49 protein-coding genes (1 of these 49 cut by a window edge) are annotated in these 56,875 nt (G+C 71.4%); 21 read left to right on the top strand and 28 right to left on the bottom strand.

The features are described from left to right. Nucleotides 1-745, top strand: partial view of an SDR family oxidoreductase gene (locus AB0959_RS44005; protein WP_366832493.1) — the 3' portion only. The gene continues 107 nt to the left of window position 1, outside the view; only the last 745 of its 852 coding nucleotides appear in the window; its start codon lies off the left edge, out of view; its stop codon occupies nt 743-745. A 17-nt stretch (nt 746-762) separates the two neighbouring features. On the opposite strand, the gene AB0959_RS44000 is transcribed toward AB0959_RS44005, so the two are convergent. The 8 genes from AB0959_RS44000 to AB0959_RS43965 form a co-directional block, all read right to left on the bottom strand. After that, complete coding sequence (locus AB0959_RS44000) at nt 763-996, bottom strand: hypothetical protein (protein ID WP_366832492.1); 234 nt, start codon at nt 994-996, stop codon at nt 763-765. A gap of 74 nt (nt 997-1,070) precedes the next feature. Continuing rightward, nucleotides 1,071-2,567 (bottom strand): SDR family NAD(P)-dependent oxidoreductase, encoded by a 1,497-nt coding sequence (locus tag AB0959_RS43995; protein WP_366832491.1) that lies wholly within the window; start codon nt 2,565-2,567, stop codon nt 1,071-1,073. A 123-nt stretch (nt 2,568-2,690) separates the two neighbouring features. Next, nucleotides 2,691-4,028 carry a wax ester/triacylglycerol synthase family O-acyltransferase gene (locus AB0959_RS43990; protein ID WP_366832490.1) on the bottom strand — a complete coding sequence of 446 codons (1,338 nt, stop codon included), beginning with the start codon at nt 4,026-4,028 and terminating at the stop codon, nt 2,691-2,693. Between the two features lie 253 nt (nt 4,029-4,281). After that, nucleotides 4,282-6,909, bottom strand: coding sequence for a PA14 domain-containing protein (locus AB0959_RS43985; RefSeq protein ID WP_366832489.1), 2,628 nt, complete (start codon nt 6,907-6,909; stop codon nt 4,282-4,284). Between the two features lie 279 nt (nt 6,910-7,188). Beyond that, on the bottom strand, nt 7,189-7,677 hold the full coding sequence (locus AB0959_RS43980; RefSeq protein WP_366832520.1) for an SPW repeat protein: 489 nt from the start codon (nt 7,675-7,677) through the stop codon (nt 7,189-7,191). Nucleotides 7,678-7,845: 168 nt separating this feature from the next. Then, the gene (gene glgC, locus AB0959_RS43975; RefSeq protein WP_366832488.1) at nt 7,846-9,066 is read right to left on the bottom strand and encodes a glucose-1-phosphate adenylyltransferase; all 1,221 of its coding nucleotides are present in this window, start codon (nt 9,064-9,066) and stop codon (nt 7,846-7,848) included. Between the two features lie 61 nt (nt 9,067-9,127). Continuing rightward, nucleotides 9,128-10,279 carry a glycogen synthase gene (glgA, locus tag AB0959_RS43970; protein ID WP_366832487.1) on the bottom strand — a complete coding sequence of 384 codons (1,152 nt, stop codon included), beginning with the start codon at nt 10,277-10,279 and terminating at the stop codon, nt 9,128-9,130. A gap of 102 nt (nt 10,280-10,381) precedes the next feature. Further along, a complete protein-coding gene (locus AB0959_RS43965) occupies nt 10,382-11,143 on the bottom strand; it encodes a (2Fe-2S)-binding protein (protein WP_366832486.1) in 762 nt (253 codons plus the stop codon). Between the two features lie 228 nt (nt 11,144-11,371). Here AB0959_RS43965 and AB0959_RS43960 point away from each other — a divergent pair, with 228 nt between their 5' ends. Further along, nucleotides 11,372-12,526: a DMT family transporter gene (locus AB0959_RS43960; RefSeq protein ID WP_366832485.1), complete on the top strand. Its 1,155-nt coding sequence runs from the start codon at nt 11,372-11,374 to the stop codon at nt 12,524-12,526. A 91-nt stretch (nt 12,527-12,617) separates the two neighbouring features. Here AB0959_RS43960 and AB0959_RS43955 read toward each other — a convergent pair whose 3' ends face one another. Continuing rightward, complete coding sequence (locus AB0959_RS43955) at nt 12,618-13,778, bottom strand: transglycosylase family protein (protein WP_366832484.1); 1,161 nt, start codon at nt 13,776-13,778, stop codon at nt 12,618-12,620. A 310-nt stretch (nt 13,779-14,088) separates the two neighbouring features. Here AB0959_RS43955 and gndA point away from each other — a divergent pair, with 310 nt between their 5' ends. Then, entirely contained in the window at nt 14,089-15,528 is a 1,440-nt protein-coding gene (gene gndA / locus AB0959_RS43950) for an NADP-dependent phosphogluconate dehydrogenase (protein WP_366832483.1), read from the top strand. 592 nt (nt 15,529-16,120) lie between these two features. Here the strand turns inward: gndA and panD are convergent. The 5 genes from panD to AB0959_RS43925 all read right to left on the bottom strand — a co-directional run bounded on the left by panD (nt 16,121) and on the right by AB0959_RS43925 (nt 21,701). Then, complete coding sequence (gene panD, locus AB0959_RS43945) at nt 16,121-16,540, bottom strand: aspartate 1-decarboxylase (protein ID WP_366832482.1); 420 nt, start codon at nt 16,538-16,540, stop codon at nt 16,121-16,123. A 159-nt stretch (nt 16,541-16,699) separates the two neighbouring features. Further along, nucleotides 16,700-18,175, bottom strand: a complete 1,476-nt coding sequence (locus tag AB0959_RS43940; RefSeq protein WP_366832481.1) for an aldehyde dehydrogenase family protein — start codon at nt 18,173-18,175, stop codon at nt 16,700-16,702. Beyond that, nucleotides 18,172-19,050 (bottom strand): SDR family oxidoreductase, encoded by an 879-nt coding sequence (locus AB0959_RS43935; protein WP_366832480.1) that lies wholly within the window; start codon nt 19,048-19,050, stop codon nt 18,172-18,174. The genes AB0959_RS43940 and AB0959_RS43935 overlap by 4 nt, the downstream gene beginning before the upstream one ends. Beyond that, nucleotides 19,047-20,393: an NAD(P)/FAD-dependent oxidoreductase gene (locus AB0959_RS43930; protein WP_366832479.1), complete on the bottom strand. Its 1,347-nt coding sequence runs from the start codon at nt 20,391-20,393 to the stop codon at nt 19,047-19,049. The genes AB0959_RS43935 and AB0959_RS43930 overlap by 4 nt, the downstream gene beginning before the upstream one ends. 72 nt (nt 20,394-20,465) lie before the next feature. Next, nucleotides 20,466-21,701, bottom strand: a complete 1,236-nt coding sequence (locus tag AB0959_RS43925) for an MFS transporter (protein ID WP_366832478.1) — start codon at nt 21,699-21,701, stop codon at nt 20,466-20,468. Nucleotides 21,702-21,923: 222 nt separating this feature from the next. On the opposite strand from AB0959_RS43925, the gene AB0959_RS43920 reads away from it, so the two are divergent. Then, nucleotides 21,924-22,994, top strand: coding sequence for an AraC family transcriptional regulator ligand-binding domain-containing protein (locus tag AB0959_RS43920; protein ID WP_366832477.1), 1,071 nt, complete (start codon nt 21,924-21,926; stop codon nt 22,992-22,994). Nucleotides 22,995-23,038: 44 nt separating this feature from the next. On the opposite strand, the gene AB0959_RS43915 is transcribed toward AB0959_RS43920, so the two are convergent. Further along, nucleotides 23,039-24,940: an NAD-binding lipoprotein gene (locus AB0959_RS43915; RefSeq protein WP_366832476.1), complete on the bottom strand. Its 1,902-nt coding sequence runs from the start codon at nt 24,938-24,940 to the stop codon at nt 23,039-23,041. A 227-nt stretch (nt 24,941-25,167) separates the two neighbouring features. Between AB0959_RS43915 and AB0959_RS43910 the strand changes: the two genes are divergently transcribed. Then, the gene (locus tag AB0959_RS43910) at nt 25,168-27,180 is read left to right on the top strand and encodes an FAD-dependent oxidoreductase (RefSeq protein ID WP_366832475.1); all 2,013 of its coding nucleotides are present in this window, start codon (nt 25,168-25,170) and stop codon (nt 27,178-27,180) included. Between the two features lie 131 nt (nt 27,181-27,311). Here the strand turns inward: AB0959_RS43910 and AB0959_RS43905 are convergent, their stop codons facing one another. Next, nucleotides 27,312-27,821 (bottom strand): hypothetical protein, encoded by a 510-nt coding sequence (locus AB0959_RS43905; RefSeq protein WP_366832474.1) that lies wholly within the window; start codon nt 27,819-27,821, stop codon nt 27,312-27,314. A 239-nt stretch (nt 27,822-28,060) separates the two neighbouring features. Between AB0959_RS43905 and AB0959_RS43900 the strand changes: the two genes are divergently transcribed. Together AB0959_RS43900 and AB0959_RS43895 are read left to right on the top strand one after the other, a co-directional pair. Continuing rightward, entirely contained in the window at nt 28,061-28,315 is a 255-nt protein-coding gene (locus AB0959_RS43900) for a hypothetical protein (RefSeq protein ID WP_366832473.1), read from the top strand. Nucleotides 28,316-28,387: 72 nt separating this feature from the next. Next, nucleotides 28,388-28,864: a hypothetical protein gene (locus tag AB0959_RS43895; protein ID WP_366832472.1), complete on the top strand. Its 477-nt coding sequence runs from the start codon at nt 28,388-28,390 to the stop codon at nt 28,862-28,864. A gap of 22 nt (nt 28,865-28,886) precedes the next feature. Here AB0959_RS43895 and AB0959_RS43890 read toward each other — a convergent pair whose 3' ends face one another. The 4 genes from AB0959_RS43890 to AB0959_RS43875 all read right to left on the bottom strand — a co-directional run bounded on the left by AB0959_RS43890 (nt 28,887) and on the right by AB0959_RS43875 (nt 32,078). After that, nucleotides 28,887-29,489, bottom strand: coding sequence for a helix-turn-helix domain-containing protein (locus tag AB0959_RS43890; RefSeq protein WP_366832471.1), 603 nt, complete (start codon nt 29,487-29,489; stop codon nt 28,887-28,889). Nucleotides 29,490-29,774: 285 nt separating this feature from the next. Beyond that, nucleotides 29,775-30,311 (bottom strand): GNAT family protein, encoded by a 537-nt coding sequence (locus tag AB0959_RS43885; protein WP_366832470.1) that lies wholly within the window; start codon nt 30,309-30,311, stop codon nt 29,775-29,777. 10 nt (nt 30,312-30,321) lie between these two features. Then, nucleotides 30,322-31,098, bottom strand: coding sequence for a MerR family transcriptional regulator (locus AB0959_RS43880; RefSeq protein ID WP_366832469.1), 777 nt, complete (start codon nt 31,096-31,098; stop codon nt 30,322-30,324). Nucleotides 31,099-31,121: 23 nt separating this feature from the next. After that, nucleotides 31,122-32,078, bottom strand: a complete 957-nt coding sequence (locus tag AB0959_RS43875) for an alpha/beta fold hydrolase (protein ID WP_366832468.1) — start codon at nt 32,076-32,078, stop codon at nt 31,122-31,124. Between the two features lie 208 nt (nt 32,079-32,286). On the opposite strand from AB0959_RS43875, the gene AB0959_RS43870 reads away from it, so the two are divergent. Together AB0959_RS43870 and AB0959_RS43865 are read left to right on the top strand one after the other, a co-directional pair. After that, complete coding sequence (locus AB0959_RS43870; RefSeq protein WP_366832467.1) at nt 32,287-33,345, top strand: hypothetical protein; 1,059 nt, start codon at nt 32,287-32,289, stop codon at nt 33,343-33,345. 120 nt (nt 33,346-33,465) lie between these two features. Beyond that, complete coding sequence (locus AB0959_RS43865) at nt 33,466-34,509, top strand: endonuclease/exonuclease/phosphatase family protein (protein ID WP_366832466.1); 1,044 nt, start codon at nt 33,466-33,468, stop codon at nt 34,507-34,509. A gap of 58 nt (nt 34,510-34,567) precedes the next feature. Here AB0959_RS43865 and AB0959_RS43860 read toward each other — a convergent pair whose 3' ends face one another. Further along, a complete protein-coding gene (locus tag AB0959_RS43860) occupies nt 34,568-36,292 on the bottom strand; it encodes a GAF domain-containing sensor histidine kinase (protein ID WP_366832465.1) in 1,725 nt (574 codons plus the stop codon). A 104-nt stretch (nt 36,293-36,396) separates the two neighbouring features. Then, the gene (locus tag AB0959_RS43855) at nt 36,397-37,095 is read right to left on the bottom strand and encodes a response regulator transcription factor (RefSeq protein ID WP_366832464.1); all 699 of its coding nucleotides are present in this window, start codon (nt 37,093-37,095) and stop codon (nt 36,397-36,399) included. A gap of 208 nt (nt 37,096-37,303) precedes the next feature. Between AB0959_RS43855 and ppdK the strand changes: the two genes are divergently transcribed. The 3 genes from ppdK to AB0959_RS43840 all read left to right on the top strand — a co-directional run bounded on the left by ppdK (nt 37,304) and on the right by AB0959_RS43840 (nt 41,468). Continuing rightward, on the top strand, nt 37,304-40,000 hold the full coding sequence (gene ppdK, locus AB0959_RS43850) for a pyruvate, phosphate dikinase (RefSeq protein WP_366832519.1): 2,697 nt from the start codon (nt 37,304-37,306) through the stop codon (nt 39,998-40,000). 32 nt (nt 40,001-40,032) lie between these two features. After that, nucleotides 40,033-40,770 (top strand): CBS domain-containing protein, encoded by a 738-nt coding sequence (locus AB0959_RS43845; protein WP_366832518.1) that lies wholly within the window; start codon nt 40,033-40,035, stop codon nt 40,768-40,770. Between the two features lie 239 nt (nt 40,771-41,009). Then, complete coding sequence (locus AB0959_RS43840) at nt 41,010-41,468, top strand: pyridoxamine 5'-phosphate oxidase family protein (protein WP_366832463.1); 459 nt, start codon at nt 41,010-41,012, stop codon at nt 41,466-41,468. A 54-nt stretch (nt 41,469-41,522) separates the two neighbouring features. On the opposite strand, the gene AB0959_RS43835 is transcribed toward AB0959_RS43840, so the two are convergent. Beyond that, nucleotides 41,523-42,212 (bottom strand): pyridoxamine 5'-phosphate oxidase family protein, encoded by a 690-nt coding sequence (locus AB0959_RS43835; RefSeq protein WP_366832462.1) that lies wholly within the window; start codon nt 42,210-42,212, stop codon nt 41,523-41,525. 36 nt (nt 42,213-42,248) lie between these two features. After that, nucleotides 42,249-43,319: an alcohol dehydrogenase catalytic domain-containing protein gene (locus AB0959_RS43830; RefSeq protein WP_366832461.1), complete on the bottom strand. Its 1,071-nt coding sequence runs from the start codon at nt 43,317-43,319 to the stop codon at nt 42,249-42,251. A gap of 230 nt (nt 43,320-43,549) precedes the next feature. Here AB0959_RS43830 and AB0959_RS43825 point away from each other — a divergent pair, with 230 nt between their 5' ends. Further along, nucleotides 43,550-43,951, top strand: coding sequence for an STAS domain-containing protein (locus tag AB0959_RS43825; RefSeq protein WP_366832460.1), 402 nt, complete (start codon nt 43,550-43,552; stop codon nt 43,949-43,951). Nucleotides 43,952-43,964: 13 nt separating this feature from the next. On the opposite strand, the gene AB0959_RS43820 is transcribed toward AB0959_RS43825, so the two are convergent. The 3 genes from AB0959_RS43820 to AB0959_RS43810 form a co-directional block, all read right to left on the bottom strand. After that, the gene (locus tag AB0959_RS43820; RefSeq protein ID WP_366832459.1) at nt 43,965-44,978 is read right to left on the bottom strand and encodes a 2-hydroxyacid dehydrogenase; all 1,014 of its coding nucleotides are present in this window, start codon (nt 44,976-44,978) and stop codon (nt 43,965-43,967) included. 298 nt (nt 44,979-45,276) lie between these two features. Beyond that, entirely contained in the window at nt 45,277-45,786 is a 510-nt protein-coding gene (locus AB0959_RS43815) for a flavodoxin domain-containing protein (protein WP_366832458.1), read from the bottom strand. Between the two features lie 29 nt (nt 45,787-45,815). Then, nucleotides 45,816-46,490 carry a CBS domain-containing protein gene (locus tag AB0959_RS43810; protein ID WP_366832457.1) on the bottom strand — a complete coding sequence of 225 codons (675 nt, stop codon included), beginning with the start codon at nt 46,488-46,490 and terminating at the stop codon, nt 45,816-45,818. 320 nt (nt 46,491-46,810) lie between these two features. On the opposite strand from AB0959_RS43810, the gene ppk2 reads away from it, so the two are divergent. The 5 genes from ppk2 (at nt 46,811) to AB0959_RS43785 (ending at nt 51,199) form a co-directional block, all read left to right on the top strand. Next, a complete protein-coding gene (gene ppk2 / locus AB0959_RS43805; RefSeq protein WP_366832456.1) occupies nt 46,811-47,614 on the top strand; it encodes a polyphosphate kinase 2 in 804 nt (267 codons plus the stop codon). Nucleotides 47,615-47,708: 94 nt separating this feature from the next. Further along, nucleotides 47,709-49,421 (top strand): sulfate permease, encoded by a 1,713-nt coding sequence (gene sulP, locus AB0959_RS43800; RefSeq protein WP_366832455.1) that lies wholly within the window; start codon nt 47,709-47,711, stop codon nt 49,419-49,421. A 107-nt stretch (nt 49,422-49,528) separates the two neighbouring features. Then, complete coding sequence (locus AB0959_RS43795) at nt 49,529-50,194, top strand: hypothetical protein (RefSeq protein WP_366832454.1); 666 nt, start codon at nt 49,529-49,531, stop codon at nt 50,192-50,194. Next, nucleotides 50,166-50,459 (top strand): hypothetical protein, encoded by a 294-nt coding sequence (locus AB0959_RS43790; RefSeq protein ID WP_366832453.1) that lies wholly within the window; start codon nt 50,166-50,168, stop codon nt 50,457-50,459. The genes AB0959_RS43795 and AB0959_RS43790 overlap by 29 nt, the downstream gene beginning before the upstream one ends. Then, nucleotides 50,456-51,199, top strand: a complete 744-nt coding sequence (locus AB0959_RS43785) for a metallophosphoesterase (RefSeq protein WP_366832452.1) — start codon at nt 50,456-50,458, stop codon at nt 51,197-51,199. The genes AB0959_RS43790 and AB0959_RS43785 overlap by 4 nt, the downstream gene beginning before the upstream one ends. 80 nt (nt 51,200-51,279) lie before the next feature. Here the strand turns inward: AB0959_RS43785 and AB0959_RS43780 are convergent, their stop codons facing one another. Next, entirely contained in the window at nt 51,280-53,265 is a 1,986-nt protein-coding gene (locus tag AB0959_RS43780; protein ID WP_366832517.1) for an ABC transporter ATP-binding protein, read from the bottom strand. Nucleotides 53,266-53,541: 276 nt separating this feature from the next. Between AB0959_RS43780 and AB0959_RS43775 the strand changes: the two genes are divergently transcribed. From AB0959_RS43775 to AB0959_RS43765, 3 genes are all read left to right on the top strand, one after another. Beyond that, complete coding sequence (locus AB0959_RS43775; RefSeq protein WP_366832516.1) at nt 53,542-54,468, top strand: lysylphosphatidylglycerol synthase domain-containing protein; 927 nt, start codon at nt 53,542-53,544, stop codon at nt 54,466-54,468. A 79-nt stretch (nt 54,469-54,547) separates the two neighbouring features. Beyond that, nucleotides 54,548-55,312 (top strand): crotonase/enoyl-CoA hydratase family protein, encoded by a 765-nt coding sequence (locus AB0959_RS43770; RefSeq protein WP_366832451.1) that lies wholly within the window; start codon nt 54,548-54,550, stop codon nt 55,310-55,312. A 313-nt stretch (nt 55,313-55,625) separates the two neighbouring features. Continuing rightward, nucleotides 55,626-56,717 carry a mechanosensitive ion channel family protein gene (locus AB0959_RS43765; protein WP_366832450.1) on the top strand — a complete coding sequence of 364 codons (1,092 nt, stop codon included), beginning with the start codon at nt 55,626-55,628 and terminating at the stop codon, nt 56,715-56,717. The last annotated feature ends 158 nt before the right edge of the window (nt 56,718-56,875 follow it).

Raw genomic sequence — 56,875 nt, 5'->3', positions numbered from 1 at the left:
GTGCGTCACGGCGCGTGACGCGGAGGGTGTGGCGCGGGCGGCCGACCGGCTCGGCGGCGTCGGGCTGGCGGGGTCCGTGGCCGACCCGGAGCATCTGCGGGCACTGACCGGGCTGGCGCTGCGCGAGTTCGGCCGCATCGACCTCGTCGTCAACAACGCGGGCACGAACGAGCCGTACGGGCCGCTCATGGACGTCGATCCCGACCGCTGGCGCGACGCCTTCGCCGTCAACGTCGAGGCACCGCTGCGGCTGGTGCAGCATGCGTGGCGGGCGTGGATGGGCGAACATGGTGGGGCCGTGGTCAACGTCTGCACCGAGGGCGCCACCCACGTCGGTCCGCACGTCGGCGCCTACGGCACCAGCAAGGCCGCCCTGCTGCACCTCACCCAGCAGCTCGCCGGCGAGCTGGCGCCGACGGTACGGGTCAACTCCGTCTCCCCCGGCCTCGTGCGCACCGACATGGCACGGTTCGTGTGGGAGGGCGCGGAGGAGGAACTCTCCGCGGGGCTTCCACTGGGCCGCCTGGGCACGCCCGAGGACATAGCCAGGGCGGTCGTGTGGCTGGCCTCGGACGCGGCGGAGTGGGTCACGGGGGCGGATCTGCTGGTGGACGGTGGGACCCGGGTCAGGCCGGCGTACGCCTCTCCCACGCGCACCTCCCCCGCGCACGCCTCTCCCCCGTACGGCTCTCCCACGTACGCCGTCCACGACCGCCTGCGGTCGCAGTCACCACCTCGGTCGTGACCGCGACCGCCCGTCTCTCACGGGAACAGGGCGATCCCCGCGAAGATCACCAGGAAGACGAAGGCGACGAGGAGGATCGTGCCCCACGTCCAGGGGTGTTTCACAGGGCTTGTAGGGCCTCCACCGCGGGGCCGGTCCTCCGGCAGCACGGGGTTGGCCGGACGGTCGCTCGCGTAGAACTCCTCGTCGGTCGGATACACGTTCCGCGGATCGTCGAGGCTCCGCGGATCGATGTCGCGTGGATTGTTCATGGCAACTCCTGGCGCGGTCCTCACCAGGGCCGGGTACCCCGGCGGATGCCTTCAGGCGCGTCAGGGGCTACGGGTCACCACTTCCCGGGCGCGTAGTCCTTCAGGAAGACGCCGTACAGGTCTTCGCCCTGCTCACCGCGCACAATCGGATCGTAGACCCGGGCCGCGCCGTCCACCAGGTCGAGCGGGGCGTGGAAGCCGGCCTCGGCGAGGCGCAGCTTGTCGTAGTGGGGGCGTTCGTCGGTGATCCAGCCGGTGTCGACGGAGGTCATGAGGATGCCGTCGGTCTGGAACATCTCCTGGCCGCTGGTCCGGGTGACCATGTTCATGGCAGCTTTGGCGGCGTTGGTGTTCGGGTGGCCGGCGCCCTTGTAGCCGCGGCCGAAGACGCCCTCCATCGCCGAGACGTTCACGACGTAGGCGCGCTTGCTGGACGCCTTGCGCGCGGCCTCGGCCATCGCCTGGCGCAGCTTGCTGATCAGGATGAACGGCGACGTGTAGTTGCACAGCTGGGTCTCGAGAAGTTCCACCGGGGAGATCTGCTCGATGGTCTGCACCCAGGTGTTGCTGTCGACCACGTCCGGGACCAGGCCGCCCGCGTCGATGGCGGTGCCGTCCACGTGCCGGGCGAGGCTGGCGTTGCCCGCGACCAGGGCGAGGTCGGCGACCTTCTGGGCGTCGAGGCCGCTGGTGCCGATAGGCAGGGCGGCCAGGCCGTCGACCGCGCCGGAGTTGAAGGCACCGATGACGTGATGGGCGGGGAGTTCCCCGGCGGGCAGCGGCGCGCTCTCGCCCTCGACCAGGGCGGCGTAGGCGGAGGGCAGCCGCCGTACGGTCTGGGTCGCGTTGTTGACGAGGATGTCGAGCGGGCCCGCCTCGGCGACCTGGTCGGCGAGGGCCACGGCCTGGGCCGGGTCGCGCAGGTCGATGCCGACGACCTCCAGGCGGTGCATCCAGTCGCCGGAGTCGTCCATGGCCTTGAAACGGCGGATGGCGTCCTTCGGGAAGCGCGTGGTGATCGTGGTGTGGGCGCCGTCGCGCAGCAGCCGCAGCGCGATGTACATGCCGATCTTGGCGCGGCCCCCGGTGAGCAGGGCGCGCTTGCCGGTGAGGTCGGCGCGGGCGTCGCGCTTGGCACGGTTCGTGCGCGCGCAGTCCGGACAGAGCTGGTGGTAGAAGTAGTCGACCTCGACGAACCGGGCCTTGCAGGTGTAGCAGGAGCGCGGGCGCTGGAGTATCCCCGCGACCCTGCCCTCCTCGGTGTGCGACGACGGCAGCAGACCCTCGGTCTCGTCGTCGATGCGCTGGGCGGAGCCGGTGGCGGTGGCCTCGGTGACCGCCTTGTCGTGCGCGGTCTTGGCGGCCCTGCGCTCCTGGCGGCGGCGCTGCTTGACCGTGCGGTAGATGCCCGCGGTGGCCCGGCGCACGGCGATCGCGTCCGGGTGGTCGACCTCCAGCTTGTCGAGTTCCTCCAGCACACCGAGGCAGACCGCCAGCCGCTCCGGGTCGATGCCGGGGCCGTACGACGACACCTCGTCCATGGTCGCCGGGCCGTCCTCTGTCACCGTCATCGCCGCTGTCGCTTCCTGGTCACCCGTCGCGGCGCTCCTTCCGCGCTCGCTGTCGAACGCGGCATTGTACGAAGCGCCGGGCCGGGTGGCCAAACCCGCTCGGTTACGGGACGCGGGGACCGGTCACGGAGCGCAGGCGTCGAGCAGCGTCTCCACCTCCGCGGTGACGGACTCGGCGAACCGGTCGAGGTCGGGTACGGCCTCGGCGTCGGCGACGAGCCCGTAGTGCACGTGGCCGCGGTAGGTCGAGATCGCGACCGCCAGGGACTGGCCGCGGGCCAGCGGCGCGAACGGGTAGACCTCGCTGAGCGCGTGCCCGCCGAGCCTCAGTCCGAGGCCGGGCAGCGGCACGCTGGTGACGAGGATGTCGAACCAGAGCCGGGCCGCCTGGCTGACCAGCGGTCCGCCGAGCCGGTGGGCGAGCGGCGGCACGTGGTCGGCGAGCAGCGCGACGGCGCCCGCGCCCCGGTTGGGGCCGGCGTCCTTGTTGCGGTCCATGGCGTTACGGACCGTGGCGAGGCGGCCGAGCGGCTCCGGTTCGTCGACGGGGAGCCGTATCAGGTAGCCGGAGAGCCGGTTGCCCTGTGGGTGCGCGGTGCGGGGGCGGCGCTTGGAGACGGGGATCAGGGCGCGGGGTGCCACGCCCTCACTGCCGTCCCCGCGCTCGTCCAGCCAGCGGCGCAGGGCGCCCGCGACGATCGCGATCAGGACGTCGTTGACGGTGCCGCCGACCGCCTTGCGCACGGTGTGCACCTCGTCGAGGTCCAGCACGACACCGGCGGTGCGGCGGGTTCCGCTGGACCGGGAGGTGAGCGCGGGGCAGGGGCGTACGTCCAGGGTGGAGCGGGCGACGGAGGCGCCGATGTCGAGGGCGCGGCCCACGTCGGAGAGGGCGCCGCGCACGAGCCCCGGCAGCCGGCGTACGTCGGGCAGGAGCCCGCGCGGGGGCTCTACGGGCCGGGGGCGGGGCGCGGGCATGTCCATCGGGTCCAGGACGGCGGCGGCGAGCGTCAGGGCGCGCAGGCCGTCGGCCAGGGCGTGATGGAACTTGAAGAGCACGGCGAACGCGGTGCCGTCCTCACCGGGCAGCACGTGGGCCTCCCACGGTGGCCGCTCGCGCTCCAGCGGGCGCTCCATGAGGCCGCCGGCCACCGCGTGGAAGTCCGCGGTCGGGGCGTGCAGCCTGACGTGGTTCATGGGGTCGAAGTCCGGGGTGGGCTCGCGGACGGCACCGCCGAAGCCGGTCGGGAAGGAGGGGGCGAGCGGCCGCCACACGTCCCGGATCCGCATGCGCAGCCCCGGCACGGCGGCGGCGCGGGCCGCGAGCAGGTCGGCCGCGTGGACGCCGGCGGTGGGCGAGTGGGCCGCGAAGACCCCGAGGGCACCGAGGTGCATCGGGTGCTCGGCGGACTCGATGTTCCAGAACGCCAGGTCGAGTGGTGCGAGCAGGTCGGAAGTCATGGCTTGCCTCACGTCGACGAAGTGTGGAAACCAGCAGTCAAACGCCGACAAGCGATTACGGTCAAGTACGATCAGGCTACACACAGTTAACAGCAGATTAAGTCCCGCCCCTCCGAAAGGGGCGGGACTCATGAGGCGCCTGTGGTGGTGTCGGCGCAGGTGGCGTCACCCTCGCAAACACACCCCACCCGTTCGGGCGCGGGCCGACCGTGAACGAGCGCGTGTCACTCGCCGCGTGGTCACCCGCCGCGCGTCACGGCGTCGGGCACCCCGCCGGAGCGGCGCGGGACGCGTCGCGGATCAGGGCCTCGTGCGCCGCCCTCAGCCTCCCGACGTCCGGCTTCATGACCGCGCGGTCGTAGGTCAGCAGTCCGTTCAACTCGCCCTCGACATCGGTGATCTGGGTGTAGACGGCGCCGTTGCTGCCCCGGCAGACCAGCGCGCGCACCTCGTCGAGCTTCTTGAGGTAGTCGTCGGTGTAAGTCGCCGGGTCGACGTCGACGTACGACTGCTGGACCGACCAGGCGTGCCCGGGTACCGCGAGGCCGAGACCTCCGTACTCGCCGCTGACGAGTGCCCGTTCCCCGTCGGGGCGGGGCGGGAGCGCCGGGCTCGGGTAGCCGTGCTCGTCCATGATGTCGCCGGTGCCGCCGTCGGCTCCGAGGTTGAGGCCCGACTGGCCGTTGACCAGCCGTGTCGGGTCCCAGGCCTTGGCCTGCTCGGCGATGCGGCCCATGTCGTACTGGCCCCAGCCCTCGTTGAAGGTGACCCACATGACGATCGACGGGCTGCTGATGTGCTCGTCGATCATCTCCTTCATCTCGCGCTCGTACTCGGCGCGGGCCGCGGGGCTCGGGTTCACGCCGGCGGTCATCGCGGGCATGTCCTGCCAGACGAGCAGGCCCAGCCGGTCGGCCCAGTAGAACCAGCGGTCCGGCTCGACCTTGATGTGCTTGCGCACGGCGTTGAAGCCGAGCTTCTTGTGCGCCTTCAGGTCGTACGCGAGGGCCTCGTCGGTCGGGGCGGTGTGCAGACCGTCGGGCCAGAAGCCCTGGTCGAGCGTGGCCATCATGAAGACCGGCTCGCCGTTGAGGAGGGTGCGCGGGCTGCCGTTCACCTTCTCCACGGACACGGAGCGCATCCCGAAGTAGCTGCCGACGCGGTCGGCGCCCACGCTCACCTTCAGGTCGTAGAGGAACGGGTCGTCGGGCGACCACAGGTGCGGGTCGCGGACGGTCAGGGTCAGCGGGCTGCCGGTGCGTCCGCTCGCCGTGGCGACCTTGCGCCCGCGGTCGTACGCCGTCGCCGTGATCCGTACGCCGTCGCGCACGCCCTTGGCCTCGACGGTGAGCTTGCCTGTCTCGGCGTCCGGGATCAGCTTGAGGGAGTCGACGTGGTCGGGTGCGACCGGCTCCATCCACACCGTCTGCCAGATGCCGGACGACGGCGTGTACCAGATGCCGCTCGGGTCCAGGCGCTGCTTGCCCAGCGGCGGGTTCTCCCCGTTCGCGGCGTCGGTCGGGTCGTACACACCGACGATGAGTTCCTGGGTGCGGCCGGGCTTCAGCGCGTCGGTGATGTCGGCGCTGAACTTGTCGTAGCCGCCCTCGTGCGCGGCGACCCTGGTGCCGTTGACAAGGACCTCGCTCCGCCAGTCCACAGCCCCGAAATTGAGCCGCAGCCGCTTGCCGGAGCCGATGCGCCAGTCGCGGGGAACCGTGAAGGTGCGGCGATACCACATGCGGTCCTCGTGCCGCTGGACCCCGGAGAGCTGGGACTCCACCGGGTACGGGACGAGGATGCGCTCCTTGAGGGTCTTGCCGACGGGCGGTCGCTCACCCGCTTCGGCCGCCGCGAACTGCCACCGCCCGTTGAGGTTCCGCCAGTCCTCGCGCGTGAGCTGGGGCCGGGGGTACTCCGGGAGGGCGTTGTCCGGTCCCACCTCGTCGGCCCAGCGGGTGCGCAGTTCGTACGTGGAGCGGTTGGGGCCGCTGCTCCAGAACTCCCTGACAACGTTGCCGTCGACACCCGTGAGGCCGCCCCGGCCGTCGTAGTGGAGGTCGGTGGCGCCGCGTGCGGTGCCGGTCTTGTTGCCGACGACAGGTTGTTTCAGGGCCACTAGCAGGGCCTTCGGGTCGGCGGGATCCGGCCTGGCGGCGCCCAGGGGCCACTCGGCGCCGCCGATCACCGCGGTGAGGTGCTCGGTGAGGCCGGCGGGGGGCGCGGCGAGGTCCTGTGCGAAGTCCAGCTTCAGTGTGCGGCCGTCGCCCTGGACCGTGGCCGCGACGGCGCCGTCGTAGTCGAAGCCGTCGGGCAGGCGGAACGCGGACTGCGGGACGGGCTGCTTGCCGGCGCCCGGCTGGGTCCAGCGCAGGTGGAAGTTGGAGCCACCGTAGTGCTCGAAGTACTCGACCTTGATGTCGTAGGCCTTGCCCGCGGTCAACTCGACGGGCTCCGCGCTCTGTTCACGGTCCCAGTCGTCGACCCAGTGGTCGATGGCGATCCTTCCGTCGATCCAGAGCCTGAAGCCGTTGTCGGCGGTGATCGAGAAGGTGTGGGCTCCGGTCTTCTCCGGCACGATCTTCCCGGTCCAGCGGACGCTGACGTCGTCCGACCGGCCGGTGGAGGCGGCCAGGCGCGGCTCCAGGTTGTCGATGTCGAGGTTCGGCTCGAAGCGGGTGGCCTTCAGCTCGTGGAAGTCGAAGACGCCCGGTGCGGACTGCGTGTAGTACTCGCCCTTCAGGCCGCGGACCTCGTCGGGGTCGTCGTCCGCGGCGGCGGTCGCGGTCGGCACGGCGGTGAGTCCCGTGATCCCGAGGGCGACCGCGAGAAGTAACACCAGCGGTAACGCGAGTCGGTCTCTGAGTCGTCTGATGCGCACGGATCCCCCTTGGGGTGAGGATGGGTGGCGGCTCGTTGCTCAGTTCGGTGCCAGTTCGTTGTTCAGTTCTCAGCGGTACAACGTTGTCACGAACGGCAGTTGGCATGACAACACGGATTCCGCTTGCCGTCCAGGTCTGGACCGGGACGCGTGGCCGGGATTTCACGTCGACCGGTGGAACGAAAATCGGCGCGGAACGCGGCCGTGCTGCGCCGCGTCCCGCGCCGACCTCTGTGTCGCGCCGGGCACTCACCTCAGAGCATGGACTGTCGCTGGATCTCAGGAACCGGAGCCCCCTTCGTACGGTGCGGTCCGCCGGTTCTCGTACGGTGCGGCCTGCTGACCGCGCGAACTGCGCGCGCTGACCATCGCGACGATGGTGGCGGCGATTCCCAGCACGAGAGCGATCACGCCCACGAGGACGTTGTTGACTATGGTCTTCGTGGTGTCGACGTTCCCGGAGATCGCCCACTGGCAAATGATCGTCCACACGCCCAGCGCACAGCCGGCCCACGCCATGCCGTGCGTCCGCTCGTAAGCCCGGCCGAAGCCGCCGCTCATGAGCAGCGCGTAGGCGATACCTACTATCAGGTTGTTGACGGTCAGGGTCGTGAAGTTGTTGAACCCGACGACCCAGGGAGAGATGGCGAGGTACACGCCGGTGAGCAGGGCCAGCGTCTCGATGGCCTGCCCGGCCACACTGGTCGTGGCGCGCTCCGCCTTCTCCTGACGACTTCGCATTTCGAGGATGTCGGGATGGGTTTCCATCGCCGACCGGGGAGTGGTCGTCACTCCCATCACCTCCTGGGGCTCACGGCACTCTTTCAACCCTCCAGGTACCCATAAGGTACCCATAAGAAGAAAATACCCATCATGGGGTGAAATGTCTGCACATGTCATGATCGCCCCGATTCGCCCGGGCCATCCCGACCGCTGCTACGGGACCCGCTGCCCCTTGCCCAGCGCGATCACCCCGCCCTTGGAGACCGTGTACAGCTCGGCGTCCCGCTCGGGATTGACGCCGATCGTCGCGCCCGGCGGCACCTCGACCCCCTTGTCGAGGACGGCGCCGCGTACGACCGCGCCCCGCCCGATGTGGACGTTGTCGTGCAGCACCGAGCCCTGGACGACGGCGCCTGGGTCGACCACGACACCGGGTGAGAGCACGGACCTCGTCACCTGCCCCCGGATCAGGCAGCCGGCGCTGATGATCGACTCGCTGGCCATGCCGCCCGCGTTGAAGCGGGCCGGGGAGAGCTGGCCCGAGTGCGTGTAGATGGGCCAGCTGCGGTTGTAGAGGTTGAAGGTGGGGCGCTCGGCGATGAGGTCCATGTGCGCGTCGTAGTACGCGTCCAGGGTGCCGACGTCGCGCCAGTAGCCCCGGTCGCGGTTGGTCTCGCCGGGCACGTGGTTGGCGCTGAAGTCGTACAGCTGGGCCTCGCCGCGATCGGTGAGCTGGGGCAGGATCGATCCGCCCATGTCGTGGACGGAGTCCTCGTCCTCGGCGTCCCGCTGGAGCGCCTCCACCAGGGCCTTGGTGGTGAAGATGTAGTTGCCCATCGAGGCGAACACGCACTCGGGGTCGTCCGCCAGGCCCGGCGGGTCGGCGGGCTTCTCCAGGAAGCGCTCGACGATCTGCCCGTCCGAGCCGGGGGTGATCACGCCGAACGACGACGACTCGGCACGCGGCACCCGTATCCCCGCGACCGTGACGCCCGCCCCGCCCTCGATGTGCTGCTGCAGCATCTGCCGCGGGTCCATGCGGTAGACGTGGTCGGCGCCGAACACCGCGACGTAGTCGGGCTGTTCGTCGTACACCAGGTTCAGCGACTGCAGGATGGCGTCCGCGCTGCCGAGGTACCAGCGCGGACCGAGCCGCTGCTGCGCCGGGACCGGCGTGACGTAGTTGCCGAGCAGGCTCGACATCCGCCAGGTCGTGGTGATGTGGCGGTCCAGCGAGTGCGACTTGTACTGCGTCAGGACGCAGATCCGCAGGATGTCCGCGTTGACGAGGTTGGAGAGTACGAAGTCGACGAGGCGGTACGTGCCGCCGAAGGTCACCGCGGGTTTCGCGCGGTCGGCGGTCAGGGGCATCAGCCGCTTGCCCTCGCCACCCGCCAGTACGATTCCCAGTACCGAAGGTCCACCGCGTCGCATGCCGCCGCCCCTCTACGCCCGTTGTGCCGCTGTGCTCTGCCCTGCCCGCTGCCTGCCCCTGTTACCCCTGTTTGAGGACTTCCTCGTACAGATGAACAGTGCGCCGGGCCACGGTGTCCCAGCCGAACTCCCGTACCGCGCGGTCCCGTCCCGCCGCGCCCATGCGCGCGGCGGTCACCGGGTCGGCGATCATCGTGTCGAGGGCACGCGCGAGCTGCTCCTCGAAGTCCTCCCCCGTCGGCACGAGCAGCCCGGTCACACCGTCCTCGACGACCTCGGGGATGCCCCCGACGCGGGAGGCGACCACGGGTGTCCCGCACGCCATCGCCTCCAGGTTGACGATGCCCAGCGGTTCGTACACCGAGGGGCAGACGAACACGGCGGCACGGGTGAGGAGTTGGATGACCTCCGCGCGCGGCAGCATCTGCGGGATCCAGTGCACGCCCTCGCGCACGGACTTGAGTTCCTGGAAGAGGGCGCGGAACTCCTGGTCGATCTCCGGGGTGTCCGGGGCGCCCGCGCACAGCACCACCTGCGCGGCGGGGTCGATGTCCCGTACGGCGCGCAGGAGGTGGGGCACGCCCTTCTGGCGGGTGATCCGGCCGACGAACAGGACGTAGGGGCGGCCGGTGTCGAGGCCGTACCGGTCGAGGACGTCGGTGCCGTGGTCGGGCTGGTAGAGGGTGGTGTCGATGCCGTTGTGCACGACGCGCACCCGGTCGGGGTCGAGCGTCGGGTAGCAGCTGAGGATGTCCTCGCGCATGGCGCCGGACACGGCGATGACGGCGTCGGCGGCCTCGACGGCGGTGCGCTCGGCCCAGCTGGACAGCGCGTACCCGCCGCCGAGCTGCTCGGCCTTCCAGGGGCGCAGCGGCTCCAGTGAGTGGGCGGTCATCACGTGCGGGATGCCGTACAGCAGCTTGCCGAGGTGGCCGGCGAGGTTGGCGTACCAGGTGTGCGAGTGGACGAGTTCGCGGCCTTCGAGCGCGGCCGCGATGGACAGGTCCACGGAGAAGGTGCGCAGCGCGTCGTTGGCGCCGTCGAGCGTGGGCCAGGGGCGGTGGCGGACGACCCCGCCCGCGGCGCCCTCGCCCCAGCAGTGCACGTCCAGGTCGGTGAGCGACCTCAACTCCCGGGCCAGGAACTCGACATGAACTCCTGCCCCGCCGTACACGTCCGGCGGGTACTCCCGGGTCAGCAGGCCGACTCGCACCCGGAACCCCCTGTCTCAGCGGTTGCTTCCCACATGGTCACCCAGATGTGCCGGTGGGGGGAAGACCGCAATTTCCGGAAGGCCCCCGGCCCGGGCTCTCGTTCAGTGGTGGGGCGGGTGCTCGGAGTGGGGCGGCTGGTCGAAGTGGGGCGGGTGGTCGAAGCAGCAGTCGCCGCACAGGCCGCCGCGGGGCACCCGGTAGTAGAGGCAGCAGCTGCGGCGCCGCAGGGTGGCGGGGTCGAGGGTGTCCGACAGGGCGGGGTGCGCGAAGAGGTCCGCGGCCAGCCCACGGGCCCTGTCCCCCAGGTCCGTGCGCCCGTGGGTACGCCCCCAGCGGTCGAGCTGGCGCACGGCGCCCATGAGCGCGGAGCCCGCGTTGCCCCACAGCAGCCGCTCCGACATGCGCAGCCGCTCGTGCAGGACGCCCGCCAGCGGGACCAGGTGGCCCTCCAGGACGACCTCGCCGATCGCCTCGGCGGGCAGGGCGCGTACCTCGGTCAGCCACAGTTCGTCGGGGGCGCCGCCGTCCGGATCCCAGCGCAGCAGTCCTGGAGAGAGGTCGGGCACGTGGTCGTACAGGGCGGCGGATCCGAGGGCGACGGCCCACAGCCGGGCCACGAGTCCCTGGTGCGCGATGGAGACGGCGACGCGCCGCTCCGGCGCCCGCATACTGTCCGCGACCTTCCGGGCACGAAAAATTACGGGATCCGCGTAAACCTCGTCATGGCCCCCGCTTTCCCCGGCGGGCCGTGCCGTGTACGCGTGGGCGAGGGTGGGCAGCCGGCCGTCCGGCGGTTCTCCCGTGCGTAGTACGAAGAAGCCGCCGAGGGCGCGGAGCGCGGTGAGGTCGGGGTCGAGAGCCACGAACAGCAGTAGTACCAAGGCCCCTAGGGGGCTTCACCCGCAGGGCGGCGTACGGTGTCACCCACCTTTGGGATGACGGACGGCCGGTCCTACTCCAACGGCAGTAGGACCCAATGAGTGCTCAGGGACGACGACGCGGGCGTGTTCGCGAGGCATCGTTGTAACCATGGAAGCCGACCGTTCGCCGCGCCGGGCCAAGGGCCCCCGCCGCTCGCAGAGGAGCAGCTCATGAGCGCCCTCGCGTTGTCCGTGCTGCTGTCGTTCGTCTCCGCCGTCGCGTACGCGGGCGGGGCGATCGTGCAGGAGCAGGTCGCGGTGTCCTCCCCCGACAAGCCCTACGCACCGATGCGGAGGCCGGGTTGGTGGGCGGCCGTCGTGCTGAACGGCCTCGGTGGACTGCTGCACGTGGTCGCGCTGGCCTACGGCCCGCTGAGCCTGGTGCAGCCGCTGGGCGCGCTGACCATCGTGTGCGCGCTGCCGATGGCCGCGCTCTTCGTGGACCGCAGGGCCGGGGCGACGGCGTGGCGGGGCGCGATCATGGCCACGGTCGGTCTGGCGGGCCTGCTGTCGCTGGTCGGCGCGTCGGACGCGCAGTCCCTGGACAGCACCCAGCGCGTGGCGTTGGCCCTGGCCACCGGAGGCGCGGTGGTGGCGCTGATGGTGGCGGCGCGCGCGGCGCACCGGAACCCAGCGGTCCGCAGCATTCTCCTCGCTGTCGCATCAGGTGTCGCCTTCGGTATGTCGTCGGTGTTCACGAAGACGGTCGCGGTGGACTGGACGGGCGGGGTCTCCCTCGCCGATGTGCCGATGCTCGCGGTGATAGGCGTCCTCGCGACGGCCGGGATGCTGCTGTCGCAGGCCTCGTACCGGGGCGCCGGACTCGCCGCCCCGCTCGCCACGCTCACCGTGGTGAACCCGGTGGTGGCGGCCGCGGTGGGCCTCACGATGTTCGGCGAGACGTTCCGCTACGGCACGACCGGTACCGTCCTGGCGCTCGGCTGCGGTGTCGTCGCGGCGGGTGGCCTGATCCTGCTGACCACGGAGCGGATCGCGAGCACGCGGCCCGAGCCGGTGGACGCGACGGCTCCGGCCGGGGCCGACAGGGTGACGGCCGGTGTCCCGGCCGGTCAGGACCCCGCCGAGGAGCTGCTGGCCACGGCGCTGCCCGAGAAGCCCGTCGCCCCGGCGGTCCTCGGGGACGTCGGGGGTGTCGGGGCGATCCGGGAGGTACTCATCCCGGCCCCCGCGCTGGTGCCGCAGGAGGAGGCGTACGACGGACCGGGCCGGTCCGACGACCCGCCGCACTCCTACGGCCCCTTCTACGGCGGCCCGTATGTGCCGGTGCCGCTGCTCGACCGGCACCGCACCCGGGTCAAATCCTGATCGTCGGCAGCCAGCCGGTCCGTTGCACCCGTGGGCAGGACCGGCCGGCGGCAGGACGGCCGGCGTACGCCGAGCCGACGGCGGGACGGGATCAGACCCGGACCCCGCCGGCCCTGAGATAGCCGACCGGATCGATGTCGCTGCCGAACCCGGGCCCCGTCCGCACCTCGAAGTGCAGATGTGGGCCCGTACTGTTGCCCGTGGACCCGGAGCGGCCGATCCGCTGGCCGGCGCTCACGTTCTGCCCGGACTTCACGGAGATGGCCGACAGATGGGCGTACTGCGTGTAGCGGCCGTCGGCGTGCCGGATGACCACCTGGTAGCCGAACGAGCCGCCCCAGCCGGAGCTGACGACCTCGCCCGCCGCCACCGACTTCACGGTGGTGCCGGTGGCCACGGGGAAGTCGAGGCCGGTGTGGTAGCCCTTCGACCAGGAGGAGCCCGCGGCGCGGTAGGGCGTACCCGTCGAGGCGTTGACGGGGGCGACGAGGGAGGCCGACGTCCCCTTCTGCTCTTCCCGCTTCTTCGCCGGCTTCTCGTCCTCGGTGGCCTTTCGATGGCCGGATGAGGCTTCTTGCGTCGAGGAGTCTCCGCCGTGCGCCTTCGACCGCAGGTTCAGGTGCTGGCCCGGAACGATCAGATCCGGATCGGTGCCGATGGTCTTGCGGTTGGCCTGGTACAGCTTCTGCCAGCCGCCCCGTACCTTGCGCGAGTCGGCGATCTCGGAGAGCGTGTCGCCGCGTACGACGGTGTACATCTCCGCCGTGCCCGCCTGGGACTGGGGCGTGGTCTGCGGGGTGACGTCGCGGATCGTGCGCTTCGGCTTGGCAGCCGGGGCCGAGGCACCCTGGGGGCTGATGTCCGGTGTGTCGCCACCGCGGGTGAGGCCCGCGCGCACCGAGCACACCGGCCAGGCGCCGGGGCCCTGCCCCTTGAGGACCTTCTCGGCGACGGCGATCTGCTGGTCCCTGGTGGCCAGATCGGCGCGGGCCGCGTAGGCCGTGCCGCCGTACGCCTCCCAGGTCGACTGGGTGAACTGCAGCCCACCGTAATAGCCGTTGCCTGTGTTGATGCTCCAGTTGTTGGTGGACTCGCAGGCCGCGACCTTGTTCCATGTGCTCACGTCGGCGGCGTCCGCCACGCCGGTGCCTATGAGCGGGATCGCCATGCCGGCGCCACCTGCCGTGACGGTCAGCGAGGCCCGGTTGATCCTGTTCGGCTGGTACCGGCGGTGCCGACCGCGTACGGCCATCGAGATGCCCCCTCACATATGCCAGAAGCCGCAAAAGTAAGGGCTGGGAACAGGCCATGACAAGGCGGCATTCAGCCGCCCCAACGCGCCAACTGGCGAGTAAGCGACGCAGGTTCGGTTAGCAGTTGAGGCAGGTGGGGTCGTCTCTGCGTAATCAAGCCCGTCAGGCCGAGCGGTGCGATCGGCGCCACAGCACGTCAGGATGGTCAAAGAGGCGTTGCGAAGGGCAATACTGGCGGCACGAAACGGCACCACCGATATCAGGACCACCAGCACCACCGATACCAGGATCCATTGAGGAGCCAACCGTATGAGCACAACAGCCCAGATCGGCGTCACGGGTCTCGCGGTCATGGGGAGCAATCTCGCCCGCAACTTCGCGCGCAACGGCTACACCGTCGCCGTGCACAACCGCACCGCTTCCCGCACACACGCGCTGGTCAAGGAACACGGGCACGAGGGCGACTTCATCGCGGCCGAGTCCGCCAAGGACTTCGTGGCGGCGCTGGAGCGACCGCGACGCCTGGTTGTCATGGTGAAGGCGGGCGGCCCGACCGACGCGGTGATCGAGGAGTTCGCCCCGCTCCTGGAGCCGGGCGACATGATCATCGACGGTGGCAACGCGCACTTCGCCGACACCCGTCGCCGCGAGGCGGCCCTGCGCGAGCAGGGCATCCACTTCGTGGGCGCGGGCATCTCCGGCGGCGAGGAGGGCGCCCTCAACGGGCCGAGCATCATGCCGGGCGGCCCGGTCGAGTCGTACGACTCGCTCGGCCCGATGCTGGAGAAGATCTCCGCGAAGGCGGCCGACGGGGCGCCGTGTGTGACGCACGTGGGCCCGGACGGCGCCGGTCACTTCGTGAAGATGGTGCACAACGGCATCGAGTACGCCGACATGCAGCTGATCGGCGAGGCGTACCAGCTGCTGCGCGACGTCGCCGGCTACACCCCCGCGCAGATCGCCGAGATCTTCCGCACGTGGAACACCGGCCGTCTTGACTCGTACCTGATCGAGATCACGGCCGAGGTGCTGGCCCACGTGGACGCGGCGACGGGCAAGCCGTTCGTGGACGTCGTCCAGGACCAGGCCGAGCAGAAGGGCACGGGCCGCTGGACCGTGCAGATCGCGCTGGACCTGGGCGTCCCCGTGTCCGGTATCGCCGAAGCGGTGTTCGCGCGCTCGCTCTCGGGCCACAGCGCACTGCGTGAGGCCTCACGCGGACTGGCGGGCCCGAAGCCCGAGGCGCTGAGCGCCGCCGAGGCGGGCGCTTTCGCGGACCGGGTGGAGCAGGCGCTGTACGCGTCGAAGATCGTGTCGTACACGCAGGGCTTCCACGAGATCACCGCGGCCACCGAGGAGTACGACTGGAACATCGACCTCGGCAAGGTCGCCTCCATCTGGCGCGGCGGCTGCATCATCCGCGCGGCCTTCCTGGACCGCATCCGCTCCGCGTACGACACCCGGCCCGATCTGCCGAGCCTGCTGTCGGACAACACGTTCGCGCAGGAGATCGCCGCCGCGCAGGACGACTGGCGCGAGGTGATCATCGCGGCCACCCGGCAGGGCGTGCCGACGCCTGGCTTCGCGGCGGCGCTCGCCTACTACGACGCGCTGCGTGCCGAGCGGCTGCCCGCCGCGCTGACGCAGGGGCAGCGTGACTACTTCGGGGCGCACACGTACCGCAGGACGGACCGGGAGGGGTCGTTCCACACGCTGTGGGGGCAGGACCGGTCGGAAGTCGAGGCGTAGGCGCTCCGCTGGGGGCGCCGTTCGAGGGGTGCGGGTTGTTCTGCCTGCGCGGGTAGGCCGTGGTTTTTTGCGCGGTTCCCCGCGCCCCTGGAGTTCGGGGCTGCGGGTCGTTCTGCCTGCGCGGGCAGACCGCGGTTTTTTGCGCAGTTCCCCGCGCCCCTGATTTTGCTGCACGCCGTCTTGCAGCTGCGGGTTGTTCGGGGCTCGTGAATGGGCCCGGCGTGGTATGTGCCTCGCCGGGCCCTCGGGTTGTCCTGGGGAACGTGCGGCTGATCCGTCACGATCCCCCGCATGGGTTCAGGAAAGCGGTGGCCCCGGTTGGGGCTCCGGTACCGGGTCGGGGCCCGGAGGCTGCGGGATCGGAGACGGGCTTGGCTCCGGGGAGGGGCGCGGTTCCGGGTTGGGGTCCGGCGGGCCGGGAGCGGGCCCCGGTTCCGGGAACGGCTCCGGGCGGTCGGGCCCCGGCCCCGGAGTCGGCCCTGGCTTCACCGGGTCGGGGTGCGGATGCGTCATGGTGTCCTCCAGCCATGCGATGCGTCGGCTCTGGACTTGACACCCGGGTACCCGGAGCGTGGGCGGGCAGTCACCCTGCTCACACCGTGACGGCCTGCGGGCTGCGCTCCTGGTCCGAGCCCGGAACCGGCTCGGAGGGGTCCGCGCCGAGGGCCACGATGCGGTTGTCGCGCTCCACGTGCACGACCCGGGGCTTCAGGGAGCGGGCCTCGGCGTCGGAGACCTGCGCGTAGCTGATGATGATCACCAGGTCCCCGGGGTGGACGAGGTGGGCCGCGGCCCCGTTGATCCCGACGACCCCCGAGCCGCGCTCGCCCTCGATGACGTACGTCTCCAGGCGGGCGCCGTTGGTGATGTCGACGATGTGCACGAGTTCGCCGGGCAACAGGTCGGCGGCGTCGAGGAGATCGGCGTCGATGGTCACCGATCCCACGTAGTGCAGGTCGGCCTGGGTGACGGTGGCGCGGTGGATCTTGGACTTGAACATGGTACGAAGCACGGCGAACTCCCGACTTGTCTGCTCCCTGCCCGCTTTGTGCAGGTCAAGGGCGGTGTTCGGAGACTACAGCGATGCACGGGTCCGGGTCAGCCGTCTTCAGGTGTCTCGGCACTCACATTTCGGCACTCACATGGGCGCGTCACCGGCTCGTCGACGGGATCAGCGGGTGCGGATCCAGACGGTCTTCTCCCGGGTCCACTGGTCGAAGGCGTTGGTCGATTTCTCCACGCCGCCGAATCCGGACTGTTTCCATCCGCCGAAGGGTGTGGTGATGTCGCCCTCGCTGTAGGCGTTGACGGAGACCACGCCGGCCTGGACGCCGCGTGCCAACCGGAGGGCGGTGTCGAGGTCGCGGGTCCACACGGAGGCGGCGAGTCCGTATTCGGTGGCGTTCGCCAGGTACGTCGCTTCCTCCTCGGAGGTGAAGGTCTGGACCGTGACGACGGGGCCGAACAGTTCCTTGGTGAGTACGTCGCTGCCTTCGGGGGCGTGGGTGATCACGGTGGGCGGGTAGTAGGCCCCTCGCTGCGGCAGGCCGTGCGGCAGCCCTCCGGTGTGGATGCGGGCTCCACCGGCCCGGGCGGCTTCCACCGCCGCCGCGACCCGGTCGAAGGCCGCCCGGTTGATCAGTGGTCCCACCTGGGTGCGAGGGTCGGCGGGATCGCCGATGACCAGGCGTTGCGCGGCGGTCGTGAACCGGTCCAGCACCTCGTCGGCGATGCTGTGGTGGACCAGGACGCGGGAACCGGCCGTGCAGTTCTGACCCATCGTGAGGAACGCGGCTTCGATCATGTGGTCGATGAGCTCGTCCCCGTAGGCGAGCGCGTCGGCCATCAGCACCTGGGGGCTCTTGCCGCCCATCTCCAGCGAGACGCGTTTGAAGTTGCTGTCGGCCGCGTCCCTGAGGATGCGCCGCCCGGTCTCGGTGGAGCCGGTGAACGACAGGGCGCCCACGACGGGGCTACGGGCCAGGGCGGCGCCCGTGACGGAGCCGTGGCCGGTCAGGACCGTGAGGACCCCCTCGGGGAGGCCGGCCTCGGCGGCTAGTCCGGCCAGGTGCAGGGCCGAGCGCGGGGTGGCCTCGGCGGGCTTGACCAGCAGGCAGTTGCCCGCGGCGAGGGCGGGGCCGACCTTCCACGCGGTCATGGCCAGCGGATAGTTCCAGGGCAGGATCGCCGCCACCACTCCGACCGGTTCCCGGCTGATCAGGCCCAGGCTGTCCTGTCCGCCTGGTGCGATCCTGCCGAACACCTTGTCGGCCGCTTCGGCGAACCAGCGGATCGACTCGACCGCACCGGGTGCGTCGCCGGTGAGGCACTCGGTGATCGGCTTTCCCGCGTCCTCACTGTCCAGCCGGGCGAGGATCCCGGTGTCGCGTTCCATCAGGTCGGCGAGTCGCAGCAGCACCGCGCCGCGCTCGCGGACCGGCAGCCGCGACCACACGCCGGAGGCGTGGACCTGCCGGGCCCGCTCGGTGGCCTCGGCTACGTCTTCGGCGCTCGTGGCGGGCACGGTGGTGATCAGCTCCCCGGTGGCCGGATTGACGACGCTCAGCGTGCCGGGGCTCTCGACGGCGTTCAGCCTCGTGGGGTTCTCGACGGCGGTCCGCCTCGTGGGGTTCTCGACGGCGGTCATTTCTCCTCCACCAGTTCCCAGCGTCCGTCGGTCTGCCGTGCCAGTCCCCGGCGACGCAGCTCCTCGAGATAGCGGGCCATGCCGCGCTCACCCCTCTGCCGGAACAGCGGGAACACTCTGGGCAGCAGGTTCGGTGCCAGCATCGCGAGCCGGACCAGACGGGACTCACCGGTCCGTGGGTAGGCCTCCAGGCGGGGCTTGTCGAGCAGGGCCACCACGGCCGCCACGACGTCGGCGGGCTGCTGCGGTGGATCCTGGAACTGCAGGGAGTTCCCGCCGTCCACGGCTTCCTGGCGCAGCATCCGGGTGTCGGTCGCCGACGGCAGCACCGACCCGGCCAGGATGCCCTTGCTCCTCAGGTCGAGCCCGAGGGCGAGCATCGCCCCGCGCAGCCCGAACTTCGAGGCCGTGTAGATCGGGGTCTCGCCGAGCGGGAAGATCCCGCCGAGGGAGACGGTGGTGACCACGCGGGCGTCCAAGGAGGCCTGCAGCAGCGGGATCGCGATCCTGGTGGCGACCAGGGGCGAGGTCAGGTTGAGGGTGATCTCCTTCTCGATGCTCTCGACGCTGCGCACGTCGAAGCGTTCGGCGCTGGTCATTCCCACGTTGTTGACGAGCACGTCGAGGCGGCCGTACACGTGGGCGACCTGATCGAAGAGGTGCTCCACCTGGGCCCGGTCCACCAGATCGCAGCCGATGGCGGTGTGGCGGGCGCCGGGGAGCTCCGCGGCGACCTGCTTGGCGCGGGTCGCGTCGATGTCGACGACGACGCAAGTGGCGCCCCGGGTGGCGAAGCGGCGGCACATCGCGCTGCCGATCCCTCCGGCGCCGCCGGTCACCAGCATGACCTTGTCATGGAAGTCGAAGCCGCTCACGACACCGCCTCCACGCTCCGCGGGGACCGCACGCGTGGCGGCCGGCCCTCGGTGCGCCAGCCCATCCCGGCCGCGATCCTGGCGAGGTGCTTCACGAGGGCCGCGCTGTCGACGTAGCCGGTGTGCCGGGGCGAGTCGACGAACTTGATGCCACCGGACAGGTCCGGGCGGTCGGTACGGATCATGCCGGCGAACCGCTCCGCGTTCGGCAGCCCTTGCCCCGCGTCGTGGATGTGCCCGGCGATCAGCTGGGCCTGGGTGTCGAAGAGCCGGTACGCGCCGGAGTTGGTCTCGACGAAGCCGACTCCGCACAGGCCCTGGTGCTCGCGGGAGAACGACGACAGGTACAGGTCGGGGTGCTGCTCGTCGCCGAAGTACTTCTGCGCTACCGGCACCTTGTGGACGTAGCCGGTGGCCAGCAGGATCAGGTCGAAGTCGTCGCGGGTGCCGTCCGTGAAGTGGACCGTCCTGCCCTCGGCGCGGGCGATCCCCGGCCTGGCGGTGATGTCGCCGTGCTGGAGATGGTGGATCAGCATCGAGTTGATCGCGGGGTGGGTCTCGAACAGCTTGTGGTCCGGCTTCGGGAGGCCCAGGCGCGTCGGGTCGCCGTTGAGGATCCTCAGGAGGGTGCCGAAGACCCGCTGCGCCAGCCACATCGGCAGGTGCGGCCCGTCGTTCGCAATGGTGTCCACGGGCCGGCCGAAGAGGTGCTTGGGGATGAACCAGTAGCCGCGGCGCATGCTGATCACCGCGTGGTCCGCGCTGCGGGCCGCGTCGCAGGCGATGTCGCAGCCGGAGTTTCCGGCTCCCACGACCAGGACCCGCTTGCCGCGCAGCTCCTCCGCGCTGCGGTAGCCGACCGTGTGGCGGACCTCGCCGGTGAAGTTCCCTGGCAGTTCCGGGACGTTGGGGTGCCACTGGGAACCCGTGCACACCACGACGTGACTGTGCAGGGTTCGCTGTCCGTCGGCCCGGGTGACCACCCAGGTGCCGTCCGCGTTCTTCTCGACGCTTTCGACCTCGACGCCGAACCGGATGCGCTCCGTCAGCCCGTAGGCGTCGGCGAACGACCTCAGGTACGAGAGGATCTGCCGGTGCGGGGGATAGTCGGCGAATGCGTCGGGCATGGGAAAACCTCCGAAGCCCGAGAGGGTCCTGCTGGAAATGAAATGGGCCGACTCGTACATCGGGCTGCCGGGGTTGTCGATGTCCCAGATGCCACCGGGTCCTGTGTGCCGCTCAAGATGCGTGTAGGGCAGATTCCGCTCCGTCAGGGCTCTGGCGACCGCCAGCCCGGCGGGTCCCGCTCCGATCACGCACGTGTCGTACTGGACTTTTCCCATGAACCGGATCCCTTTTCCAACCGTTCGCTGTCCCATTCCTGAAGGGCTGACAAGAACGTATTCATCTGCCGTTCAGGGGGAACTGGTCCGTGCGGTCAACGAGGGGGCTTGGGCGGCCACGCCGTTGAAGGATCGTGCGGTCGCCAGGAGCGCGAGGGCCAGTGCGGCGGGTATCCCGTAGGCGAGTCGGAAGTGGCCGGTGGACCCGAGGATTCCGCTGGCGGCCCCGCCGGCGAGCACACCTGCGTAGTTGAAGACGTTCATACGGGCCAGGACCGCTTCCGTCGCCCCCGGTCGCAGGCGTCCGGCGGAGGCGAGACACAGGGGAACGAGCGCGGAGACGCCGAGCCCGGTGCACGCGGCGGCCAGGACCGCGTACGGCCAGGCGGGGGCGGCTGCCAAGCCGGCCAGGGCCGTGGCGGTGAGCAGGGTGGCGGCACGGACCACGGCCGCCGGTCCGACCCTGCGTACGAGGTGGTCGGCGCACGCCCGCCCGGTGACGGTACCCACCTGGTAGGCCGCATAGGCCAGGGGTGCGACGGACAGGGCGGTGCCAAGGGTCTGGTGGAGATAGAGCGTCGACCACGACGAGACCGTGGAGTCGATGACGTAGGCGACCAGGAGGACGAAGCCGAACGGGGCGAGTCTGCCCCAGAGTCCGCGGCCGAGCACGACGGTCTCCCCGTGGTCGGACACGGCGACGGGTGAGCCGGTGGGGAGCGTGTGCGAGCGGACGGTCAGGGCGAGTGCCAGGACCAGGGCCGCCTGGGCGGTGAGGGTGTACTCGGCGGACCGGCCGAGGTGAGCCGTGCCCGCGGTGAGCAGAGCGGCCGCGACGCCGGCCGTGCTCCAGGCGGCGTAGAAGGAGGCGAAGACGCTCCGGCCGTAGAGGCGCTCGACGGCGGCGGCCCGGGTGTTCGCCGACACGTCGATGCATCCCAGCGCCATGCCGAACAGACCGTAGGCCACCGCGACCACGGCCCGGTCGGGGGCCCAGCCGATCAGCAGCAGGGCCGCGGCAGTCGCCAGGACCGCGACCCGCATGGCGGCGACCAGCCCCATACGCCGGATCACGGCCAGTCCGGCGAAGCTGCCGACGCCCGCGCTCAACGCGACGGCCACGACGAGGACGGTCATCGTCAGCGGCGAGAGCGCGAGACGCTCCTTCACGGCGGGCACCGTGGTGGCCACCGCGGCCACCGCCGCTCCCTGAGCGGCGAACACCGTCGCCACGGCCCGTCGGGCCGGCGACAGCGGGCTCCGGCGCGCAGATCGTCGCGGAACCGGGGTCTGAAGAGGTGCGGTCATGGCGGGCCTTCGTTTCTTGCGCTCTCGCGCGGGGTGCTCCGTGCCGGGTGATCCACGGGGTCATGGACGGCGGGGCGGGCGGGTTTCCGCAAAGGTAGAAAGGCTCAAAGACCGCTTGCAGTGCGCCGGAGGCCGGAAAGGGGGCCCTGGCGGCCACGCCCGCGACAATCGGGGCCCGGCTGCCTACAGTGAAGCGAGAACGCCCTGGTGAGAGGGAACGCGATGCCCGATGCCCCCGTCCCGGGAACCAGCCGCAGCACCTCGGCCACCATCGCGCCGAACATCCTGCGCTACCTCGTCCGGGTCGCCGAGCAGGCCGGTGTCGACCTGCGGCCGCTGCTCGACCGGGTCGGGCTGGACCCGGCGGTGATGGGCTCCGCCGCTCTGCGGGTCTCCTACCGGCAGGGCAGTGACGTCATCCGCCGGGCGGTGGAGCTGACCGGTGACGAGCACCTGGGTCTGCGCGTCGGCGCGGCGCAGCACCTCACCGCGTGGGGACTGCTCGGCTTCGCCATGATGGCCGCCGACACGCATGAGGACGCCATCGAGACGGGCGTGCGCTATCAGAACCTCTCCGGAGCGATGACGGTGTGGTCGGCCCGCTGGGAGGACGCCGGCTACGTGCTGCGCGCCGATCTGCCGGACCCCGCGCTGGATCCGACGGTCGCCGTCTTCCTGATCGAGGAGGCGTACTCCAGTGTCGTCACCCTCACCCGTCTCAATGTCAGCGCCGCGTTCGCCCCGCAGGCGATCGATTTCGCCTTTCCCGCCCCACGCGACAGGGGCCCGTTCGACGAACTGTTCGGCTGCCCACTGCGCTTCGGAGCCCCGGGCAATCGCATGGTGATCCCGGCCCGGTGGGCTCATGCTGCCATGCCGGGGCGGGACCCCATCACCTACGCCTCGGTGCTCGACGTGCTGGACAAGCAGACGGCGTCGGGGCGCGATCAGCAGGACCTCCTCGAGGTGCTGGAGATCTCCATCGCGCAGAGCCTTCCGGCCGTCCCCTCGTTCCTCGAGCAAGCGCGTCGTCACGCGTCCAGCGAGCGCACCCTGCGCCGCCGCCTGGCCGAGAGCGGCACCACCTACGAGGCGATCGTCGACGGAGTACGTCGGGAGAGAGTGGAGCGACTGCTGCGCCGACCGGAGCTGACCCTCCGTGACATCGCCCGTCAGTCGGGCTTCGCCGACGTGAGCGCACTTCGGCGGGCGGTGCGCCGATGGCATGGAGCGACTCCGCTCGAGTTGCGTACCGGGCTACTGGAGCGGGAGGCGTCCATGGGACGGCCGTAAGACCCTCACCGACGCCGGCCTCGACGCTCCGGCGAAGCCTTCCGTCAGTCCCTGCCGACGACGACCACCTCGTCGTCGACCGTCCAGCGGCGCCGCTCGGCCTTGGGCGGGTTGATCCGCACGCCGTGGCCGGGGCTCGCCGACGAGTCGTCGTGGCTTCGGTAACCGATGGCGCATTCGCCGCGCTGACGTGCCGCGGCCACAACGGTGGCGAAGGACGTCTCACACCCTGGCAGTACGTAGTCGGTGGCCGGCCGCATGCGAACCCCGGTGCCGTCGGCGGAGAACAGTTCCTCGAACACCGCTGCCAGGTGCCGGTTCTGGGAGATCTGTGCCATGAGCAGGCCGATGAGCTTGCCACTGATGATCACGTCTGCTCCCGGGCTGACGGGGGCCAGCGCCCGGTTGCGGTCGTCGATCAGTTCGGTGACGACCGGCAGTTCGCGCCCGGTGGCTTCCTCCAGTTGGCGCAGAAGCAGAAGGGTGACGAGCGTACGGTTGTCGGGGTCGTCCGCCGGCTGTCCGGGAGCGAGGTCCTGGCCGAGCACGATCACGCTGTCGTAGGAGTGGACGTCCAGACGTCGCAAGGTCTCGGGACGGGTGACGTCCCCGTGGTGCAGGGTCAGGGTCAGGTCGGCGCCGCCGTGCGCGTCGGCCTCGCTCACCTGCCGGACCGTCACCTCGTCACCGTCCGCCACCACGTCGACGGCTGATCCGGGCCGGACGCGGCGGCGCAACTGGTCCACTATGAGCGGCGCTCGGCGGTTCCACCCCAGCAGGAGAACCCGCTCCGGTCGTGCGGGCGTCGAGGGGACGGCCGCCGCCATCGCCGACTTCTCGACCAACTCCGCGCAGTCGGCCGGCCAGGCCGTGTCGTCGTCACGGGAGATGACGATGAGCAGGTCGTCGGGGGCCACGGTCGTCTGCGGTGCCGGATTGAGCAGGAGGCTGTCCCCTCGCATCATCCCGACGACACTCGACGTCGGGTAGGACAGCAGCGCGTCGCCGAACGGCCGGCCGGCCAGGGAAGGCTCGGTGATCAGGTAGAACTCGTCGCCGGCGAAGTCGAGGAGTTCCTGGTGCACGAGGGAGAGCCCGGGGCGGCGCGCGGCCTGGACGATCAGGCGGGCGGTCACGGTGTCGCTCTCCAGAATGACGCCGCCCGGCCCGGCGGCGAGACGGGCGGCCAGGCGGTAGCGGTCGTCCCGGACAGCGGCGACGACGGACGGACGGGTTTCCTCCCCGGCCAGGGCCGTCCTGAGCGCCAGCAGCGTCTTGACCACCTCGGCGTCGGCGTCGGGCTCGTCGTGGGGCAGGACCAGCACGACACCGGCCGTGGCCGGGCTGGTCAGGGTGAGCACGGCCGGATCGGTGGTGGGTCCGGTGCGGCAGATCAGCCGTGTACGGCCGACGGGCCCCACCTTCGTGCTCAGGGCCTCCTCCATGGCGGTCTTGTCCCGGTCGGCCAGCACCGCTACCGCCGCCCGCCGCTGGTTGGCATTGGCGGCCACGAGTTCACTCACCACCGTGAAGACCTGCTCCGACCACCCCAGGACCACGGCATGCCCTTGTTCGAGCACGGTGGAACGGCCCCGCCGCAACTCGGTGAGCCGCTCCGTGAGCGCCGTCGTGATCAGGCCGACGAGCGTCGACACGTACAGCAGGGCGACCAGGGCGAGCAGCACCGACATCGTCACTCGCAGGGGCGTACCCGTCGCACCGCCCAGCCGCAGTGTCTCCCCGGTCAGGCGCCATATCTCCGCCAGCCGGTCCGCCAGGGACGCCGGCGCGTCGGGGTCGGTCCACACCAGCACCGCACTGGCCGGGACGACGACGGCCAGACACAGCAGCGCCATCCAGCCGACGAGAGCGGACGCGCCGCGAGCCAGTGTGCTGTCGAACCAGTAACGGGCTCTGTCACCGAACCCGGTATACCGCTGCGCCACCCTTCCCCCTCCGTCGCCCCGCGCTCTTGGGGCAGTCTGGGAGATCGCTCGCGGCGGCAGACGGAGTTCGCCCGGCATTCATCCCTTCGGGTCTCCCGAGCCGTCCACGTCGGCGGACCTGCTGTGACGTCAGGGGACGTCAGGGTTTGTCGCCGTCTTCGCTCCTTCGAGTCAACGCCTCGGCGAAGGGCGGGCACCTGGTCATGGCCGCCAGTACAAAGTCCGCCATGACTGAAGATCACACGGCGGTGCCCTCGGACGGCGGTCTCTCCCGGAGGAGCTTCGCGGCGGCGGCCGGTACGGCCACGGTGGCGACGGCCCTGACCGGCGGTACCGCCGCGGCTCTGCCCGCACCGGCCGCACCAGCCGCACCAGCCGCACCGAGCGAGCGCCGTGGCGCCGACTTCGACCGGTGCCTCGCCGTCGCTCGCGCACTCCTCGTACTCGACTCCGACGACCGTCCCCTCGTTCCGCGTTACCAGCGCGTCCTCCACGAGGGGCTGCCGGCTCATCGACGGACACGCCCCAAGAACGTCCTGGTCATCGGCGCCGGTCCGGCCGGTCTTGTGGCTGCCTGGCTGCTTAAGCGGGCCGGTCACCGGGTGACGGTGCTGGAGGCCAACGGCAACCGCGCCGGCGGACGCATCAAGACCTTCCGGGGCGGCGGCCACGAACACGCCGAACAGCCCTTCGCCGATCCCCGCCAGTACGCCGAAGCGGGCGCGATGCGCATCCCCGGGAGCCATTCCCTGGTGATGGAGCTGATCGACCAGTTCGGCCTGAAGAAGCGGCGCTTCCACTACGTAGACGTCGACGATCAGGGACGTCCCGCCAACCACACCTGGATCTACGTCAACGGCATCCGCATGCGGCGCGCCGACTACGCCCGCGCGCCCCGGCGCATCAACCGGTCCTTCGGCGTGCCCCGGGCCCACTGGGACTCCCCCGCCGCCGCCATCCTGCGTGCCGCGCTGGACCCGGTGCGCGACGAGTTCAGCTACGTCAACGGCGACGGCAAGCGGGTCGACAAGCCGCTCCCGGAGCGACTGCGGGGCTGGGCACGGGTGGTACGGCGGTTCGGTGACTGGTCGATGTTCCGTTTCCTCACCGAGCACGCCGGCCTCGACGAGCGGACCATCGACCTGATCGGCACCCTGGAGAACCTCACGTCACGTCTCCCGCTGTCCTTCATCCACAGCTTCATCGGCTCCTCCCTCATCAGCCCCGACACGCCCTTCTACGAGTTGGAGGGCGGCACGGCCGTACTGCCGGACGCCCTCCTGGAGCGCGTGCGCAAGGAGGTGCGGTTCGACCGCCGTGTCACGCGCATCGAGTACCACCACCCCGACCGCCCTTCACCGGACACCGGGCACGTCGGGAACAAGGGCCCGCACGTGTGGGTGGACACCGTGTCCGAAGGCCGCGGCGGTCCCGTCGTCCGCGAGCAGTTCACCGCGGACGCCGCCGTGGTCACGGTGCCGTTCTCGGGGCTGCGCCACGTGCAGATCGCCCCGCCCATGTCGTACCGCAAGCGCCGCGCGGTCTGCGAACTGCACTACGACAGCGCGACCAAGGTGCTGCTGGAGTTCAGCCGCCGCTGGTGGGAGTTCGACGAGGCCGACTGGAAGCGCGAGCTGCACGCCGTCGACCCCGGCCTGTACGACGCCTACCGCACCGGCCGCGCCGCCGCGGACGGCCGCCTGCTCGGTGCCCATCCCTCCGTGCCCGGCGGGCACATCACAGCGGGTCAGCGCACCCACTACGCCGCCAACCGCGCGATCGCGCGGGACCAGCCGGAGGCGGTCGAGGTCGTGGGCGGCGGCTCGGTGTCGGACAACGCCAACCGGTTCATGTTCCACCCCTCCCACCCGGTTCCGGGCAGCGCGGGAGGTGTGGTCCTGGCCTCCTACAGCTGGGCGGACGACGCGCTGCGCTGGGACTCCCTGGACGACGAGGCACGCTACCCACGCGCTCTGTGCGGCCTCCAACAGGTCTACGGCCAGCGCATCGAGGTCTTCTACACCGGCGCGGGCCGCACGCAGAGCTGGCTGCGCGATCCCTACGCCTACGGGGAGGCGTCCGTGCTCCTGCCCGGGCAGCACACGGAGTTGCTGCCCGCGATCCCCGTGAGGGAAGGGCCGTTGCACTTCGCGGGCGACCACACGTCCGTCAAGCCGGCGTGGATCGAGGGAGCCCTGGAGTCCGCCGTGCGTGCCGCCTTGGAGATCCATACCGCATGAGCGGCGCGGTCAGCTGAGCCACGACGCGGGGACAGGCCCCGGCGCACCGGCGCCGGGGCCAGCCGCTCACGTGACTGATCCCCACACACCGAGCCGTCTCCCCTCGGTGACGAAGGGCGCGTTTCTGTTCGTCATGGAGCGGGATCCGGGGCGGAAGCTCGCATGGCGGTGTCCCGCTGGACGATGGCCTCGGCCACTAGCTCGATGGACGTGCGCAGCAGGGCACCGTATGCGTCCTGGGGGAGGTTGGGGGCGTGCTCTCTGGCCGCGTTGATGTGTGCCGTGGCAGCGTCGAAGGACCCGAGTCGGCGGTAGTTGTCAGCGAGGTTGAGGTGCAGGGACGGGTAGAAGCCGGCGATGTGAAGAATCCCGTGATGTTCCTGAACCCGCCGCTCGGTCACGGCGTCGGCAGCGTCCAGGGCTCGGATGTCCCAGGCCAGGGCTTGGGCGGGGTCTTCGTAGAGGTCCGCCAGGTAGTGCGCGAGAGTGCAGCGGAGCAGCGGGTCGCCGGTGACGCCTGTCGCGGACCAGATGTCCAGGAGTTTGTGGCGGGCGGAGGAGACGTTGCCGGCTCGTCCTTCGGTGACGGCCTCGCCGATGGCTTCCATGGTGGGGTCGGGGCCGGCGGGAGTGGTGGACAAAGGAGTGGTCCTCTCGTTCTCGCTCAGGCGGAGTGGATCGTGACGGGTTCGTCGGGTCCTCGCAGGCCGGGCATCGCGTCGCGGCCCCGTCATCGTCGAGCCTCAACCAACTCGAAGGTCAACACCGGCCAGGTACGCCGACAGCCTCGAGGCGTTCCCCGAGGACTGGAACGCGATGACCGGGTTCGCCTCGAAGTTCGACTCCCGACGGGTACGAGCAGACGGAGTCCGGCCGCCGTGTGGCGACCGCGATGATGGATTTCTTCGCCGAGCGCTGGTTCCCCGCACCCTTCCGGGCGTTCGGCAGGGACGTGACCCGCTACCTCGCCGGCGCACCGGTCTGCCGGCTCCACCGGATCGGCTGGATGAGCCCCTGCCGCGAGCGTGTCGTCCGCGTCTTCCTGAAGTCGGCGTTCCGCGCCCACAACCTGCTGCCCGACTACCGCACTCCGCTCCCCCAACGCCTGGCGAACACGCCGCCTCCCTGGTCTTAGTGCTTTGTTCCTAGACGCGTTGCGCCAAGAGACCGATCTCCCGACCGGCCGGGCGACCATAGTGTGAGCCGCATGAGCGATGCCGCGGACAGGACCTCCCACGAACTCGCGGTGGACGTGGTCCGTGGCTACACGGACCACGACGCCATCGCGGTCCAGGAGGCGCTGGCCGGTCTGGACGCGGGCGGCTGGATCGAGGTGTACGCCGTGCTGAGCGGTCTGCTGCGCTCCACCATCAGCATCATGGAGTTGACCGGCAGGCAGTGGAGACTGGACGACCTGGTTCGGCGGGCCGACGACGTCGCCACCGCTGCTCCGCCCCACTACGAGTTCGCCATCGTCGAGGCCACACGGGCCTGGGCCCGCGGAGACCGGTCCACGATGCGCGCTCTGTCGGGCCGGGACCTTCCGGGGGCCGTGCACATGACGGCCGTGGGCCTCGCCGTTCTGGGTCCGGCGCTGTGGGGCAGGACCGGATTCCTCGGTGTTCTCGAGGAGTTCCACCAGACGGTCACCGCGCTCTCGAACGATCGGCCTTCCGACGTCTGACCGCCCGCCCCACACGAGGTGCTCAGCGTTCGTCGGCCTCGGTCACCCGCCGTACCAGGTCCGCCCACGTGCTCCGCAGACGTGCGGTGGTGGCCTGGCAATCGTTGCGCAGGTGGTCCATGGTCTCGAGGTCCGTGAAGGCGAGCATGGCGTGGGCGAGCATGTCGTGATCGCCCTCTACTCCCGCTTCCCGCAGGAGCGACGAGACGTGGTGCTGAAAGGCCCGGCCGTAGTGCGAGGTGTGGCGGCGGTCGACGGGGATCTGACGTCCCAGCGCCGGGCCCAGGTCCGTGTCGTCGGCGACGCGCTCGATCAGGGCGGACCCGAACGCCGTCAGCCGGTCCTTCGCCGGTGCTCCCGGTCCCAACGGCGGGGGACCGAAGGTGTACGCCTCGTGGAATTCCGCCTCGACCTCGTCCACCAGAGCCAGCAGGAGTCCGTTCCGATCGCCGAAGCGGCGGAAGAGCGTGCCCTTTCCCACGCCTGCCGCCCGCGCGACCTCGTGCATGGTCACATGCTCGGCTCCCCGGTCCGCCACCAGCTGGGCGGCCGCCTCCAACAGCCGGGCCCGGTTGCGGGCGGCGTCGGCCCGCTCTCCCGTGGCGTCGTCCGGCGCCTGCGTCACCGTTCACTCCACACGTCGAACCTGCGGAGGTACGTGTGGCCGCTGCTCGGCATCGCTCTCCTCGGGTGCGTCGGGGCAGGCCGCGCAGGTGATCGTGGCTGTTCGCCAACGCTAGCGACGCGCCCGGGCACTGTGGCCCGACCCGAGCCCGAATCGGCCTCGGCACATGGAACTAGGAAGACGGCGAATGCCGGCCGACCGACAGCGAGGACTCGTCTCGGCCGAGTTCTGCAGACCCGGGACCATGACGCCCGCGACTCACGCGACTCCCGCGACTCCCGTGACTCACCTGGTGAGGAACTCGTCGCGGAGGACGCTGTAGAGCGCGCCGTCCCGCCACCGCCCGTCCCGGAAGGTGATGCTGCGCAGCTCGCCCTCACGTCGGAAGCCGGCCTTCTCGAGCGCGCGCTGCTCCGGCACGTTCTCCCGCTCGGTGTCGGCCTCGATCCTGACCACGGGCGTGTGCGCGAACAAGTAGCGGACGAGTAATCGCTGGGCCTGGGTGCCGATCCCGCGGCCCCGGGCCTGCGGCAGCAACTGGATTCCGATGTTCCAGTGGTACGAGGTGGCCGAGACCGTGATCTTCCGCCACCCCACGACTCCGTGCCGGTCGGCGCCCGTGGTCACCATGAGCTGGCCGCCGTCATCGGTCAGCAGGCCGTTCTCCGACCAGCGACGCCGATAGCGTCTCTGGTCCGACCAGCCGTACCACTGGAACGGGCCGCCGGCCTCGGGATCGGTCAGGAACAGTTCCAGTACGGGGAGATCGTCCTCGCGCACGGGACGCAGTATCACTGTCTGGTCGTTGGCCTCTTCAGTCACCCCGTTCAGCCTAGTGGGCCGGAGTGACCCGTTCGAGCTTCGTCCAGCCGGTCCAGCCCCGCTTCCTCAGCAGCTCGATCAGCCGGCGGGCCCCCGGCAGCGCGTCGAACGCCATGGCGTCCATCAGGTCGACGAGCGGTGGCTCGATGTCGGCGTCGTCGACGTAGTCCTCGCCCTGTTCGTCGGCCATCCGCGTGATGTAGGCGGCCAGTTCGTCGGCCAGTTCGACCAGCCGCGGGTCGTCGTCGGTCCGGTCGAGGGCCTGGCCCAGGGTGAGGTAGAAGTCGATGAACTGCGGGTCGGCGATCTGGTCCCGCTTGCGTGCCGTCCACTCCGGGACTCGCTCGGGCGAGTGCGCGGCCAGTGGGATCCAGCCGTCGCGTTCGACCTGGACGATCCGCTCGTCGACCCCGAGGGCCCGCAGCCGGTCGAGATGCTCGACCACCTCCGGAGGCAGCGCCAGACTGTCCCCGCAGGCGAGCCGGGCGATCCGTTCGCGGTGCCGCCGCCGTTCCCGGATCTCGGCTCGCAGCCGCTTGTCGATGTCCGCGACCGCCGCGGCGAACTCCTCCTCGCCGGCCTGGAGCAGTTGCCGGACGCGTGCGAGCGGAATCCCGGCCTCGGAGAGGGTCCGGATCCTGATGAGCTCGACGACGGCGCCCGCGTCGTACCTCCGATAGCCGGAGTGGTCCCGCTCCGGCTCCGGCAGCAGTCCCTTGGCGTGGTAGTGCCTCACCGCGCGCACCGTCACTCCGGCGTACGACGCCAGCTCGCCGATGGTCAGCATCGGACCAGTCTCCCAGGCGTTGTTCAGGAGGGCGGCCTGTCGGCCGGAGGCTGTGCGCTCCGGATGATCCGGGCGATTTCCGGGGCGTGGGTGAAGACGAGCCGGTGGTCGGCGTGGAGCCAGGACGTGGAGACGTTCGGCCGCTCACGGACGAGCCGCTCGACACCGGACCGCCAGAGCCTGTTGTGTCGCGGCGCACGCCCTTCGGTGCTGTCGCCGGCGATCGCGGTGGACATGATCATGCTGATGGGTCGGTCGATCCTCCGGTACCGGTCGAGGATGCCGGACCGGACCACATCGATCTCCAGCTGCAGATCGAGGATGTCCTGGGCGGTGAGCAGGACCTGACGCGCGGTGCCCCTGGTCCGCTCGGCCGTCTGCCGCGTCACCTGGTCCCGCGCCATCGCGCGGAACCGCGCCAGATCGGCATCGGTGATGAACGGTTCGGGCAGGGGGTTCGCGCCGTCGATGAGGACGAGCCCGGCGACGGTGTCGGGGAACTCGGAGGCGTGGTGGACGGCCAGGTCCGCGCCCAGCGAATAGCCCACGAGCAAGGGCGCCGAGGTCAGGCCGAGGCGCCCTGGTTCCGCCAGCACGGCGTCGAGATCGCTCAGAAACGCGTCGAAGGAGTACCGGTCCGCGGCCGAGGCGAGGCCATGGCCCCTGAGGTCGAAGGTCCACACGTCGTGGTCCCGTCGCAGGAGTTCGGTCAGCTCCCGCAGGTCGGCCTGTGTCGAGTTCAGTCCGGGGCACAGGACCAGCGGTCGTCCCCGGCCGCCCCGTGACACCGGGATCGTGACGCCATCGTGGTGGACCGTGAAGTTCCGCATCGTCCTGTCGCCCTTCTCGGTCCCCGTCTCGTGATCGCCCGTCTCGTGATCGCCGGTCCCGTGGTCGCTGGTCCCGTGGTCGCCGGTCTCGTGGTCGCCGTACGGCGTGCGTCGTCCTGCGACCTCCGTCGCACTGGTTCCGCTGGTCATGCCGACCATGCTGGGAGGTTGCCCCTGCGTCAGGGTCAAGCGTCGCGGCGGCGGCGTACTCCGGCAGCACGCCACCCTCCCGCTCCACCCGCCGGGCGATCTTGGCATGGGTCCCGCAGGATGGTGCCGGTTGCCCTGTGGAGTCCGCTGAGGCGGTCCCTTTCCCCGAGCGGCAGAACGCCGCCCCGTTGTTCATTCAGGAGCCCGCATGGCTGTGATGACGGAGGAAATCGTGCCGGCGCTGGAAAACGCGCGTCAGGCTCACATCGCCGTCCTGGACCGGTTCCGGGCAGATGCGATGGTCACGCCGCCGGGCCCGTACCGGCGGATGCTCGAACGCCAGGCGGGCGAGGTCCAGATCGGTCTCCAGCGCCTTCAGCACCAGGTGCGTGATCTGCGGCCCCAGGGACTGCTGGGCACCGCGGCCGGCCTGACGCGCTTCATCTCGCGGAGCGCGGTGCGCACGGCGATGCTGCCGCTGACGATCGGGGCGAGAGCCGTGACCGGCATGCGACCCGGCGGGCATCCGGCCGACGCGCGACAGCTGCTGAAGAACGCGGAGCACGAGTACGCGGCTGTGGCGCGGGCGCTGGCGGCGTGCAGGGCCGGGGAAGCCCTCGCCGAACAGACCGTCGACGAGACCACCGCCGAGCTGCTCGGTTCCCTGCGCCGCCAGGACGAGGAGCTGTTGCGGGAGCTGGAGGACAGCCTCGTCGAGCAGGCACGCGCCGTGGCGGCGTCCGCCAACGGCTTCGGGCGGGGCGAGAACCGTGTCGGCGGGCTGGCCGACGCAGCCGCCCGGACGATGCGGGACGCCCTCGACCGGGTACGGGACATCGCCGGGCGCGGCGACCGGCAGGCCGTGGGAGCCACCGACGGCGTGGTGCGGGAGACGCCCCCGCCCGGCCCCCTCGCCGAGGAGATCCTGGGAGCGGTCCGGCGGGAGGAGGACCTGCCGATTCCCGGGTACCGCCGGCTCAGCACGGAGGAGGTCCAGAGGCGGTTGCGCACGCTGTCCCAGCTGGAACTGACAGTGGTCGAGGGCTACGAGCGCGCACACGCCCAGCGGAAGGGAGTCCTCGACACCATCGAGCAGCTGCGGGCGGAGGAGCCGTGGACCGGCTACGACGCCATGGACACAGTCGAGATCACGGCGAGTCTGCGGGACGCTCCCTCCCACCAGGCCCGTCATGTACTGGAGTACGAACAGCGCCACCGGCAACGCCAGGAGGCCATCTCCGCCGCGGAGGCACGCATCTCCTCTTGACCGGGTGGGCTGATCGGGCTCGTCGGGCTCGTCGGGCCGCAACCATTCGCGCGTGAACCGTCGTCCCCTCTCCGGAGTCCGGGTGATCGCCACCCGTGCCGTGGGGAACATGGAGGACGGATGACGGACACGGCCGTGGACACGCCCCGCGGTGCCGACGGGCGGCGGGGAAGCGGCCGGGGTGGTCGACGCGGGCGCCGGTCCGGGCTGGTGGCCCTGGTGGCCTGTGGTGTCCTTCTCGCCGGACCGGTCACCCTGCTCGTCGTACGGCTGACGGGGCTGGACGCGGGAACACCGCTCGCCGTGCCCGTGGTGCTCTTCCCCTACGGTGCCGCGCTCAGCGTGCTCGTGCTCGGCGCCGTGCTCGCCGTTCCCGCCCTGCGCTCGCGTCGAGCGGTGGTCGTCGTAACGCTGCTCTCGGCGGTGCAAGTCGGCCTGCTGGTCCCGCGGTTCGTACCGCACCGGCAGCATGTCCCGGCGCAGGCGGCCGAGTTGCGTGTGGCCACCGTCAACGCCCACGTCGGAAAGGCGGACGCCCGTGCGCTGGTGCGGCTGGTCCGGACCGAACGGATCGATGTACTGGCCGTGGAGGAGCTGCCGTCCGCGGGCGTGGCCGCACTCGCCAGGGCCGGTCTCGGCCGTCTGCTGCCCCATCAGGAGCTCCACCCCGAGAACGACTCCTCGATCTACTCGCGGATCCCGCTGACCGACGGCGGCCCCCTGGACGCCGACACCGCCTGGCCGCAGACCACCGCGGAGGTGACCGTGGGCGGACGGACCGTACGGCTGGTGGCCGTCCACACCTACTACCCGCTCGGTGACGCCAAGCGCTGGACACGGGACATGACCGCGCTCGCCTCCGTCGCCCGGAACAGCGGTCCGGACACCGTCTTCCTGGGGGACTTCAACGCCTCCCTCGACCACGCACCCATGCGTGAGCTGCTGGCGGCGGGGCTCACGGACACCCACGCCGAACTCGGCCACGGATGGGTCCGCACCTGGCCCGTCGGTATGTCACTCGTACCGCCCCTGGTCCAGCTCGACCACGTTCTGCACGGCTCCGGCCTGGTGGGCGTCTCCGTCGGCGAACGGACCGTGCCGGGCACGGACCACCGGGCGGTGGTCGCCGTGCTGGCGGTGTTGCCCGGCGCCGGTAGCGCATGACGGACGAGGCCCGGACAGGCCGTGGACTTCGACAGCTGATCACGGCATCCCGCCACACTCAGGGCTCCCCCACCGGTACCCGCCACTCCAGCGTGCTGCCTCCGCCGGCCGGGGTGCTCAGCTCCAGTCGTCCGTCCAGTTGCCGGGCCCGCTCCGCCATGTTGTGCAGGCCGCTGCGGCGGCCGTCGGGCGGGATGCCCACACCGTTGTCGGAGACGGTCAGGCGCAGTTCGCGGCTGTCGGTCTCCAGCACGACGTCGGTGCGGTCGGCGTGGGCGTGGCGGGCGACGTTGGTCAGGGCCTCGGAGAGCACGGCGACCACGTGGTCGGCGGTCTCCTTCGGGACCTGGGTGTCGAGCAGGCCCTCCATCCGGAGGCTGGGCGCGAACCCCAGGACCGGTGCGGCCTCGCCGACGACGCGCACCACGCGGGCTCGCAGGCCCGGTCCGGCGGCGCCCTCTCGCGCACGCAGACCGAAGATGGTCGATCTGATGATCTTGATGGTCTCGTCCAGGTCGTCCACCGCCCGCGTGACGCGCTCCGACGCCTCCGCGTGCTCGATGAAACGGCCCGCGCTCTGCAGCGTCATCCCCGTGGCGAACAGCCGCTGGATGGCGAGGTCGTGCAGGTCACGTGCGATCCGGTCGCGGTCCTGGAGTACGGCGATCTCCTCGGCGTCCCTGCGGCGTTCCGCCAGCTCCATGGCCACCGCGGCCTGCGCGGCGAATCCCTGCAGCGGCTCGGTCTCCTTCCCGGTGAACTCCGTCCGGCCCGCCTCGCGGACGAGCAGGACGATCCCGCGTACGCCGTCGCCCTTCCCGATGGGAACCGCCACGGCCGGGCCGAGGCCGGTGAAGCGCGGCGGGCCGGGCGCGGCGCGTTCGTCCCGGGCGATGTCGGGGCTGGTCACGGGGGCGGCCTCGGAGAACGCGCGGCCGACAGGGCCGTCGCCCACGGGCAGGACGAGCCCTCGATGGGCCTCGGCCCCCTCCCCGATGGCCAGTTCCACGGTGAGGGACTCGGTGTTCTCCATCGGCACCACGACCACGGCGAGGGCGGCGGCGGTGATGTCCCTGGCGCGCTCGGCGATCAGCCGCAGCACCTCGCTGCCCCCGCCGCCGGACATCAGGCTGTGGGTGATCTCCGCGCTCGCCCGCAGCCAGCGCTCGCGCAGCCGGGACTCCTCGTACAGCCGGGCGTTGTCGATCGCCACTCCGGCCGCCACGGCCAGGGTCGACAGGACCGACTCGTCCTCCTCGTCGAACTGCGCCCCGCCCCGCTTCTCGGTCAGGTACAGGTTGCCGAAGACCTGGTCCCGTACGCGGATGGGGACGCCGAGGAAGGTGTTCATCGGCGGGTGGTGGGCCGGGAAGCCGTACGAGGCAGCGTGCTCGGAGATCTTCACCAGCCGCAGCGGCTCGGGGTGCCTGATCAGCTCGCCGAGGATGCCGTGGCCCTCCGGATAGTGGCCGATCCTGGCGATCTGTTCCTCGTCGACGCCGACCGTGTGGAAGGCCGACAGCCGCTTGCCGTCCGGTCCGATCACGCCCAGGGCTGCGTACTCGGCGTCGACCAGCGCGGCCGCCGCCTCCACGATGGAGCGCAGGGCCTGTTCGAGATCCAGTTCCCGGCCGACGGAGAGGACCGCCTCCAGCAGGCTGTGCACGCGGTCGCGGGTGCCGCGGGCCGCGTCGAGGCGGGCCTGCAGCTCCGCCAGCAGCTCGTCCAGCTTCAGCTGCGGCAGCCGTACGCGGGCCTCCCGGGACTCCTCAGAGCCTCCCACGGGTGATCCTCCAGGTCCCCTCGGTGACCGACGGACGACCGTTCGTCGTGGTCACGTGCCACGGTATCGGTCCGGTGCGGGGGACGGCGCGGGGACGGCGCGGCTCAGTGCCCTTCGCGCCGCATCCGGTCCTGGGCCTGGGTGGCGATGACGGCCGCCTGGATGCGGCGCTCCACACCGAGCTTGGCCAGCAGACGGGAGATGTGGTTCTTGACGGTCTTCTCGGCGAGGTAGAGCCGCAGGCCGATCTGGCGGTTGGTCAGGCCCTCACCGATCAGGGCGAGGATCTCGCGCTCCCGCTCCGTCAGATTCGGCAGGCCGTCCGGTTCCGGCTCCGGTTCCTTCGTCTGCTCGCCGCGCAGCCGGGCCATCAGCCGGGTGGTGGCGCTGGGGTCGAGCAGGGACTGGCCCGCCGCCACCGTACGGACGGCCGACACCAGGTCCGATCCCTTGATCTGCTTCAGGACGTAGCCGGACGCCCCCGCCATGATCGAGTCCAGCAGGGCCTCCTCGTCGTCGAACGAGGTCAGCATCAGGCAGGCCAGGTCCGGCATGCGCGAGCGCAGCTCACGGCACACGGTCACTCCGTCCCCGTCGGGCAGGCGCACGTCCAGCACCGCCACGTCGGGGCGCAGCGCGGGGACGCGCACCAGGGCCTGCTCGGCGGTGGCGGCCTCGCCGGCCACGGTGATGTCCGGCTCGTCGTTCAGCAGGTCGCGCACTCCGCGCCGGACCACCTCGTGGTCGTCCAGCAGAAAGACCCGGATCGGGTTCGCGCCGCCGGGCCGCTCGCTGTCCGCCATCGGATGCTCCTCTTCATGCGTTGATCTTCTTCATGCGTTGATCTTCTTCGATCCTCGTCGCTCGGGGGCCGAACGGCCAGGGCCGTTCGGCCCTGATACCCGGCCTCTCCAGGACGGCCGGCACATGCCCTCGATACGGGTACCCGTCCCACGCTGGAACCGCGTCGAGCCCACGGAGCCGGCGTACGAGGCTGAGGAGTACGGCGTCATGGTCCGTTACGTGTACGACTTCCACGAAGGCGGCCGTGACATGGCCGGCCTGCTCGGCGGCAAGGGGGCGAACCTGGCCGAGATGAGCCGGCTGGGTCTGCCGGTGCCGCCCGGTTTCACCGTCACCACGGAGGCCTGCCGGGCCTTCCTGCGTACCGGCACCGAACCCGGCGGGATGTCCGAGGAGATCTCACGGCACCTGACGGCGCTGGAGGCCGGGGCGGAGCGTCTGCTGGGGCAGCCGGACGACCCGCTGCTGCTGTCCGTCCGTTCCGGGGCCCGCGTCTCCATGCCCGGCATGATGGAGACGGTCCTCGACATCGGCCTGAACGACGACTCCGTCCTGGGCCTGGCCAAGTCCTCCGGGAGCGACCGCTTCGCCTGGGACTCCTACCGGCGCCTCATACAGATGTTCGGCAGTACGGTGATGGGCGTCGACGCCGCGGTCTTCGAGCGCGCCATGACACGGCTGAAGGAGTTCCGCGGCGCCCCGGACGATCTGCACCTGGACGCGAGCGACCTCGCCGGCCTCGCGGAGACGTACAAGGACCTGATCCACGAGGTGACGGGCGACGACTTCCCGCAGTCACCGGCCGAGCAGCTGCGCCGCGCGGTCCTCGCCGTCTTCCGATCCTGGAACGGCGAACGGGCCCGCCTGTACCGCCGCCGCGAGCACATCCCCGACGATCTCGGTACGGCGGTCACCGTGCAGCGCATGGTGTTCGGCAACCTGGGCCCCGACTCCGGCAGCGGCGTGGCGTTCACCCGCGACCCCGCCACCGGCCGCCCCGGCCTGTACGGGGACTACCTGGCCAACGCGCAGGGCGAGGACGTCGTCTCCGGCATCCGCAACACGGTGTCCCTGGCCGAGCTGGAGCACCTGGACGCGACGTCGTACCGGCAGCTGTGCGACCACATGCGGACGCTGGAGCACCACTACCGGGATCTGTGCGACATCGAGTTCACCATCGAGCGCGGCAGGCTGTGGATGCTGCAGACCCGGGTGGGCAAGCGGACCGCCGAGGCCGCGTTCGCCATCGCCGCGGAACTGGCCGAGGAGGGGCTCATCGGCGAGGACGAGGGGCTGGCGCGGGTGAGCGGGGAGGGGCTCGCGCGCCTGATGTTCCCGCGCTTCGACACCACGGCGACCGGTGATCCGCTGGCCCACGGCATCCCGGCCTCGCCGGGCGCCGCGGTCGGCGCGGCGGTCTTCGACTCCGCGGAAGCGGTGCGGCGTGCGGCGGCCGGCGAGAAGGTCGTGCTCGTACGCCAGGAGACCACGCCCGACGACCTGCCCGGCATGGTCGCCGCCCAGGCCGTGCTCACCAGTCGGGGTGGGAAGACCAGCCACGCGGCCGTGGTCGCCCGCGGCATGGGAAAGGTCTGTGTCTGCGGCGCGGAGGAGCTCACCGTGGACACCGTGGCGCGGCGTTTCACCACCCGCGACGGGACCCTCGTCGAGGAGGGCACGGTCGTCTCGGTGGACGGCTCGGCGGGTGCCGTGTACGCGGGGGCGGCTCCGCTGGTGGACTCGGCGGTGATGCGGTACCTGGAGACCGGTGAGCGGGGCGAAGGCTCGGCCCAGCTGGTCGACGCGGTGGCGCGCGCCCTGCGGCGGGCCGACGGCGTACGGCGGCTGGAGGTGCGGGCCAACGCCGACACGCCCGAGGACGCCGCCCGTGCGCGCCGGTTCGGCGCGCGGGGCATCGGCCTGTGCCGCACGGAGCACATGTTCCTGGGCGACCGCCGCAGACTGGTCGAGGAGATGATCCTGGCCCGCGACGACAGCGCCCGCGAACGTGCCCTGGCCGCGCTGCTGCCCCTGCAGCGGCAGGACTTCGCCGGCATCCTGGAGGCGATGGACGGCCTGCCCGTCACCATCCGCCTCCTCGACCCGCCGCTGCACGAGTTCCTGCCCGACCGCACCGAACTCGCCGTGCGGATCGCCACCGCCGACGCCCGCGGCGACCTGCCGGACCCGCACGACACCGAGCTGCTCGACGCCGTGAGCCGCATGCACGAGGAGAACCCGATGCTGGGCCTGCGTGGGGTGCGTCTCGGCCTGGTGGTCCCTGGCCTGGTCGCCATGCAGGTACGGGCCGTCGCGGAGGCGGTGGTGGAGCGCACGCGGGCCGGGGGCTCCCCCGACGCGGAGATCATGGTGCCGCTGGTCGGGGCGGTCGAGGAGCTGAGGATCGAGCGCGGGGAGGTCGAGCGGGTCCTGGCCGAGGTCTCCGAGGAGTCCGGTGTCGCCGTGCGCTGCCCGGTCGGCACCATGATCGAGCTGCCCCGGGCGGCGCTCACGGCGGGCCGGATCGCCGAGGAGGCGCAGTTCTTCTCCTTCGGCACGAACGACCTGACCCAGACCACCTGGGGCTTCTCCCGTGACGACGTCGAGGCCGAGTTCTTCTCCGCCTACCTCGACAAGGGCGTCTTCGCCGCCTCCCCGTTCGAGACGCTCGACCGTGAGGGTGTCGGCCGCCTCGTCGAGGTCGCCGTCGCCGAGGGCCGCGCGACGCGCCCCGGCCTGAAGATAGGCGTCTGCGGGGAGCACGGCGGCGACCCGGACTCCGTCCACTTCTTCCACGGGGCGGGACTGGACTACGTCTCCTGCTCGCCGTTCCGCGTTCCGGTGGCCCGCCTGGAGGCCGGGCGGGCCGCGCTGCCGGGAGGCGCGGCCGGTGACAGCAGGTGACAGCAGGTGAGGAGGACGCCGTGAAGACCCACATCAAGATCCACACCATCGGCGAGGTCATGACCCGCGAGGTCGTCCGGGCGCGGCGGGACACACCGTTCAAGGACGTGGTGCGGCTGCTGGACCGGCATCGGATCAGCGGCCTGCCGGTCGTCGACCACGACGACAAGGTGGTGGGAGTGATCTCCGGGACCGAGCTGGTGCGCGGGCAGGCCGCCCGTGCGGACACGGGCGTCGGCGACCGGCCCCGGCTGCCGTGGCTGCGGCCGCGGTTGCGGCGCGCGGGGCGTGCCACCGCCGCCCGGGCGCACGCCACCACCGCGGCGGAACTGATGTCGACGCCCGCGATCACCGTGCATCCTGAACAACTCGTCCCGGATGCCGCGCGGATGCTGGAGCGTCACGGCATCGAGCGGCTTCCCGTGGTGGACGAGGAGGACCGCCTCATCGGTATCGCCACCCGCCGCGACCTGCTGCGCGTCTTCCTCCGCACGGACGAGGAGATCCGGCGGCAGGTGACCGACGAGATAGTCGTCGGCACGGCACATCTGCCGCCCCGCACGCTCGTCGTCTCCGTCCGGGACGGCGTGGTCACGCTGGAGGGCCGCCTGGAGCACCGTAGCGACGTCCCCGTCGTCGTCCTGTCGACGTGGCGGATCGAGGGCGTCGTCGGCGTGGTCGACAGCCTCACCTTCCGCGTCGACGACGTCCACCCGCCCGGGAAGCACCCCTCGCACAGGATCGGCCACTACTGGTTGCCCGAGCGCTGACCGGGGCGGGCGGACACACGACGAACGCCCGCGCGGGTGGGCCGCCCGGGCACCTCCCAGGGCCGAACGGCCCTGGCGCGAGAAGCCCCCGTGCCGTTCCCATGGCCTGACCGGACCTTGCCGGGCCTGACCTGGCTCGACAGGGGTCTGACCGGGCTTGACCGGGTCCTGACCGCTCCGAACCGCCCGGCCCTCGGGACACCAAAGCAGTGAGAAGCCAATCCGTACGGAAGTCCGCCATGACCGTCGACAACGCCCCGCCCGCCCCCGCCGGGCCACGCCAGAGCGTCGAGCTCGATGGCGAGGAGGCCCTGCGGCTGCTGGGCAGCGTGTCCCTGGGGAGGGTCGTGTTCACCCGGCACGCGCTGCCGACCGTCCGTCCGGTCAACCACGTCCTCGACGACGGCGACATCGTCATCCGTACCCATGAGGGCGCCGCCCTGACCTCGCACACCCGGCAGGCCGACGGCCCGGGCGTGGTCGTCGCGTACGAGGCCGACGCCATCGACCCGAACACCCACCTCGGCTGGAGCGTGGTCGTGACCGGCTACGCCCACCTGGTGACCGACCCGAACGAGCTGGCGCGCTACCGGCAACTGCTCCACCCCTGGGTGAAGCAGGCCATGGACTACGCCGTCCGCATCCGCCCCGACCTGGTCACCGGCATCCGGCTCACCACGACCGACCGGTCCCCCTGAGCCGTACGACAGCACCAGGGCCGGTCGGTCTTCCGGGTGGCCCAGGACGCCGCCTCAGACCGTGATCCGGCGCCCGGTCACGACGAGCGGGTCGATGCCGATCCACAGATCGCGCTGTCCGCCCGCCCAGGGAGTGCTGTACGCGCGGTCCGCGAGCAGGCGCACGGCGTCGGGATCGGTGACGGCCCGCGCCCGCCCCCGTACGAGCACGCTCCACCCCTGGCTGAACGCCTCGTCGATGCGGTCGACCTCGAAGGCGACGGAGCGGCCCGGCGCCTGCGAGGGTGCCGTTCCGGGGGCGGTCCTGAAGACGATCGCGCCGTCGACGACGCCGTAGTTGACGGGGACGATGACCGGTCCCGCGGAAGTGGACACCGCGAGTCGGCCCACACCGTGCGTACCGAGCAGCACCCGGCACTCGTCCGCGCTCAGATCGGTGAACCGCGGGTTCCCGGCGGCCCGTCCGGGACCGGGCGGGAGTCCGGCGTGTCCGCCCGCGAGCTCCGTCACGGTGGTTTCCAGGACTCCCGCCAGCCTGAGCAGGGCGCCCGCGTCCGGTGCGGCACCGGGGTATTCCTCCAGGTAGCGGAGGTAGCTGGGAGCGATGCCCGCCCGGTTGGCGGTCTGTCTCCGGGTCATGCCGAGTTCGGCGCGCCGCGCGGCGAGGCGGCGTCCCAGATCACCCGGGGACGGTCCCTCGGTCGTGTCCCGCGTGTGCGAGGGTGCCTGTTCCTGGTCGGTCATGGCCCCTCACTCCCTCCTGTCGGGCCGTCCGTCCTGTCAGGCCGCTCGGACGGCGACGACGTCGTGCTGCGGCTCGCCGAGCATCACCTTGAGCGCGCCCGTGTCGGCGGCGCCGGCGAAGACGTCGTACGCCTCCTCCATCTGGTCCAGCGGGAAGCTGTGGGTGACCAGCGACGCGGTGGGCAGTCGGCCGGCGGCGGCCATCCGCAGCAGGGTGGGCGTGGAGTAGGTGTCGACCAGGCCCGTGGTGATGGTCACGTTCTTGGTCCACAGGTCTTCGAGGTGCAGGGTCGCGGGCCTTCCGTGCACGCCGACGTTGGCCACGTGCCCGCCGGGCCGCACCATGCGCGTGCACAGCTCGAAGGTCTCCGGCGCGCCGACCGCCTCGACGACCACGTCGGCGCCCAGCCCGTCGGTGAGGTCCGCGACCAGTTGCTCGGGGCCCTCGCGGGCGTCGGCCACGGCGTCGGCGCCGAGCCGCTTGGCCGCGTCCAGCCGGGCGGCGGCCACATCGACGGCGATGACGCGTTCCGGCGCGTACAGCTGGGCGGTGGCGGTGGCCGCCAGTCCGACGGGGCCGACCCCGACGACGGCGACGGTGTCTCCGGGCTGCACCCGCCCGTTGAGCACGCCCACCTCGTAGCCCGTGGGGAAGATGTCCGCCAGCAGGACGGCGTCCTTGCTGTCCACCGCACCCGGCAGGGTGTGGACGGACATGTCCGCGTACGGCACGCGGACGTACTCGGCCTGCGTGCCGTCGATCACGTGGCCGAGGATCCAGCCCCCGCCGCCCCGGCACTGGCCGTACGTCCGCTCCCAGCAGAAGCGGCAGCGGCCGCAGGCGGTGATGCAGGAGACCAGGACCCGGTCCCCCGGGCGCACGGTGTGCACGTCACGGCCCGTCTCGACGACCTCGCCGACCGCCTCGTGCCCGAGGACGGTGCCGGGGCGGACCTCGGGCACGTCGCCCTTGAGGATGTGCAGGTCCGTGCCGCAGATGGTGACGACGTCGACGCGCACGATCGCGTCGGTGGCCTCCTTGATGGCGGGATCCGGAACGTCCTGCCAGGCGGACTGCCCCGGACCGTGGAAGACGAAGCCCTTCATGACGATCCCCACCTTCCTCGGGTCGTCCCGGGCGGTCGGCTCGGCGGTTCGCCGTGGGACCGGTACGCCGGGGACGTCGGCGCGACGAGTGGGCTGCTCCTCATCTCCATAGTGACCGGCTCCGGGGAGGTTCGCCTGGGGCCGCCCGGTCCCCACCCGGCCCTCGTGCCAGGGCGAAGGGGACCGAACGGCCCTTCCCCGTGCCCCGCCGCCCCGGTTCTCCTTCTGTCATGGCCGACAACCACATCAGGTCCGCGCCCTGCCACACGGAACGTACCGCCGGCGGTACGACCGTCGTGGAGCTGCGTGGCGAGATCGACATCCTCACGGCACCGGCCGTCGCGGCGCGCCTGGACGCCGTCACCGCGGGGCCTTGCCCCGACCTGGTGCTCGACCTGCGTCCCGTGTCCTTCATCGACTGCGCGGGCCTGGGTCTGCTGTGCCGGGCCCGGAACCGGACCGTGGCCCGGGGCGGCCGGCTGCGGCTGGTCACCGACAGCGCCTGTTTCCGGCGCATCCTGCGCGGGACGCTCCTGAGCGGTGTCTTCGAGGTGTACGCCCACCTGTCCGAGGCGCGGGTGCCGGAGGAGACCGGCACGGTACCGGGCGGCCGTCGCGCACCCACCGGGTGACGCCCGGCGGTGCTCAGACCGCCACGGGCCGGACGAGGGTGTTGTCGCCGGTGCGGCCGGCGACGTAGTCCTCCACGTTGCGGGCGGTGGTCTCGACGATCTGCTCGACGGCGTCCCGGGTGAAGTACGCCTGGTGGGAGGTGACCAGCACATTGTTGAAGGTCATCAGCCGGGCGAGGCGTTCGTCGGTCATCACCTCCAGGGACTTGTCGAGGAAGAACAGCCCCGCCTCCTCCTCGTACACGTCCAGGCCGACGCCGCCGAGGCGTCCCGCACGCAGCGTCTCCAGCAGGGCGTCGGTGTCGACCAGACCGCCACGACTGGAGTTGATCAGGATCGCGTCGTCCTTCATCAGCGCCAGGGCTTCGGCGTCGACCAGGTGGTGGGTGTTCGACAGGAGCGGCACGTGCAGGCTGACCAGGTCCGCCTCGGCGAGCAGCCACTCGTGCTCGACGTACCGCATGCCGAGCGCCAGGCACTCGGGGTTCTCGGTGATGTCCCAGCCCAGCAGCCGCATGCCGAAACCGTGGGCGATGCGGGCGAACGCAGTTCCGATCCTGCCGGTGCCCACGACGCCCACGGTCCGGCCGTGCAGGTCGCGGCCCATCAGCCCGTCGAGCCGGAAGTCGAACTCCCGGGTCCTGTGGGCGGCCCGGACGATGCGGCGGTCGACGGCGAGGGCCAGCGCCCAGGCGAACTCGGCGACCGAGTACGGCGAGTAGGACGACACCCGCGCCACCGTCAGCCCGAGTTCCTCGGCCTCCGTCAGGTCGATGTTGTTGAAACCGGTGGCCCGCTGGGCGAGCATCCTCGTGCCGCCTGCCGCCAGCGTGCGCAGGACCTCCGCGTCCAGGGTGTCGTTGACGCCGCAGAGCACCACCTCGTGCCCCTCGGCCGTCGGTGCGGTGTCCCGGTCCAGGAACAACCCCAGGCAGCGCAGCCCGTGCCGGTCTGCGAACGCCCGCTGGAACGCCGCCCGCAGCAGCGGCTCCTCGTCCTTCAGGACGCCGTACGCGACGATCTCCACGCGCGCTCTCCTCCCTAGGGTCCCTCGGGGCGGGTGGTCACCTCCCCACCGTAGGACGACGGAGACGGGGCGACCGGGGCGAGCGGGCCTGCCGTTAGGCCCTCTGGACGAGTGAGGGCGGCCCGGCGACGCACTAGGCATGCCCGATCGGCCGTCGCCCCAGGTGCCGGTCGGGGCGACGGCCGTCGCGCGAGATCTCGCCTCCCCCCGGCCGCAAGATCGCGCGCCGACCTCGCGGCTTCCGGGGCGTGCGGGAGAGCGCCCCACCGACGCGCACCGCGAGGTCTGGCTCAGACAGTCATGTCCTCCCCGCCACGCCCACGAGCTGCGACCCGACGCGCGCGGCCCACGCCTCGATCGCGGGGAAGTCGCGGAAGTCCCCGCCCTTTCCGCTGCGGAGGATCATCCGTGCGACCCATCCCTTGGCGCCCTCCTCCAGGCAGCCTCCGAAGGTGACGTGCTCCCTGGCGTCGAGCACCTGCATGGCCTTCTTCACGCCGGGTACGGGCGGGATGTCCCGCTCGGAGGCCGACGGGTCGAGCGGGCCGCTGCTGAACAGCCACAGCGGTCGTTCGGCCAGGTCGTGCTCGTGGCGGCGGACGAAGCGGCGGGCGTCCTTCTGCCAGCGCCCGGCATACAGTCCGCCTCCGACCACCACGGCGACGTACGGCGCCACGCTCCCCACCGTCCGGGCCGGGAGTGCCTCGGCCCTGAGTCCGTCCCTGCGCAGGACCTCCGCGATGGTTTCGGCGATCCGCGCGGTCGATCCGTTGGTCGTTCCGTAGGCGACCAGCACGCTGTCGGGCATGGCGGTCCGCCTCCTCTCCGCAGCCGTGGTCAGATCCCGGGCAGCCGGCCGCCGCCGGCGGCGCCGCCCCGCAGCGCGGGCTCACCGGGACGCCGACGCGCGTCGTCCGAACGGTGGGTGAGCCGGTCGACGACCGCGACCACCCCGTCGATCTGACGTGTCATCGAGACGGCGATGTCCGTCTCGCTCCTGCGCTCCATGTGGCCCTCCAGGGTGACCACGCCCTGCGCCACGGAGACGTCGACGGTCCGGGGCGCCGGCCAGAGCGCGCGGACGAGTACCTCCTGGATCACCTCCTCACGGATGTCCTTGTCGGGCCGCAGGAAGACCTGGAGCAGATCGCGCCGGGTGACGATGCCGACGAGCCTGCCCTCCTCGTCGAGGACGGGCAGCCGCTCCACGCGCGCCTGCGCCATGGTGCGTGCGGCCTCGACGATCGTGGCGTCGGCCCGCACGGTGACGGGCGGCTCGCTCATCAGTTGCCCGGCGGTGCGGGCCCGCGCCTTGACGGCCCGGGTCTGAGCCTGCCGGACCATCAGGTCGGTCTCTGAGATGACGCCGATGACCTTCTCGTCCTCGTCGACCACCGGCAGCCCGCTGATCCGGTGGTCGGCCAGCAACCGGGCCACCTCCTTGAAGGGGGTGCCGTGCTCGGCACGGACGACCTCCGTGGTCATCACGGTGCCGACCTTGTTGTGTCGCATGTCCAGTTTCCCTTCTCGGCGGGGTCGGCGCAGGTGCGGGCTCCTCGGACACTCCTCGTCGTACGGGGCTCGTGGTACGGGGCTCGTCCCGGCCTCTGGAGGCACTTCGAGCATCCGTCGGCGCGCCGGGCCGCTCCAGGGCTGTCCGGGGTCGGTCCGAGGGCCGGTCGGCCCTGGTTTCCGGGCTCCTTTCCCAGCTCGGCGCGAGGCCGAGTACGCGCTGTCGCGGTGCGCGGATCGGCACAGGTCAGTACGGTGCTGTTCTGGTGTTCGACCCTGGACGTGAGGGTTCCGTCGGGTCATCGAGCGGTGGAGGCGGCATGGCCGGCAAGGACGCGGCGAGGGTGCCGCGCAAGCTGTATGAGCGTGAACTGCTGCGTCTGCAGACGGAGTTGGTGAAGCTGCAGGAGTGGGTGCGGGCGGAGGGGGCCCGGCTCGTCGTCGTCTTCGAGGGGCGGGACGCGGCGGGCAAGGGCGGCACCATCAAGAGGGTCTCCGAGCACCTCAATCCCCGGGTGGCCCGGACCGTGGCCCTCCCCAAGCCGACCGAGCGCGAACGCACCCAGTGGTACTTCCAGCGGTACGTCGAGGAGCTGCCGGCCGGCGGGGAGATCGTGCTGTTCGACCGCAGCTGGTACAACCGCGCCGGGGTCGAGCACGTGATGGGCTTCTGCACCAAGGAGGAGCACCAGCTGTTCCTGCGCCAGTGCCCGATCTTCGAGCGGATGCTGGTGGAGGACGGGATCCTGTTGCGGAAGTACTGGTTCTCGGTGAGTGACGAGGTGCAGGAGGAGCGGTTCCGGCAGCGGCTGGAGGATCCGACGAGGCGCTGGAAGCTCTCGCCCATGGACCTGGAGTCGATCACCCGCTGGGAGGCGTACTCCCGGGCCAAGGACGAGATGTTGGTGCACACGGACATCGCCGAGGCGCCGTGGTACGTCGTCGAGAGCGACGACAAGCGTCGGGCCCGGTTGAACATGATCGCGCACCTGCTGGGCACCATGCCCTACCGCGACGTGCCGCCGACCGTGCTCGACCTGCCGCCCCGCCCGCCGTCGTCCGGCTACGAACGGACGCCGCGCGATCTGCAGACGTACGTCCCCGATCACGCGGCGAGCCTCTGACCGGTCGCCCGGGTGGTCCGTCGCCCGGGTCACCCACTCGGATGGGTGGCCCCGCGTCAGCGGATCCTGCGATGATGCGCTGAAAGGGAGACTCATGGACCGCAGCGCAGACGGCCACGTCCCGCTGTGGCGCCGCCTCGCACCCGGGCTCGGCTCGCTCTTCGGCTACCGGCGTTCGTGGCTCAAGGGCGACGTGCTGGCCGGGGTGACGGTGTCCGCGTACCTCGTGCCCCAGGTGATGGCGTACGCCGGTGTGGCCGGGCTGCCGCCGGTCGCCGGGCTGTGGGCGATCCTGCCCGCGCTCGCCCTGTACGCCCTGCTCGGTTCCTCCCGTCTGCTCTCCGTCGGCCCGGAGTCGACGACCGCGCTGATGACGGCGACGGTGGTCGCTCCCCTGGCCTCCGGGGATTCCGCCCGGTACGCGACGCTGGCGGCCACGCTCGCGTTCGCGGTCGGGCTGCTGTGCCTGGTGGCGTGGGTGGCACGGCTCGGCTTCGTCGCGGATCTGCTGTCCCGGCCGGTGCTCATCGGGTATCTGGCGGGCGTGGCGCTGATCATGACGGTGGACCAGTTGCCCAAGCTCACCGGCGTCGACACCACGGGCTCCGCGTTCTTCCCGCAGCTGTGGTCCTTTTTCGTGAACCTGCCGCAGGCCCATCCGCCCACCGTCGTCTTCTCCGCCGTCGCGCTGGTCCTCCTCTTCGCCTCCGCCCGGTACGTCCGCGCCGTGCCCGCCCCTCTCCTGCTCGTCGTACTCGGTACGACGGTGGTGGCGCTCTTCGGGCTCGACGAGCGGTACGGCATCAAGGTCGTCGGCGACATCCCGGCGGGCCTGCCCGGACTGGCCTGGCCGGACCTGACCGAGCTGCCGCGGCTGCTGCTGCCCGCCCTGGGCGTCCTCCTCGTCGGGTACACCGACTTCATCCTGACGGCACGGGCCTTCGCCGGCCGTGACGCGGACGCGCCCGCGCTCGACGCCGATCAGGAGTTCCTCGCGCTGGGCGCCGCCAACCTCGGGGCGGGAGCGCTGCACGGCTTCCCGGTGAGCAGCAGCGCCAGCCGCACCGCGCTGGGCTCCTCGGCGGGCGCGCACAGCCAGGCGTACTCCCTCGTAGCGGGCGCGGTCGTCCTGGCCGTACTGCTCTTTCTCAGCCCGCTGCTGTCCCACACCCCGTCGGCCGTTCTGGGGGCGCTCGTCATCTACGCGGCCGTCCGCATGATCGACCTGGCGGGGTTCCGCCGGCTGGCCTCTTTCCGGCGCGGGGAACTGCTCCTGGCGCTCGGCTGCCTCGCCGGGGTCCTGGCCCTGGACATCCTGTACGGGGTGCTGGTCGCCGTCGGTCTGTCCATCGCCGAGCTGCTGACGCGAGTGGCCCGCCCGCACGACGCCGTCGAGGGTCTGGTGCCCGGGGTGGCCGGCATGCACGACGTCGACGACTATCCCGAGGCCCGCACGATCCCCGGCCTGCTGGTCTACCGCTACGACTCCCCGCTGTTCTTCGCCAACGCGGAGGACTTCCGGCGCCGGGCCCTGGCGGCCGTGGACGACCAGGAGGGCCCGGTGCGCTGGTTCGTCCTGAACGCCGAGGCGAACGTGGAGGTCGACATCACGGCTCTCGACGCCGTCGACGCCCTGCGCCGCGAGCTCACCGACCGGGGCATCGTCTTCGCCCTCGCCCGCGTCAAACAGGACCTGCTGGACGATCTGAAGGCGTACGGCCTCGTGGACGCCGTCGGAGGCGAACGGATCTATCCCACGCTGCCGACGGCCGTGGCCGCGTACCGGGAGTGGTCCCGCGGGCGTTAGGTGTCGAACGGCGTGTCGCACGGCGGTGGATCACACGGGTGGCTGTGGCGCCCTCGTACAGCCCGTTCTGCCTGGCCATCGGCGTTGATCACACTATGGTGGGTGGCATGGAGACCCCGTTCGTGAAGGGGCGGAACGGCGCTTCGCCGGGTGACCTCGCCGAGCCGGCCGACGTGCTCCCCCCGAACCGCACTCCGGCCATCCTGGAAGCGGCGAAGGAGGTCGCGGGGCTGCTCAAGGCGGGAGGACATCGCTTCGCGCTGGCCGGTGGTGTCGCCGTGTACGCCCATGGCGGCCCGGGGACGCTCCAGCACGACGTCGACTTCTGCGTGCTGCCCGAGGACACGGAGGCCGTCACCGCCACGCTGGCCGCCGCGGGGCTTGAGGTGTTCGAGCCTCCGGAGGACTGGCTGCTGAAGTCCCGGTCCGAGGGGCAGGACGTCGACCTGATCTTCCAGCTGGCCCATGCCCCGGTGAGCCCTGAGCTCCTGGACAGGGCGGAGGTGCTGTCGGTCGAGTCCGTGCAGATGCCCGTCCTGGCGGCGACGGACCTGCTGGTCGGCCGTCTGACGGCGTTCACCGAGCACTACTGCGACTTCGGGGCCGTGCTGCCGATCGCCCGGACCCTGCGGGAGAAGATCGACTGGCACCGGGTCCGGCGCGAGTGCGGCTCCGAACCCATGCCGGCCGCCTTCCTCTATCTGCTGGAACGCCTCCACGTGATCGAGCCGGAGGAGCCCGGCCATGGCAACAGGACCCGACAGGGGACATGACGCCGGTGCCGGCCACCCCGCGCACGGCGTCGAGTACCGCATCGCCCACCTGGAGGAGCGGCTCGCCCGGGACGAGCTCGCGGAGCTCGGCATGCGGATCGAGGCCCACGGCGACGCCGTGCACATCACGGGCACCGCGCCCACCGCCGGCCGGCGGGAGGCCGTTCTGCGCATCGCCGAGGAGGAACTGCCGGGCGTGACCATCCGGGCCGACATCGCCGTGGCGGACGCGACCGCCCCCGACCATCCGGAGGAACTGTCGTGATCCGGGTCGCGGCCGTCGGGGACATCCACATGGGGCCGGACAGCCGGGGTCTTCTCCGCCCGGCGTTCGAAACCCTGCCCGAGCACGCCGACTTCCTGCTGCTCGCAGGGGACCTCACCCGGCGCGGCACCCCGGAGGAGGCCCAGGTCGTCGCCGACGAGGTGGCGGGGCTGCCGGTGCCCGTCATCGCCGTCCTCGGGAACCACGATCACCACGCCGAGCGGCCCGGCGACGTGACGGCCGTGCTGCGGGCGGCGGGCGTGAGAGTGCTGGAGGGCGAGGGAACCGTGGTCGAGGCCGGCGGTGTCCGGGTGGGCGTCGCCGGGACCAAGGGGTTCGGAGGCGGCTTCGCCGGGCGCAGCGGCGGCGAGTTCGGCGAACCCGAGATGAAGGCCTTCGTCCGGCACAGCCGCAGGTGCGCGGACGGTCTGCGCCACGCCCTCGACGGGCTGGCCCGGGACGGATGCGCCGTGCGTGTCGCGCTCACGCACTTCTCGCCCGTACCGGACACGCTGGTCGGGGAACCGCTGGAGATCTACCCGTTCCTCGGCAGTTATCTGCTGGCCGAGGCGGTGGACGAGGCGGGAGCCGACCTCGCCGTCCACGGCCACGCCCACCTGGGCACCGAGCACGGCATCACGAACGGCGGCGTCCGGGTACGCAATGTGGCCCAGCCGGTCATCCGGCGCGCCTTCGCCGTCTACGAGCTGGCGCTGGACGGGGAAGCGCACGGTACGTAGAGGGCTCAGGCGTGGGCTTGGGCACGCCCCGCTGCCGCCCCAGCGGCCGCGCGGGGTGTGCCCTGGCCCCTGCTCACTGCCTACGCCGCGGCCTCCTTGCTCGGCGCGGCCCCCGCCGTGCCGGGTGCCGGGGGCTCGGGGGTGGCCGTGTGGCCGGCGTCCGCGGTCAGGGCCGACTGCGGCTCGGGCCCCTCCCCGGACCCTGCCTCCGACGCGTCCTTCTCGAACTGCGTGCGGTGCAGCTCCGCGTATCGTCCGTCCGCCGCGAGGAGTTCCTCGTGCGTGCCGCGCTCCACGATCCGCCCGGCCTCGATCACCAGGATCAGGTCGGCGGCCCGTACCGTCGACAGGCGGTGTGCGATGACCACGGCCGTCCGGCCCTCCAGGGCCTCGGCGAGGGCTTCCTGGACCGCGGCCTCGGAGGTGTTGTCCAGGTGGGCGGTTGCCTCGTCGAGGATGACGACGCGTTGGCGGGCGAGCAGCAGGCGGGCGATGGTCATGCGCTGGCGTTCGCCCCCGGAGAGCCGGTAGCCGCGTTCACCGACGACCGTGTCCAGGCCGTCGGGCAGGGAATGTACGAGGGCGTCGAGGCGGGCGCGGCCAAGGACGTCCCACAGGTCGTCGTCCGTGGCGTCGGGGCGGGCGAGGAGCAGGTTGGCGCGTACCGAGTCGTGGAACAGGTGGCCGTCCTGGGTGACCATGCCGAGGGTCTGCCGCATCGACGCGGCGGTCAGGTCACGGACGTCGACGCCGCCGATGCGGACCGTCCCGCCGTCGGTGTCGTACAGGCGGGGCAGGAGCTGCGCGATGGTCGACTTGCCCGCGCCGGACGAGCCGACGAGTGCGACGGTCTGCCCGGGTTCTGCGCGGAAGGAGATGCCGTGCAGAACCTCGGCACCGCCGCGGGTGTCGAGGGAGGCGACCTCCTCCAGTGAGGCGAGGGAGACCTTGTCGGCGGACGGGTAGCCGAAGCGGACCTCCTCGAACTCCACGGCCACCGGGCCGTCCGGCACCGCACGGGCATCCGGCTTCTCCTCGATGAGCGGCTTGAGGTCCAGTACCTCGAAGACGCGCTCGAAGCTCACCAGGGCGCTCATGATCTCGACGCGCGCCCCGGCGAGCGCGGTGAGCGGCGCGTAGAGGCGGGTCAGCAGGAGGGCGAGGGACACCACCGCGCCCGCTTCCAGGGTGCCGCGCAGCGCGAGCCAGCCGCCGAGGCCGTACACCAGGGCGAGGGCCAGGGCCGACACCAGGGTGAGCGCGGTGATGAACGCCGACTGTGCCATCGCGGTCCGCACCCCGATGTCCCGCACCCGCCGGGCCCGCGCCGCGAACTCCGCGGACTCGTCTCCAGGGCGCCCGAAGAGCTTGACGAGGGTGGCGCCGGGCGCCGAGAAGCGCTCGGTCATGCGGGTGCCCATCGACGCGTTGAGGTTCGCGGCCTCCCGCTGGAGCCCGGCCATGCGGCGGCCCATGCGCCGGGCGGGTACCACGAACACCGGCAGCAGGACGAGGGCGAGCAGCGTGACCTGCCAGGACAGGGTGAGCATCACGGCGAGGGTGAGCAGCAGCGTCACGAGGTTGGCGACCACTCCGGACAGGGTGTTGCTGAACGCCCGTTGCGCGCCGATCACGTCGTTGTTGAGACGACTGACGAGCGCTCCCGTACGGGTACGTGTGAAGAACGCGACGGGCATGCGCTGCACATGATCGAACACAGCCGTGCGCAGATCCAGGATGAGGCTCTCGCCGAGGGTCGCCGACAGCCACCGCCCGAGCAGGCCGAGGGCCGCCTCGGCGAGCGCGATGAGGGCGATGAGCACGGCAAGGCGTACGACGACGCCCTCGTCGTGCCCGGACACGATGGCGTCCACGACACGCCCCGCGAGCACCGGTGTGGCGACGGCGAGGAAGGCCGTCGCCACGCTCAGCAGGACGAACTGCGCGATCCGGCGGCGGTGCGGGCGGGCGAAGGCGGCGATGCGGCGCAGCGTCGCGCGGGCGAGCGGTCTGCGCTCCTGCGCGTTCATGACGCTGTGCAGTTGGGTCCAGGCGGTGGTCTCCATGCTCATGGAGGTGACTGTAGGACCTCAAGCTTCCTTGAGGTCAAGGACGTTTCGCAGGCCGCCTCCGCCGCCCCTTCCCGGGCCTCCGCCGACCGCCCCGGGCCTTCCGTCAGTCTCCTGCGGGCATCCGCCGTCTCTCCTTGTCCGGAGCGTCAGCCGCTGTCCCCGCTCCCGCAACCGCCTGTTGGTCCGCGGCGGAAAACCTCTTCGAACGTGACAGCGGTACGACTCCCCCAGGACCGCCCCGGACTTTCCGGCCGCGCCCCGCGTATCCCTATCCGCCAGATCCGCCAGATCCTCTGCCTGGTCCCGCTAGCGCTCGTCCTGGTGGTGGCCGTACGCCACCGCGACGTGCTCGTGGAGGGGTTCGGGCATTTGGGGACGGCCCAGTGGCCGTGGCTCGTGGCGGCCGCCGGCGCGACCTGCCTCACGTGGGTCGCGGCAGCGGTCACCCGGCAGGGCGCGCTCGTCGAGCGGCTACCCGTGCGCAGGCTGCTCGCCACGCAGTTCGCGGCGGGCGCGGCCAACCACCTGCTGCCCACCGGCCTCGGCGCGACGGCGGTCAACCTGCGCTTCATGACGGTCTGCGGCGTGCCCCTGGCCCGCTCCTCCGCCGCGCTCGCGCTCTACCTGCTGGCCGAGTCGATCGCCCGCGTGGGCCTGCTGCTCGCCCTGCTGGTGGCGTTCCCCGGCGCACTCCGGCTCGGCACTCTGCTCCCGGACGTGGCGGTCGGCCCCCTGCTGCTGGGGGCGGGAGCGGTGCTCTGTGTCGCGGTGGTGGTCCTGGCCGCCGTACGACGGGTACGTACGGCCGCCGTGACCTTCCTGCGCACGGCGCTCACCGAGGCCCGTTCGGTGCACACCCGCCCGGCCCGTGTGCTCGCCCTCTGGGGCGGCTCGCTCTCCTTCCCGCTGCTCCAGGCGGCCGGACTGACCACCGTGGGGCTGGCGCTGGGCCTCGACGTGCCGGTGGCCCACATGGTCGTCGCGTATCTCGCCGCCACGGTCGCGGTCGCGCTGATCCCCACGCCCGGCGGCATCGGCTCGGTGGAGGCGGCACTGGTGATCGCGCTGGTGGCGGCCGGAGGTCCGGTGGCCGTGGCGACGGCGGTGGTGCTGGCGTTCCGGATCATCACGGTGTGGCTGCCGCTGCTGCCGGGGGCGCTGACGCTGGGGGCGCTGGTTCGTCTGAAGGTGATCTAGAAGATGGTCCAGAAGGTGATCCAGAAGGTGATCCCGCCCGAGTAGCCTGCTCGCGTCGGCCACGGGAAGGGGCAGCGCGATGTCGGTCCGGATCGAGCGTCAGGGCTACGTGACCACGGTCGTCCTCTCACGGCCTGAGGCCCGCAACGCGGTGGACGGTCCCACGTCCGCCGAACTGGTCGACGCCTTCCGGGAGTTCGACTCCGACGAGACAGCGCGCGTGGCGGTGCTGTGGGGCGAGGGCGGCACGTTCTGCGCGGGCGCCGACCTGAAGGCGCTCGGCACGGAGCGCGGCAACCGGGTCACGCCGGACGGGGACGGACCGATGGGGCCGACCCGGCTGCGGCTGTCGAAGCCGGTGATCGCCGCGGTCTCGGGGCACGCCGTCGCCGGGGGGCTGGAGCTGGCGCTGTGGTGCGATCTCCGGGTGGCCGAGGAGGACGCCGTGTTCGGGGTGTTCTGCCGCCGCTGGGGCGTACCCCTGATCGACGGCGGGACCGTACGGCTCCCCCGGCTCATCGGCACCAGCCGCGCGCTCGACATGATCCTCACCGGGCGCCCGGTGCCCGCCTCCGAGGCCTACGAGACGGGCCTCGCCAACAGGGTCGTACCGAACGGCCGCGCCCGCGCGGAGGCCGAGGAACTCGCCGCCACGCTCGCCGCCTTCCCGCAGGCCTGCCTGCGCGGCGACCGCGCCTCCGTCCTCGACCAGGAGGGGCTGGCGGAGGAGGCCGCGCTGGGGGTCGAGTTCAGGCACGGGGCGGGCGTGTTGCCGGAGGCGATGGAGGGAGCGGCGCGCTTCGCGGCGGGGGCGGGCCGGCACGGGGTGTTCGGCGAGGACTGAAGGACCCGCGTGCGGGCGCGGGGTGCGATGGCGTCCGCGAAGAAGCCCGGGGGCTCGGGGCCTCCTTGCCGGGCCGTACGCCCTCGTACGACGCGATGAGGAGGAATGAGAAGGATTCGTACGACGTCAGTGGCCGGTTAACGAAGGTCCGGTGACGGCCCGCCACCCGCATACGGCAGGATGAGCGGTCGCGCCCGCCTTCGTACACGCGTCCGGGCGTGATCGTGCAGACCGTGATTCGAGCAGGTGGCAAGGTGACGACACATCACATCCGGCCCGCGGGCCGTTCCCCGCGTCCCTCGGGAGGCGACCGATGAACCGGGACCTCACCCTCGACGACCTGGTGATGGCCGGAGTGGCCCTGGCCGCGGGCCTGTTGCTGGCGTTCCTGCTGCGCATGCTGCTGCGGTGGCTCGGCAGACACGCGACACGCACGCGCTGGAGCGGTGACGACGTCATCGTCGACGCGCTGCGAACGCTGGTGCCCTGGGGGGCGGTCGTCGGTGGTGCGGCGGCCGCGGCGGCGGTGCTGCCGCTGACCCGGACGGTCGGGCACAACGTCAACCAGGCGCTGACCGTGCTGCTGATCTTCGTGGTGACGATCACGTCGGCCCGCCTGATCGCCGGGCTGGTGCACACGCTCACGCAGTCCCGTTCCGGGGTCGCGGGATCGGCCACGATCTTCGTCAACATCACGCGGGTCGTGGTCCTCGCGATCGGCTTCCTCGTGGTGCTCCAGACGCTGGGCATTCCCATAGCCCCGCTGGTGACCGCCCTGGGTGTGGGAGGTCTCGCGGTGGCCCTCGCGCTGCAGGACACCCTCGCGAACCTCTTCGCGGGTATCCACATCCTTGCCTCGAAGACCGTGCAGCCCGGTGACTACATCCGGCTGAGCAGCGGCGAGGAGGGCTACGTCACCGACATCAACTGGCGTCAGACGACGATCAGGGAGCTCTCCAACAACCTGGTCATCATCCCCAACGGTCAGCTGGCCGGCACCAACATGACCAACTTCAACCGGCCCGAGGAACAGTTGACCCTTCTCGTGCAGGTGGGTGTCGCGTACGACAGCGACCTCGAGCACGTGGAGCGGGTGACCGAGGAGGTCGTGGCCGAGGTGATGGCGGAGATCGAGGGGGCCGTGCCCGATCACGAACCCGCGGTCCGCTTCCACACCTTCGGGGACTCGCGTATCGGTATGACGGTCATCCTGGGCGTGGGTGAGTTCAGTGACCAGTACCGGATCAGGCACGAGTTCATCAAGCGGCTGCACAAGCGGTACCAGGCGGAGGGCATCCGTATCCCGTCCCCGCGGCGCACGGTCATGTTCCAGCAGCAGGGCGCGCCGGGGATTCCTCACCAGCGGGACGGGTTGACGGCGGAGGTGACGGAGCTGGCGCCGTAGGGGTTCCGGGGTTTTCTCGCCCCCGCTCGCCCCCGCCGCCCCTACCCGTCCCATCCCTGGGGGCTGCGCCCCCAGACCCCCGGGTGGGGGTTGGGGTGGGTTGGTCGGGTGCGGGTGGGTGGGGGCTGGTCGCGCAGTTCCCCGCGCCCCTAAAATCC

This window comes from Streptomyces sp. NPDC046862, assembly GCF_040704615.1.
In the GTDB taxonomy this organism is placed as follows: domain Bacteria; phylum Actinomycetota; class Actinomycetes; order Streptomycetales; family Streptomycetaceae; genus Streptomyces.
The sequence above is the reverse complement of the archived record's forward strand: the minus strand, read 5'-3'. Positions and strand labels throughout refer to the sequence as shown.

What these genes read in the sequence shown, in the direction of transcription:
- AB0959_RS43815 (WP_366832458.1), bottom strand. Translation starts at nt 45,786, where the DNA reads ATGCCCGACAGCGTGCTGGTCGCCTACGGAACGACCAACGGATCGACC.
- AB0959_RS43960 (WP_366832485.1), top strand. Translation starts at nt 11,372, where the DNA reads ATGAGCGCCCTCGCGTTGTCCGTGCTGCTGTCGTTCGTCTCCGCCGTC.
- AB0959_RS43880 (WP_366832469.1), bottom strand. Translation starts at nt 31,098, where the DNA reads ATGCTGACCATCGGCGAGCTGGCGTCGTACGCCGGAGTGACGGTGCGC.
- AB0959_RS43855 (WP_366832464.1), bottom strand. Translation starts at nt 37,095, where the DNA reads ATGGCGGACAGCGAGCGGCCCGGCGGCGCGAACCCGATCCGGGTCTTT.
- AB0959_RS43825 (WP_366832460.1), top strand. Translation starts at nt 43,550, where the DNA reads ATGGCCGACAACCACATCAGGTCCGCGCCCTGCCACACGGAACGTACC.
- AB0959_RS43870 (WP_366832467.1), top strand. Translation starts at nt 32,287, where the DNA reads ATGGCTGTGATGACGGAGGAAATCGTGCCGGCGCTGGAAAACGCGCGT.
- AB0959_RS43840 (WP_366832463.1), top strand. Translation starts at nt 41,010, where the DNA reads ATGACCGTCGACAACGCCCCGCCCGCCCCCGCCGGGCCACGCCAGAGC.
- AB0959_RS43795 (WP_366832454.1), top strand. Translation starts at nt 49,529, where the DNA reads ATGGAGACCCCGTTCGTGAAGGGGCGGAACGGCGCTTCGCCGGGTGAC.
- AB0959_RS43790 (WP_366832453.1), top strand. Translation starts at nt 50,166, where the DNA reads ATGGCAACAGGACCCGACAGGGGACATGACGCCGGTGCCGGCCACCCC.
- AB0959_RS43810 (WP_366832457.1), bottom strand. Translation starts at nt 46,490, where the DNA reads ATGCGACACAACAAGGTCGGCACCGTGATGACCACGGAGGTCGTCCGT.
- AB0959_RS43930 (WP_366832479.1), bottom strand. Translation starts at nt 20,393, where the DNA reads ATGGGAAAAGTCCAGTACGACACGTGCGTGATCGGAGCGGGACCCGCC.
- AB0959_RS43990 (WP_366832490.1), bottom strand. Translation starts at nt 4,028, where the DNA reads ATGACTTCCGACCTGCTCGCACCACTCGACCTGGCGTTCTGGAACATC.
- AB0959_RS43765 (WP_366832450.1), top strand. Translation starts at nt 55,626, where the DNA reads ATGAACCGGGACCTCACCCTCGACGACCTGGTGATGGCCGGAGTGGCC.
- AB0959_RS43995 (WP_366832491.1), bottom strand. Translation starts at nt 2,567, where the DNA reads ATGACGGTGACAGAGGACGGCCCGGCGACCATGGACGAGGTGTCGTCG.
- ppk2 (WP_366832456.1), top strand. Translation starts at nt 46,811, where the DNA reads ATGGCCGGCAAGGACGCGGCGAGGGTGCCGCGCAAGCTGTATGAGCGT.
- glgC (WP_366832488.1), bottom strand. Translation starts at nt 9,066, where the DNA reads ATGCGACGCGGTGGACCTTCGGTACTGGGAATCGTACTGGCGGGTGGC.
- AB0959_RS44000 (WP_366832492.1), bottom strand. Translation starts at nt 996, where the DNA reads ATGAACAATCCACGCGACATCGATCCGCGGAGCCTCGACGATCCGCGG.
- AB0959_RS43835 (WP_366832462.1), bottom strand. Translation starts at nt 42,212, where the DNA reads ATGACCGACCAGGAACAGGCACCCTCGCACACGCGGGACACGACCGAG.
- AB0959_RS43780 (WP_366832517.1), bottom strand. Translation starts at nt 53,265, where the DNA reads ATGGAGACCACCGCCTGGACCCAACTGCACAGCGTCATGAACGCGCAG.
- AB0959_RS43830 (WP_366832461.1), bottom strand. Translation starts at nt 43,319, where the DNA reads ATGAAGGGCTTCGTCTTCCACGGTCCGGGGCAGTCCGCCTGGCAGGAC.
- AB0959_RS43925 (WP_366832478.1), bottom strand. Translation starts at nt 21,701, where the DNA reads ATGACCGCACCTCTTCAGACCCCGGTTCCGCGACGATCTGCGCGCCGG.
- gndA (WP_366832483.1), top strand. Translation starts at nt 14,089, where the DNA reads ATGAGCACAACAGCCCAGATCGGCGTCACGGGTCTCGCGGTCATGGGG.
- AB0959_RS43910 (WP_366832475.1), top strand. Translation starts at nt 25,168, where the DNA reads ATGACTGAAGATCACACGGCGGTGCCCTCGGACGGCGGTCTCTCCCGG.
- AB0959_RS43980 (WP_366832520.1), bottom strand. Translation starts at nt 7,677, where the DNA reads ATGGAAACCCATCCCGACATCCTCGAAATGCGAAGTCGTCAGGAGAAG.
- AB0959_RS43940 (WP_366832481.1), bottom strand. Translation starts at nt 18,175, where the DNA reads ATGACCGCCGTCGAGAACCCCACGAGGCGGACCGCCGTCGAGAACCCC.
- AB0959_RS43895 (WP_366832472.1), top strand. Translation starts at nt 28,388, where the DNA reads ATGAGCGATGCCGCGGACAGGACCTCCCACGAACTCGCGGTGGACGTG.
- AB0959_RS43955 (WP_366832484.1), bottom strand. Translation starts at nt 13,778, where the DNA reads ATGGCCGTACGCGGTCGGCACCGCCGGTACCAGCCGAACAGGATCAAC.
- AB0959_RS43865 (WP_366832466.1), top strand. Translation starts at nt 33,466, where the DNA reads ATGACGGACACGGCCGTGGACACGCCCCGCGGTGCCGACGGGCGGCGG.
- AB0959_RS43770 (WP_366832451.1), top strand. Translation starts at nt 54,548, where the DNA reads ATGTCGGTCCGGATCGAGCGTCAGGGCTACGTGACCACGGTCGTCCTC.
- ppdK (WP_366832519.1), top strand. Translation starts at nt 37,304, where the DNA reads ATGGTCCGTTACGTGTACGACTTCCACGAAGGCGGCCGTGACATGGCC.
- AB0959_RS43920 (WP_366832477.1), top strand. Translation starts at nt 21,924, where the DNA reads ATGCCCGATGCCCCCGTCCCGGGAACCAGCCGCAGCACCTCGGCCACC.
- sulP (WP_366832455.1), top strand. Translation starts at nt 47,709, where the DNA reads ATGGACCGCAGCGCAGACGGCCACGTCCCGCTGTGGCGCCGCCTCGCA.
- AB0959_RS43875 (WP_366832468.1), bottom strand. Translation starts at nt 32,078, where the DNA reads ATGACCAGCGGAACCAGTGCGACGGAGGTCGCAGGACGACGCACGCCG.